The sequence below is a fragment of the Paenibacillus glucanolyticus NBRC 15330 genome, from assembly GCF_004000885.1.
GTDB lineage: Bacteria > Bacillota > Bacilli > Paenibacillales > Paenibacillaceae > Paenibacillus_AQ > Paenibacillus_AQ glucanolyticus.
Genome location: NZ_BIMC01000020.1, coordinates 1 through 57671, shown reverse-complemented (window position 1 = coordinate 57671; position 57671 = coordinate 1). Strand labels below are relative to the sequence as shown.

The following is a 57671-nucleotide window of genomic DNA, read 5'->3' as shown; positions in this document are numbered from 1 at the left end:
CGACTACCATTCGAATGATCATGCAGTTATTGTCTCCAAGTTCGGGTGAACTTCATGTGCTTGGCACATCCATGCGGCAAGAGCAGCCGGAACTTCGGCGGCGCATCGGTTACTTACCATCAGAGATCATCCTCTATCCTAATATGACGGGCAGGGAGATGCTTGAATTTACCGCCAGAGCACATGGGCTGAAAGTTAAACAGACCGAGGCTCTTCAATATGCCGAAAGGCTGCAATGGGATCCCGGCATCAAAATCAAAGCCTATTCCCTTGGCAATCGAAAGAAGCTGGGCATCATTTTGGCTCTTCTGCACCAGCCGGAACTGCTTATTCTCGATGAGCCCACTTCTGGTCTGGATCCCCTTGTGCAGCATGAGTTTTTTCAAATGCTGGGTGAGTTCAACCGGAAATGGGGCATGACGATATTTTTTTCGACTCATGTGCTGTCGGAGGTGGAGAAGGTGTGCCAGCGAGTTGCTTTTATACGTGATGGTGAACTGCTCCGTATATCACGCATGGAAGATTTGTCTGCCGGGAGAAGTCATCGGATCATGCTTCGGCTGGAAATGCCGGGTGATCAGCGCGAGAACGACCTTTTGAATTTTATCGATGCAAAGGTCCAGTTTGATGGCACGTATCATTGGTTTGATACGGGAGGAAACCCGTTGTCGAATACGCTGGCCGCATTATCCCGGCTTCCGATAGCGGATCTGACGATTCGAAGGCCAACAATTGAAGAAATGTTCATGGACGATTATCGGGTGCAGCATGCAGAGGAGGAACGGGTATGAGGTGGAATCTGGTTCAACAGGAGCTTCGTCAAAACAGACGCGGATTCTGGACGTGTTTTCTTGTGACCTTATTAATACTGATTCTTTTGCTGGGCAAGGCAGAAGCCTTTGTGAACAATCCGGAAATGGAACAGCTCATAAAAGGTTTGCCGGAAGGCCTGCTTAAAGCATTTGGCATAGAGCCTGAAAGCTTTCGTACCTTCGAAGGGTTCGTGGCAACGCAGGCCTACCCCTATTTTATCGTGCTGGTATCTTCTTTTGCGACGTCGTGGGCAGCTTGAAGCATATCCAGGGAACGAGACAGGGGCACTGCAGAATTTCTGTTCACGCTGCCTTACAGCAGAGGGGAGGTATTCTGGAGCAAAGCGTTTGCGAACTGGCTGCATATGACGATTGTGTTTGTTGTCGGTTCACTGCTTATTCTGCTGCTGGCTAGGTATACGGTGCAACTGGAGCAATATGGAGGCTTATTGCTGCTATTGTTGTCAGGTTATTTACTGGTGCTGCTGTTCATGGGGATCGGTTACGCGTTTACCTCCTGGTTCTCTTCTGATCGCACGGCTGTGGCCGTAGGAGCTGGAGTCGCTGTTCTGGCATTCCTGCTCAAGCTGCTGTCCGGCAGCAGTGAGATGATGCATAAGGTATCTTCAATCTCGCCCTACCGGCTCTTCGATGCGTTGGATATTGTCCGGGGGGGCGGGTTGACAGCGGTGAGCTGGGTCGTTACATTAGGACTGTATGCGGCTGGCACAGCCATAGGTGTCCTTATGCTGAAGAGAAGGGATATCGTTTAACCGATGAATGCCAAGAAAGAAGCAGTGCTGGAAGCTGGGAAACGGTTGTTTTTGGAACATGGAATTTTGCAGACAAGCATGGAACAAATCGCGGAAGCGGTGCCTGTCTCCAAGATGACCATTTATAATTATTATCAGAGCAAGGAAGGGTTACTGGATCATGTAGTGGATCGGATGATTGAGGAATTGATGTCAATTTATCGCGATGTGATGGAGCAGGCCAGGGATCCTCTTGAAGCATTAACCATTTTCTATAGGGATCAGGAGAAATTTTCGGTGCATGTGTCGCAGAAGTTCGTGACGGATCTGGCCAAATTTCCGGAGCAGATGGAGAAGCTGATGCAGTTCAACCAGAAGTATGTAGTGCCTGATTTTGAATTGCTGATCTTTAAGGGCCAGCAGCTTGGCCAGATTCGAAAAGATATCTCCCCTCAGGTGCTGGTCGCTTTCATGACCTTCATTAAGGAGTTTACGGCGCGGAACGAGTGGTATAATGGTCTGGGTAGCATTAACGCGGTGAGTGAGCAGTTGATGACGATTATGTATTACGGCATTATCCAGAAGGATGACCCGCCTCATCCTACATGAAATCAAAGAACATTCCAGTGGTTGTTTACGACCCGGGATGTTTTTTTTTGAGGTTTTCAGCGATCCATTGTTTTATATGTGACTGAATTGGGTATATGTTCCTATAAATTTAGGGCCAGGATTTGGTAGAGGGGGAGGAGACGTCTCACCTATAATAGTAATGATGGCTTGTGATTTATTTACAAAAATAGGCGGGACTGACCGTAAGGAGGAGAGATCTTTGGAATTTTCGTCAAGGATCAAACTGACCGGCAAACAATTTTTTGTGTTAACCGGCATCGTTGGTGCAAGAGCTGTCATCGGGCTCGAAGATCCTTTCCGCGGTACGCTTGCCGAGGAGATGCCCGCAGAAGTGGCCAGGATAGAACAGGAGCTCCTGGAGGAAGGCTTGATTGTTACAGATACCGTCGATAACGAGCCGGTTCTTGCGCAGGAATTGCTGGAATACATAGAAGTATGCAGCCGGACCCTGTTAACGGTTCACATGAGGGTTTCCGGTTCTGAGGGAGAACCGAAGGAGTGTTTTATTTACTACAGTTCAGCCCTTGTCGTAAAATCCGAAATCGAAAGCGGTCCATCCGGTGAGCGGATATATGTATTGGAGGAGCTGGGAACGCCTTCAGAGGCCTGGTTGAAGATCATTGGCTACCTGCAGCTTGAGGATAGGAAAAACCGCGGCACGGGCCCTCTAGCTCTGCCTAAGGGCTGGTTCCAGCAATGGATGAACGCTGAACAAGGTGAGCAGGAGCCGCAGCGGCATTTGCTGGCGCAAGGCTACCCGGAATCCGTTGTTACGGCTTTGGCTGACACTGTAAGAAGTCCGGAGAGATATGCTTCATTCACTGTGTATTATTGTCCGGATCTGAATTGCAGAATCCAAGGGATTGAACTGTTAAGGGGGAAAGATTCCAATTGGCTGATCCGCCCTGAAGGAGATCAGGATCAGATCCGGGGCGCCCAAGTTACAGAGATCATCCATGAGCTTGGAGCCGTAATAGAGCGTATAAAGTGATAGAGGACAAACATGGCTCTAACATCTTACAGTGTGTCTTCTCGATCAACTACATGGAGGATTGTTTGATATGACCAAAATACGTGTAGTACCCGAAATGCTGAACCAGCAAGGAGCAGCGGTATCTGATATTGCACGGGAAGTCCAGCAGCTTCAGGAGCGGATGCAGCAGCGCATTCAGAGCATGTCGTGGGAGACACGTCATCGTGCACAGGTTGAGCAGCGCCTGGCGCAGTGCAGGGCTGCTTGTCAGTCGGTGGTAAGTCGTCTGGAGCAGAATCGCGGGCAGTTGGTGAAGAAGGCCAGCGATTTCTCGCAAACCGACCAGTCGCTTGGGAACAGCTTGACCTTCGGCAAACAATCGGTAGCTCAAATTAGTCCGCATCTGCTGCTACAGACGAGCCTGGCACAAAACGGGAGCAAAAAGTCAGATCCCCCCGTAACGGCAGCAGGGGTTGAATTTAATGCGCTCGCTCCATTTGGCGGAACGGCTGATCAATGGTCCAGCAACCCGCTGGCGGCCACCGGCGTATTGTTCGGGACCGTAACGGCATCAGGAACGATGTATAAATACTGGGACATGTACCGGAACGGATTTGGAGTCTGGCTTGAGAAGGACAGACGCGGCAATATGCGAGCCAATGTGACCAACGGAATGATGGCCAATATCCGCAAGAAAACCTATGCCGAATACAACTGGCGGAATCACCCCCGAATCCCAAAGTATGTCCTTCCGGGCGCAGCGGTTAAAGATTCGCTTAGCTGGAAAGGCGGTAAGCTCGGTTATGCGGGTATCGCCATGCAAACGGTGGGCAATCTGGTCACGAATATCAATGAGAACAAAAGTGGAGCCAAAATAGCCGGGGACGCTGCCGTGGATGTGGGTGTCGGCTTGGGTACGGTTGTAGCCTCCGCAGCAGCTGGTGCCAAAGCCGGTGCGCTGATCGGGACGGCGGTGGGCGGTCCGATCGGAACCCTCGCGGGTGCGGCAATCGGTTTTGGTGTTTCGGTGGGTGCTTCCTATGTCATGGATGGGATCAAGTTTGCAGATTTTGACGGGAATGGCGAGAAGGATACTTTAACCGAGGGTTTAAAAATAGGAGTTGAGAAATTAGGGTCGACGATAGCCGGTTGGTTCAAATAAGGGGAGTGTAACAGATGGGCACAAAGATTTCGGAGGAAGCGTTATTTCATTTCCGGCTGATACCCGCAGAGCAAATCCGGGGCGGCATCGTATGTTTTTTATTTATTATGCTGATACCAGCACTGGTTACTTTGTCGGAGCCGATGATGTCGATCTATTTTTACATCGCTTGCGCAGTATGGGGGGCTATGCTGCTGTGGGGAATGGGCTTGAGTTTAAACCCGTATCAATCCGAGGTCGGTTTCGTGCTGTATTTGGGGTTGTATGGTTTGGCGCTGGCCGTTACTTGTCAGGTCGCTATATTAAAAATGATGTATCACATGGCTGGGGTCGATTCCATTGGATATGGTCTCAGCTCGGTAGCGGTCATGCTGCTATTGCTCGTTCTATTCTATGTCCTGCATTTTAGAGCGCTGCAGCAAGGAGCCTATCAATCCATGGAGAGGCAGGGTCGGGTCGGAAAAGCTGGCAAGGCCGCCTTGCTGTTTGCGGCTATCGGTTACACAGGTTATTACTTGGCAGTCGCGGTTATCGGAGATATTGGCAGGTTCGTGATGGGAATGGCGGCTTTTTCCGTCCTGTTGATTCTCGGTCTGTATTTGGCCGTTGTGTTCATTCATCGCTACTTCTTTATTCAGAATCATATGGATCAACTGAAAGAGCATTACCCCGTTTTGGGGCTGCCGAAGGAGCAGCGGAACGCAGCGTATCTGAACAAAATGAAACAGGGGCGCGCACCGGCGGCACCGCATCGTCCAAGCAAGAAAAGGAGAGGGTAATTATGACACAGCAGTTATTGCCAAACGGATCGATTGTTATTTTGAAACAAGGGGAGAAGAAGCTGGTGGTATACGGGCGCAAGCAGATTCTTGCACTTGAGCGGCCGCAAATGTTCGATTATCTGGCCTGCCCGTACCCGGAAGGGTATGTTAGCCCGGAATTTGCCTATGTGTTTAATCATGAGGATATCCAGGACATTATATTTACCGGCTACCAGGACGAAGAGGAGGAGCAGTTTCAAACCGTACTGGCTGAGACAAAAGCTACATAACATCCCAGAGTATATTTTCATAAAGGTTCATAAGGGAGGAGCGTGAGGTAGATCATGTCAGGACGCATAGAGGTATCCCCGGAGGAACTGCGCCGCGCAGCGGCAGACATTCGCAGCGGAAGTGACTATGGCGGGGAACTGGTAGCCAGAATGTCACAGATCATTGAGACGCTGAATGCAGAATGGGAGGGTGTTTCGCAGCAGCGGTTTCGCACAGAGGCTGAGGAGACAAAGGCACAGCTCGTGAATTTTATCCAGATGATGAATTCGATGGAGCAGGAGCTCATGAGCATTGCTGCCCGGTTTGCAGAGGCTGACGGACAATAGGCGGAGCGATTTATTAAGCGACAAAAACAAACTTGGCGACCTTTCCCCGGTTGAATTCCGGGAAAAGATCGCCGCCTTGATTAAAACTCTCTTTTTTTGTGTCTACATGACGGGGCTATGATCAGTGGTACGGTATAGGGCTGATTGTTTTTTTATTAGGGAAGGACTTTGTGGATATTGCGGTTTTTTAGTGGAAGTTTGGACATAATATGACAGCAGCAGATTATACTTCAGGTAAGGAGTCGCATAGGATGAATTGGATCTATTACGGAAAGCTGTATAAAACCAAATTTCAAGCAGGGTGCTTCGCCAAACGGTTGGAGCAGGATGGATGGCTGTTCGGGTACAATGATCCGCGGATGGTGGAGGTTTACCGTTCCAGGAAGGGCCGATACGGCGTTCGATTTATGCCTTGATTAAATTCCATTAAAACAGTACTTGACTTGATGCAAGGGAATGGTGTATATTTATTCTTGTCGCTGTTTGATACAGCATTGACGCGGGGTGGAGCAGTTCGGTAGCTCGTCGGGCTCATAACCCGAAGGCCGCAGGTTCAAATCCTGCCCCCGCAACCAATTTTTAAACGATGTATGTATGACGTCCTTATGTTTATGTGTACATGTATGTTCAGGGCCCTTAGCTCAGTTGGTTAGAGCGGTCGGCTCATAACCGATTGGTCGGGGGTTCGAGTCCCTCAGGGCCCACTTTATCGAAAACCCTTGCTGACGCAAGGGTTTTTTGCTGTTTATAGAACCTGACCTTCTTCAATATTTTAGTTCTTTAAGCATACGTTTTTCCTTCTTTTGTATCTATCTATTAAGTAATTAAGTCTTTAGACCGATAGTTTAAGGGTTGAGTCGAAAATAGAAAACAGGAGGAGAAAGAGAAATGCAGAAGAGAAAGATTGTTCTTGCAATGACAGCATTATTAATGTTGGGGGGAACTGCTGTGTATGCAGCTGCCCCTCAAATCAAAGGCACCATACAAAACTTCAAGTATGTGCTAAACGGGAAAAGTTGGACTCACTCCGGTAAACCCATCTTGGTGAATGGTCAATATTATTTGCCAGTCAGTACCGTTAAAGAAGCAACCAAAACAAATATCACAATTGACAAAGCCAAGGGAACCGTGAATATCGGTGAGAACTTGAAGGCAACCCCTATTTTGAATGAGCAAATAAAGTACTATAATGCAGCTTTGTCTAGAGATTCACAATACACGGATAAATTTAAGGAAGTCATTCTTACTAAGGGCTCATTGCCAAGTGTGTATCTTTTCCCGCAATCTAAGTATCAAACACTGGTTCTAGATGTACGTGCAATCCAAGAAGATGTAACGATCATTCTCAAGAACAAGGACAACCGAGAAGAGTTGAAATCGTTGTTCATTCCCCAGGGCAAGCCTGAGCAGATTGAAATCAATATTACTGGAATAAAAGAACTTGAAGTTGAAGTTAGAGGAAATGCAGTCATTTATCCAACTTCACATTATAAGTGAATGATGCTTTGAAGAACTCCGCTAGCCTTGGCTGGCGGGGTCTTTTTTTGCTGTTTATATGGCTGCAGCCATAAATGATCATAGGTCGAGCGTGCTGCTTGGTATCAGTTTAACCATCTGATGATCAAGCGGGGGATATAAAGTACAACATCGAAGATCAAGGATATAACACCACCGGAATGCTCTAATTGGGTTCTTCCCAACTTCTTCATACTTCTTGTGCACCTCCATTTTGATAAGGGGTGTTGCTGCTGCCTTAGTTCTTCGTTCGTCACGAATGACGAATCAGATCATCATGTTTTCACGAAAGGTCCCTTTGAAACAATACGGCCAAATCTCTCCGTGGTTTCAACATGTTCTCCTTGGGGAATTTGTAATCGCAGGCGACTTGCGTTACATTTTAGAGGAGCCGTTAAAGACCAGATGTAATCCAAGGGCTGCGACTGGTTGGTATGTCAGCTCATTTTAGTACATAGGACGGGGGATCATAGTGTCAGAATGGGTATTGAATCAGTCCTGGGGACTGCCTGTGTTGCTTGCCTTTTTGGTGATTGTATTCGTGTTTGAATCGAGAAAAGCCTTCAAGGCTTATAAAGAAAAAAGACGCTTCGAGCTGGGCTGGGCACTTTTATTTGCGCTTGTGGCTCTATTGGCAATCATTGTCCTGGTGGCTTATTAAAATACATAGCAAAACAAGCGCTCGTCAGCTGCTGACGGGCGCTTGTTCCATGTTATAAAGATATAGCGGTAGGGGGATCGTTTCCCTGTTCGTCAACGTTCATTCATGACGGCTTCGGTAGCGGACCAGGCTCTGCCGGCACGCATGGCCAGGAAGAAGCAGAGAATGAGAACGATGGAGGCAGCGATGTACGGATAATTGATATCCAGGTCAAACAAATACCCGGCCACAAGCGGGCCTGCGATATTTCCAAGGCTGGTGTAAGCGGAGTTTAAGCCGGCAACATAGCCTTGCTGATCCTTGGCCAGCTTGGACATTTGCGTACCGATAGCGGGACGCAGGATGTCAATCGACAGGAACACCAGGAAGGTTACGAGGAATATCAACCAGTACTTATGCACAAACAGGGTTAACAGTATACATATTCCCGCGGTTAACAAACTGAGTGTGATGACTCTTTTCTCCCCAAACCGGTTCAGGATCCATCCGAATATTGTGGCCTGCACAACGGCGCCGGCAATCGAACCAAATGTTATGATCATGGCAATATCTTTGGGGGTAAAACCGAATTTATGATCTACGAACAATCCGAACACAGTCTCATAATTGGCAAGACCGAAGGAGAGAACAAATACAATGACTAAACTTAAGAAATAAGGCTCTCTGAAGGAACGCGCCAGCTGGACAAACAGACTCTCCTTCTTCCGTCCCAGCACGGTAGGTGCTTCTTGTTTGGCCGAAGATTCGGGCAGCAGAATTAACGTTACCAAGGCAGCGATACCGCCCGCGACTGCGGCTGCATAGAAGGGTACCCGGATCCCAAATTCAGCAATAAAACCCCCGATTCCCGGCCCGATAATGAATCCGGTGGTAATCGCAGCATTAATGAAGCCCATGCCTCTGGCACGCTCCTCATTAGAAGTCACGTCAGCCGTGTAGGCCATAATGGCAGGCATGATAAGTGCGGCGCCTATGCCGCCGAGCATCCTGGCTGCAAACAGCAGCGTCGGCGTGCTGGCAGCCCCGAACAGCCATTCCGATAAGGCGAATACAATCATACCGGAGATGATAATTTTTTTACGTCCTACGGAGTCGGACAAGCGGCCCGCGAGTGGCGAGAACAGCAGCTGCGTTAATGAAAAAGCAGCCACGAGCATGCCCACGGTACTGCCGTTAATATTAAGCTCCGTCATATAGGTGGGCATAATGGGTATGACCAGACCGATACCGGTAAAGACTAAAAATATATTGAACATAAGGAGCAGGATCGCTCCATTATTACGCAGCAGTAATGACATGATGATTCCTCCAAAAATAAATGACGATCCCACGTGTTGTCGTGATTTACATGTTTATATAATTGCATACTGAACGTTCGGTTTGTAACATTCCACAAAAAAATGGAACGTTTATCTGCCGTTATTCATGCCAGGTTTCTTGGCGATACCATACAAGAGCACACGAATGGCAGAATGATAAAGCGCGAGCACATTGTCGAGCTTGGCCATTTGAGACATCTGGCTTAAACCCGCGATCAAGCTTTCAAATATAATTGAGAGGTGCTCCACGTTATGGTTCTCAAATTCACCCTGATCAATCCCTTGCTGCAGCAATTTCTGATTAAATTCCAGTCGATTCCGAATGATCTGGGTAATCCGCTGTTCCACATCCTCGCTCATACTCTCGCTGCTGTTCAGAAATTCATCCAGTGCTTTGGAGAACGGGTGGTTCAAATCATCAAACACCAATTGATCCGCGATGCCGTACAATTTGTCCGTGATGGTGGTATATTGATGTTCTTTGCTGCTCCACTTTTGCTCCCATTCCAGATCCCATTCCTCGATGAGATACAGAAACAGCCCTTCCTTGCTTTTGAAGTGGTAGTAAATGTTACCCTTACTGCTTCCCGTTGCTTCAACGATTTCCTCAATCGAGGTCGACTTGTATCCTTTTTGCATAATGAGGGCTTTGGCCGCTTCAGCGATGCGCCGCTTGGTGTCTTCGCTTTGCTGTTGTTTTTTGTTCATTAGCGCCCCCCTTATAGGTACAGATTTTGTCATTATTTTTCTATACTGAACGTTCGTTCTGTATCTTATCAAATGGATTTAAAATATTCAAGTGGGAGTTTGAATGTCCGAAACAGCGAGAAATCAGCTGATGAAAAATAACCGTTACCTCCTGCAGGCAGCGGTTATTTTAGCATTGCAATGGGATGAATCAGTGGTTTACTTCAATAAACTTATGCGATTTATCATGATAGGAGAGCAGCTCGGATACAGTAACAAATGTGAAGCCACGCTTTTGCAGCTCCGGCAAAATCACGCTGAGCGCCTCCACCGTCTGTGTACTGGTCGGGACAAAATCGTGCATAAGCACGATGTCTCCATTGTGCGCGTTATCCAGAACCTTTTTGACGATCCGGTTAACGCCGGGCTTTCGCCAATCCAGCGTATCCTGGTGCCATGACCATAATACGGTCAGCATACCGATATCTTTGCTTGTCCTTACAATGGATTCATTGTAACTTCCACCGGGCGGGCGGAACAATACGGTTTTACTGCCTGTCGCTTTGAAAATCGCTTCCTGGGTCCGGTTCAGTTCACTGGTTAATTTGCTGGCGTTGATATTGTGGAAGGAAGGATGAGTGTAGGAGTGGTTTCCTATTTCATGCCCTTCGTGAAGCTCACGTGCCACGATATCGGGGTGTTTCTCCACCCGGTTGCCCACAACAAAGAAAGTCGCCTTTGCGCCATATTGTTTTAACAGATCCAGAATTTCAACGGTCGTATGTGCATCCGGACCATCATCAAAGGTGAGGGCAATCACTTTGCTGGGTGTGGGCACTTCCCATACGATCTCTCCGCGTTCCTCATAGTAGTCTCTTCCCTTGGAAGCAGACGGCACATGATCTGCATCAACATGCTCATTAAGGCACAGGGAGAGGGAGAGAGTAAGCCATATAACAGTTGAGAGCTTTTTCATGGTGATCATTATCCTTTTCTCTGCTGTTCTAGTCTTGGCATGTGACATGCAAGCTTCTTTATCATTTGGTGAACACGGTAAAATTATTCCTAATGTCTGGCTCAGACGCCGTTCAGAGCATGTTAATGGTAGAAAGGAGTGATCCAGATGCAATCACGTAATCGTTCGAATGCCCAAGGGATTGACGTGAGCCGCTACCAGGGGGTGGTGGATTGGGCAAAGGTAAAGGCTTCCGGTAAAGCATCGAACATAACGGAGCAGCGCGATCGAATCGATGAATTAGAGCAGCGACTCGGGGCAATCGAGAAAAATGGGGGATCGCATTCAGGGTGATGCGAAAAAATATGAGTTTCATATATTGACATCATATGGTTAGACATGGTATTATCGATTTTGTCGCCAGAACGAAAAGAATCGCAAAATTTTCCGTTAATCGGTATGAATCCCATATGGTGATTTGAATAGAGCGAATCTAAGATAAAATATGCCGGGGTGGCGGAATTGGCAGACGCACAGGACTTAAAATCCTGCGGTAGGTGACTACCGTACGGGTTCGACCCCCGTCCTCGGCATTATAACAGCGTCTGGTAAGATGCGAAATAAGTCGGCCCCCTGTATGGGTGCCGGCTTGTTTTTTTAATTGACAAGAGGTCAATTTTTTTGACGAGGCTATTATCGGAACAAACGGAATGGAAGACGGTAAAGTCCTTTCTATAAAAATCGCATTCTTTTATAATTCCACGCTGACCTGTGTGAGGAGGAGGGGAGGAGAGATGCGGGTGTTTAATAATGATTGGGACGTTATCCTGAACGGAGAGATGGATAAGCCTTATTTTCAAGCGTTGATGGAACGGGTGGACGAGGAATACCGGCGCAGCACGGTGTATCCTCCTAAGGAAGATATATTTCGAGCTCTTCACCAAACATCGTATGAATCCACAAAAGTCGTTATTTTGGGACAAGATCCCTATCACGGACGAAAGCAGGCACAGGGATTAAGCTTTTCCGTTTCACCCGGAGTTACGATTCCTCCGTCTCTGCGCAATATACATAAGGAGCTGGCATCCGATTTGGGTGTACCTGTTCCGCACCATGGCTCTTTGCAGTCGTGGGCTGATCAGGGGGTGCTGCTGCTTAATGCGGTTCTTACGGTACGCGAAGGTGAGCCCAATTCGCATAAAGGAATCGGGTGGGAGCGATTCACGGATACCGTTATTGCAAAGCTGAATGAACGCGATCAGCCAATGGTGTTTATATTATGGGGCAGTTACGCACAGAAGAAGGGTTCTTTCATAGACCGAAGTCGGCACAAGGTGCTTGAGTCCAGTCATCCGAGTCCATTTGCAGCGCACAAAGGTTTTTTCGGCAGTCGTCCATTTTCAGCATCGAATGCTTATTTAATGCAAAAGGGTATGGATCCGGTGAATTGGGACATCCCAAGCACATCGGGCGATGGAGTTGAATAATCCGCGAGAGGTGACCTTCATGAAGCATTGGATCGGTCGTCATGTTGTCATTCAGCGTTTAGACGGGGCGAAAAGCACGGTTGAAGGTGTGTTGAAATCATGGGACCCCATTCAGGAGAAGGTCATTCTTGGCCCGGGGGAGCTTGTCATCCCGTTTCGCTCCATTCATAGAATAATGCCGAGAAATTCTTCTCCGGCTTTAAACTCTATCGGTTATGTCGTGAATCATACGATTCAATTTGATAATGCAGTCTACTTTGGATCTTGTGTGATGGTATGGAGGGGCAATCAATTGGTCTCCTCTCAGGCCGTTCTTGCTTCTCATGATGAGGAGACGGTCACACTGTCAAATGGAATGATTTTGCGTAAGGACGAGCATTATTTTGTCGTTCGGTCCTTGCGGGGCAATGTGTAATCATTTGAATAAAGGATATCCCCAGCAGCCATAGTAAAGTTGGCGGGGACATCCTTTTTTTTGTTTGAATGAAGGATAAGCAGAATTCCTTGAAGCGTTTAAGCCTCCTCTACTTTTTCAGCAAGGAAGAGTTCGTAGATCCGCACCACGAGAATTTTAATGATCATATAGGCAGGAATAGCGAGCAGGATACCGAGGAGTCCGAAGAAATCTCCACCTACCAGAATAAGGACCACCGTGGTTAGAGGGTGAATATCGAGCTGTTTGCCATAGATTACAGGGGTCAGAATATTATCTTGAATTTGCTGTGCGATCACAATAACAACGACAGACCATATGGCGATGGACGGAGCTTCAATGAACCCGACGATAACGACAGGGATGGTTGCAAGCAGCGCACCGATATACGGAATGAAATTCAAGAAGAAGGAGATTACGGTTAACAACAAGGAATAGGGCAGTCCAATAATTAAAAATCCGATATAAATCAGAACGCTAAGTATAAGATTAAGGATGACTTTGCCGATAATAAAATTGCTGAGTGCGGAATCAATCTCACCCAGCACTTCCTGACCGTCACGGCGGAATCGTCTAGGCAGAACGCTGAGCAATCTTGGCGGCAGCTTGTTGCCCTCCTTGAGCATGTAGTACAGAATGATGGGAATCGTAGCAATAATGACAACAACACCGGATACAACGGTAATCAGGTTGTTGATGGAGTTGCTAATCCAGGTAATGATGCGATTCATATATTCCGTGAGCGAAGTGGTCAACTCTGATTCGGTTGGTATGAAGCGGGACCAGTACGGATTCTGCTGCAGCTGGTCAATCTGTTCCTGGACGCCCTCCACTAGGAAAGGGGCGTTGCTTATGAAAGTCTCCATCTGTTCCCGAAGTGTCGGCCACACCACGATGCCAAAGATCGCACAGAGTCCGGCAAACACGAAATACAGCATCAAGACGCCAATGGAGCGTTTGATTTTCTGGCGTTCCAGGTAATCGACAATTGGCCGAAGCAGGTAATAGAAGAAGCCGGCCATCGCGACAGGAACAATCAACATGTTGAACATGGAGACGATTGGGCGGAACAAAAAGCTGATCTCGGATCCTAGATAAATGATTAAGAGCAGCGCGATTATACCGAAGCATGTCCTGAAATATTTGCTCTGCATCATGGGCAATCCCTCCATAACAACGAATAGGTAAATACGTAAGTACCATATAACATTTGTATTTAACCAATTTGGAGGGATTTGAAATCACCAGTCTATGTTATTAGTTTCGTATGGTGACCTGGGTATGCAGGGGTACGAGCGAAGCAAGCTGCACAACATCCTCATTGTACATCCGAATGCAGCCATGGGAAACGGATCTGCCGATGGATGAAGGATCATTCGTGCCATGGATGCCGTAGTGCGGTTTGGACAAACCTAACCAATAAGCTCCGAATGGTCCGCCTGGATTGGGCTCTTTGGTGACGATTGTGTAATTGCCGGGAGGGGTCTGCGTGGCCATTTTGCCTACAGCAATCGGGTACGTATGTACCACGGCGTCACCGTCCAGCAAATGCAGCTGATAGTTGGCCACATCGACAATGATGCGGTACTTGGGCATCATCATCCACCTCCTTTTTCATCCATGTTATGAATCGGGGAAGGCATTCGACCCAGATTTGGCCTAAAATAGGCAGATTGCACCTTCACGGTTTGGAAGAAATTTCATCCGTTGATAAGGGCGGGGCGATGTTATATTTAATAATGAAAAGCTTTACATCAGGAAGGGGATAACCGATGTCTCCTGTTGGGTTTTATCAAAAATACATCAAAAATAATATGTTTACCAAAATGCTGCTCTTGATTTCCCTGATTGCGGTGGTCACCATCGTAACTTTATCTTTTCTAATGTATTATTTCTTGTTTCAATCCGCTGTTCGCAGCGAACTGGATATCCAGCGCAGCGGAGTTGAACGGGTGGAGCGGCACGTGAATCAAAAATATGAGAATGTACAGTCCTACGTGAATGATTTGTATCGCAATGGTTCCCTTGGCCTTGACACCTCCTACTTTCTCATGAACTCGTTCAATGAATATATTGCCAAGCGGATGAACCGGATTGTGGGCAGCGGGCAGTCCAATACGGATAGTGTGCTTGCTTACTTTAAGCAGCGGCTGGACGATGATCCGGATATTGAGAATATTATGCTGTACAGTGCCGAGAAGCAGTATGTGTATGTATATAAACAGGGCAGCATGACCCGGCTCTATCAGGCGAACGCTACGCATTCTTACATACCCGATGTTATGGCCATGGAAAGCCAGAGCGTCACACTGCCGAATTTCTGGGTTCGCAAGCTGGCTGGAGATGCTGCTGTACCGCTATTCTCGATACGGAGCCCGATCAATGATATGACCACCTACAAGAATCTGGGGCATCTGCTTGTTTTATTCCGGACGGAAGCGCTCGCAACCGTGCTGAACAGCAGCGAGGATGAGATGAAGGGATCTGTAATGGTCCTGTCGGGTGATGGCAGCGTAATGTTTGATTCTGGTGGCAGATATTATGGCGAGAAGTATCCGTATGCGGAGCGGCTGCTCAATTCCAAGGAAACCGTATTCTTGGACGAGGAGTCGTATGTAACCATATCGGCTCACAATCAGGCGGGTTACACGGTGGTAGGGATTACTCCGAAGCACGAGGTTGCGGAATCCCTGCATGGCTTGCAGAGCACGATTATTATTGCAGCCATGTTATGCATTGTTGTTGCCGTTTCCATTCCGGCCCTGATGATTGTGAACTACTCCAAGCGGACCGATAACATCATCCGATTCATGCGCAAGGTGGAGAAGGGCGAGTTTGTTGCCCGGATGCAGGATACCAAGGAGGATCAGCTGGGGCAAATTGCCGGCAGCTTTAATGAAATGCTGGATGAGCTGACACGATATATCGATAAGGTATATAAAGCGGAGATCAACCAGAAGAACGCGGAGCTGTCCGCGCTGCAGGCCAGAATTAACCCGCATTTTCTATATAATACGCTTGAAGTGATACGAATGAGAGCTCTCTCTCAGGGCGCTCAGGATGTTGGCGATATGATCTACAGCTTATCGATGCTGTTTAAGAATATCGTACAGCGCAAGTCCAACTATACGTTGAAGGATGAGCTGGAAGCTTGCCGGCTCTATCTGGAACTGTTCCGTATTCGCTATAAGGACAAGTATATTTATAAAATGTTCTGCGAGGAACCAATCAAGAGTGTGCCGATGATGAAAATGTCGCTGCAGCCGCTCATTGAGAACTATATTGTACATGGATTGCGGAGCGACCAGGATGATAACTGGCTATCGATCACCGCTACGCAGCAGGACGGTGAGGTCTGCATTGTGATCAAGGATAACGGGAAGGGAATCGAACCAAAGCGGCTTGAGGATATCCGTGCAAGACTGCAGATGGCTGAGTCCAACGGAGAATCCTTTGGGCTGCGAAGTGTGAATGAACGGTTAAAGCTGACGTTTGGAAGTTCTTACGGGATGGACATCGAGAGTGAGCCGGGTAACGGAACGACGGTGACCGTCAGATTTCCGGTGACAGAAGGGAAGTTGGATAACGATGTATAAGGTATTTATCGTGGATGATGAGCCGTTCATTATAGAAGGATTGGTAGATGTCGTGGATTGGTCCAAGTATGGCATTGAGGTGGTGGGTCACGCAGGAAACGGTCGCCAGGCATTGGAGAAGATGGCGGTCGTCCCCGTTGATATCCTCATAACGGATATATCAATGCCTGTGATGACAGGACTTGAATTGATAGAAGGCGCACGCAAGCTGAACCGCAATCTGAAGGTGATCATCCTCAGCGGCTTTGACGATTTTGCCTATTTGAAGGAAGGTATGCGTCTCGGGATCGAGAATTATTTGCTCAAGCCGATCAATCTGAAGGAACTGGAAGAGACCATTGCCAGTACGACCGATAAGATGAACAATGCCAAGAGAGAAATGAGACTGGACGAATACGACATTAACATTCTGCGAAGCAATATTCTATACCGCTGGATCACGGACCGGATTGAGCCGGAGGAGCTGGAGGAACGCGCAAATCTTCTGGGGCTGAACCTGAATTTGCCCTATGTCATGGCATCCATACTGCGAGCTGATTTCACGCCGCTTGAGAGCTGTCTGTATCAATTGATGGAGCAGGAGCAGGGCGTTATGTATTTCCGGGACAATGACGGCGACCATGTGGTGATATTTATGATGAGGGAGCCGGATACGGAAAAGGCGAGGGCGATCAGGCTCCTGCAGCAGGTGCGCGAGCAGTGTTATGAAGAGGAGCTGTGCATATCGCTTGGGAGCATAGAGAGCCTCGGAGGAAATTATAAGGATAGCTATCTCCATGCGAAGGAGGCACAGGAATACTATCTCGTGCTGGAGCAGCCCTCCTACGTGGATTATGTTGATGTTCAGGCGAAGAAGGGCGAAGCCGCGGAATCCTACACGGTCCAGTGGCCTGAGTATGCAAAAGGCATCGCTGGCAGGGACAAGCAGGGGCTGTTTGAGCTGATCGACAGCGATTTTGACCGGCTTCGCCACACGCAGGGCATGACCCCAACGATACTGAAGAGTGTCGCGGTTGAGATGGTTGTTCGCCTGAAGCTGGAGCTTAACGATATTCAATACACGGCTGCCCCCGATTTTGTAAAAAACACGATTACCGATATTATGGAGTCCATATCGATAGACGACTTGATTACGGCCGTGAAAGAAGGGGTCGGCGGTCTGGTTGACTCGCTCAACAATGACGTGAAGAGCCCTGTCATTCAGCAGATTTTGCACCATATCCAGCAGCATTTTAACGAGGATTTGTCATTGAAGGTGTTGGGTGCCCAATACCATATTCATCCCGTGTATCTTGGGCATCTCTTTCACAAAGAAACGGGAGAGAGCTTTACGGAGTATATTAACAGGTACCGCATCGATAGAGCCAAAGAACTACTGCGAAACTCCTCTGCCAAAGTTCAAGATATCGCAAAAAATGTAGGTTACTGGGAAACGGGTTATTTCTATAAACAGTTCAAAAAGTTTGTCGGCGTATCGCCAAGAGACTTTAGAGGAATGCTCTGATTGATTTAATCAGAGTTTTTTCTTTATTTTCACCATAATTCCTTTAATTTTTCGCCTATGTGAAACTGCTTTCATGGGATAACCTTATAGGTGTAGAGACACAAGGATTCAAAAGGGAGGATAAACATGAGTAAATCGAAAAAGAAATGGCTTCTGCCGCTTACGCTTCTTTTGTCCGCATCCATGCTGCTGTCAGCATGTGGAGGCAATAAGGAAGAGAGTGCAGGAAATGGCGGGGGAACTGCCGAAAAACCGGTAGAGCTGATCTGGTACACGATCGGAACACCTCAAAAGGATGTTGACAAGGTTGAAGAGGAAATCAATAAATACACAACTGAGAAGATTGGTGTAACCGTTGACATGAAAATGATCGACTTCGGTGACTACAACCAGAAGATGCAGGTAATGGCAGCTTCCGGGGAACCGATGGACATCCTCTTCACAAGCTCATGGGCGTTCGACTATGTACAAAATGCACGTAAAGGCGCATTCATGGAATTGGATGCACTGATCGAAAGCCATGGACAAGGCATTAAAGACGCAATTGATCCGGCGTTCCTGGAAGGTTCCAAGGTAGACGGACACAATTACGCAATTCCGGCAAATAAAGAGCTTCCTGCTCAAGAAGCATGGCGCTTTAATAAAACGCTGCTTGATAAATACAATCTCGATATTTCAGGCGTGAAATCGATGGAAAGCCTGGAGCCGCTGCTCAAAACGATTAAGGAAAATGAACCAAACGTTGTTCCATTGGCCGTAAGCAAGGATTTCGGCCCGCTGCTTCCGTTTGATTACATCATCGAAAAGATGCCAATGGCTGTATACCTGGATGACAAGGAAGAATTAAAAGTTGTGAACTTCCTCGAAATGCCAGAAACGATGGACATGCTCAAATTGATGAACAAGTATTACAAAGCGGGATATATCTCCCCAGAAGCAGCTACAACAACTTCGACGCAAGACCTGATGACATCCGGCAACTGGTTTGCGGATCGTGCGGCAACACAGCCGTTCGCAGACAATCTGTGGAGCCAAAGCTATGGCTATCCGGTCGTATCTACGCCGGCTGGCGATGCCAACATCTTTAACTGGTCGGTTATGGGTTCCATGCAAGCGATCTCCGCTAACTCGAAGTACCCTGAGAAAGCGATGGAATTCCTGAACTTGCTGAACACGGACGTATATCTTCGCAACCTGGTTGACTCCGGTATCGAAGACGTGCATTACAAGAAGCTTAGCGAGAATGTAATGGAAAACTTGCCAGAATCGAAAAACTACGACATGCCTACCTTCGCACTTGGGAATGTTATGCTGACGTACTTGAATCCTGAAGATCCCGAGAACAAATGGGAAGAGTTCAAGAAGTTTAACGAGTCCGGCAAGCCTGCTCCGCTGCTCGGTTTCAACTTCGATCCAACCAAAGTATCCACAGAGCTCGCTGCAGTCAATAACGTAAAAGAAGAGTTCTGGGCACCGCTGATGACAGGTACCGTGAATCCGGAAGAGTTCCTGCCAAAAGCGAATGAAAAGCTGAAAGCTGCTGGTCTGGACAAGATCATGGCTGAAGCACAAAGCCAAATTGATGCTTGGAAAGCAAGCAAGTAATAACAATGCATGAAGCAGTCCGCATGTCCACTATGGGCAAAGATACCGCTTCAGCATGAACAAGGACGGGGCGGCGGATGTTCACCGCCCTTCTTTTGTTCATTCATATACTTCACGAGGAGGGGTAAGCGTGAGAGCAATCGGACAGTTTTTCAAAAATATTATGACGAATAAGGCCATGCTGTTCATGGTTTTACCGGGGACCCTATGGTTTCTCTTATTCTCATATTTGCCTATGTTCGGGACCATCATTGCATTTAAGGAATACCGCTTTAGCCGGGACGGCTTCTGGGCAAGCATCGTTAATAGTGAATGGGTAGGCTTCCAAAACTTTAAGTTCCTGTTCAGTACCAACGATGCTTACATCATTACCCGCAATACCGTGCTTTATAATTTTGTGTTTATTATTCTCGGTCTCGTTCTTTCCGTGGCACTGGCTATCGTATTGTCTGAAATCGTGAACAAGAAATTGGCGAAAATCTATCAAACCGGGATGTTCTTGCCGTATTTCTTATCTTGGGTTATTGTAGGTTATTTTGCTTTCAGTTTCCTGAGCATGGACAAGGGGATGCTGAATCAAATCCTGGGCTGGTTCGGGATGGAGCCGGTTCAGTGGTATTCCGAGGCCAAGTACTGGCCGATATTCCTGACGCTGATCAGCTTGTGGAAATCCGTAGGTTACAACAGCGTTGTCTATCTGGCAGCGATTATGGGGATCGACAGATCCTTGTACGAGGCGGCAATGATTGACGGAGCGAACAAATGGCAGCAGATTAAAGCCATTACCCTTCCGATGCTGAAACCGCTGATGACAATCTTAACTCTTCTTGCGATCGGTAAAATCTTCTACGCTGACTTTGGTCTGTTCTATCAAGTGCCAAGGGATTCGGGAACATTGTATTCTGTAACGAATGTTATCGATACCTATGTATATCGTGGTCTGAAAACAACAGGCGAAATCGGAATGAGTACCGCTGCAGGACTGTACCAGTCGGTAGTCGGCTTTATCCTGGTTATGGTATCCAACTACATCGTGCGTAAATATGACAAGGATAACGCTTTGTTCTAATCGATCAATCTACCAAGAAGGGGGTATGTGATGTGTTCAAATCGAAAAGCAAGATGAAAGATTTCCATGAGCTTTCATCCGGGTGGAATGTCGTATTCAACCTGATAGCCGGTATTTTCTCGTTCCTGTGTGTATTTCCGTTCTTATTCGTGATGATCATCTCATTTACAGATGAAGGTTCTCTGGCCCGCAACGGATATCAGATCTGGCCGGAAAAATGGAGCCTTGAGGCTTATAAATATGTATTCCAAACCGGGGATACACTTCTTCGTTCGTACGGCGTTACGATTTTTGTGACGGTTGTAGGTACGCTGATCAGTTTGTTTATTATTTCGCTGTACGCTTATGCGGTCTCCCGCAAAGGGTTCAGATATCGTAATTTCTTCTCGTTCTTTGCATTTTTCACGATGCTGTTTAACGGCGGTTTGGTGCCGACTTATATCGTAGCAACGCAACTGCTCGGCTTGAAGGATTCGATCTGGGCTCTGATCCTGCCACTGGCGGTTAATGCCTTCTATATTATGATTCTTCGAACCTTCTACAGCACGAGTGTTCCGGATGCCATCATTGAATCCGGTAAAATCGACGGCGCGAGTGAATTTAAAATATTCTACAAGCTGGTATTGCCGCTTTCCCTGCCGGGTCTGGCAACCATCGGACTGTTTAGCACCCTCGGCTACTGGAACGACTGGTTTAATGCACTTCTCTATATTGATGATCCCAACCTGGTTCCACTGCAATCCATGCTGATGCGGATTGAGACCAGCATGCAGTTCATCCTGCAGAATTCCCAGAATTCATCCCTTAGCATGGCCGCTCTTCAGAGCATGCCGCAGGATACGTCACGGATGGCCATGGTCGTTCTGGCAACCGGGCCGATTATTCTGGCCTATCCTTTCTTCCAGCGCTATTTCATTCAAGGTCTGACCATCGGCGCGGTTAAAGAATAAATTCTTCATGTACCGGAGGGTATGAGATGACTTATCAAGATTCCAGTAAACCCATTGCGGAAAGAGTGGAACATCTTCTTGGCCTTATGACAACGAAGGAAAAGGTGGGCCAGTTGGTCCAGCCGTTCGGCTGGAAGACCTATGAGGTGAAGGAAGGCCGGATTACCTTAACGGATTCATTTAAAGAGCAAGTGAAAGATGGCGGCGTCGGCTCCCTGTACGGGACCCTTCGCGCCGATCCATGGACCGGTGTAACACTTGAAACCGGTCTTTCTCCACGTGAAGGAGCGGAAGCCGTTAATCAAATTCAGCGGTATGCAATCGAGAATTCCCGTCTCGGCATTCCGATCCTCATCGGGGAGGAATGCTCGCATGGTCATATGGCCATTGGCGGCACGGTGTTTCCGGTACCGCTCTCAATCGGAAGCACATGGAATGTGGAGTTATACCGGGATATGTGCCGAGCCGTTGCGCTTGAGACGCGCAGTCAGGGCGGTGCTGTGACCTATTCCCCGGTCTTGGACGTTGTACGCGATCCCAGATGGGGACGTACCGAGGAATGTTTTGGCGAAGACCCCTACCTGATCAGTGAATATGCAGTCGCATCGGTTGAAGGCCTTCAAGGCGAGTCTTTGGACAGTCCGAGCAGTGTTGCAGCAACGCTGAAGCATTTCGTAGGTTATGGCAGCTCTGAAGGCGGAAGGAATGCGGGACCTGTGCACATGGGGACCCGTGAGCTGATGGAAGTGGATATGCTACCGTTTCGGAAGGCCGTGGAAGCGGGAGCTGCCTCCATTATGCCGGCTTATAACGAGATCGATGGCGTGCCTTGCACCGTAAATACGGAGCTGTTAGGCGACATTCTCCGCAAGGAGTGGGGCTTTGACGGCATGGTGATCACCGACTGTGGTGCCATCGACATGCTGGCCAGCGGCCATGATACGGCAGAAGACGGAATGGATGCCGCTGTTCAGGCTCTATCGGCCGGTATCGATATGGAGATGTCAGGTGAGATGTTTGGCAAATATCTGCAAACGGCAATCGAGCAAAACAAGCTGGAGGCCTCCGTTCTGGATGAAGCCGTTCGCCGCGTATTGACTTTGAAATTTAAACTCGGTTTATTTGAGAGTCCATACGTTGAACCACAGATCGCCGAGGAAGTGATCGGCAGCGAACAGCACGTAGAACTTGCCAGACAGCTTGCGGCAGAAGGCATCGTGCTGCTTAAGAATGAAGGAAAGGCCCTGCCGTTACCGAAGGACGGGGGCGTGATTGCTGTCATTGGACCTAATGCCGATCAGGGATACAATCAGCTTGGGGACTATACATCACCACAGCCGCCAGCAAGCGTGGTCACGGTGCTGGATGGGGTTCGTGCCAAGCTGGGGGATGTTCCAGACCGTGTATTGTATGCTCCGGGCTGCCGTATTAAGGACGATTCCAGGGAGGGTTTTGAATTCGCATTAGCTTGTGCGGATCAGGCCGATACCGTGGTGTTGGTGCTGGGCGGCTCCAGCGCCCGCGATTTCGGCGAAGGAACGATCGATTTGCGCACAGGGGCTTCGAAGGTCACGGACGACGCTTTAAGCGACATGGACTGCGGCGAAGGCATCGACCGGATGACGCTGCAGCTATCCGGCGTTCAATTGGAAATGGCCCAAGAGATTCATAAGCTTGGCAAGCGGATGATCGTTGTGTATATCAACGGCCGGCCGATTGCGGAACCGTGGATCGACAACCATGCCGATGCCATTCTGGAAGCGTGGTACCCGGGTCAGGAGGGCGGACATGCGATTGCCGACATCCTGTTCGGGGATGTGAATCCGTCCGGGAAGCTAACCTTGTCAATCCCAAAAGATGTCGGACAGCTTCCGGTTTATTACAACGGCAAGCGGTCGCGCGGCAAGCGTTACCTCGAAGAAGATTCCCAGCCGCGTTATCCGTTTGGGTATGGGCTTAGTTACACCGAATTCAGTTATTCGGATATCCAGCTATCCTCGGATGTCATTGGAATCGGCGAAACGGCAGTTGTCACCGTCAACGTCACGAATAGCGGCACTCGGGAAGGATCCGAAGTTGTTCAGCTGTATGTGAGCGATGTGGCCAGCAAATACACAAGACCAGCCTGTGAACTGAAGGGTTTCCGCAAAATATCTCTGAAGGCTGGAGAAAAACGAAAGATTGAATTTACGATAGGCGCCGAACAGCTTCAATATGTCGGTCAAGATTATAAGCAGGTTGTTGAACCAGGTCTGTTCCGAATCATGGTTGGCAGACATGTCAATGACACGCTGAGTGCGGATTTGACCGTGCAGGAGGGCTGATGGATGGAACGCATTAGGCGATTTATACGCGAATTGTCGGAGCGCCAGTGGCTTGAGTCGAGAGAACTCAAGGGGTGGGATATTACGCGGACCACTTATATGGTTCCGGGCGTGTATGAAGACTCAGCCCCTTTTGCCGAAGGACATGACTTCAACAGATTTCCGAGCACGCAGGGCACAACCTATTTCTTTCGAATGAGCCTTGAACTGCCCCCGCAGTGGGCAGATGGCGTGATAGGGCTTCTGTTTCAGTCCGGAGGCGAAGCTTTGCTGCGCGTTAACGGAGCTTCGTATCAGGGTTTGGACCGCAATCATACGTTTGTAACGCTTGATCCGAAGCGCACCGGCATGAACATGGAGCTGGAAATCGAATTATACGATCCGATTCCGGAGCCCGTGGATCCGCTCAATCAGCAGGCTGTCATTCAGCCTCCGATTACCCGAGTACAGAGTCTGCTTGTCAACGTGAACGTGCCTGTTCAGAGTCTGATGTACACTGCAACTGTTATCAGGGATTCGGTTATACTGCTGCCGGACAACGATATGCGGCGCATCCGATTGATGGAGGCCTTATATCAGGCGATGGATCGTTTTGTAAGTCTGAATGAGGCATCGATCATCGCAGGTGAAATGGTGACCGCGATTGAGCAAGAGCTTGTGCAGCAGGTTACAGCCATTGGCGGCCATGCTGAAGGAACCGAGCACATGGTCGGACAGTCTCATATCGACATCGCCTGGCTGTGGCCGGTCCGGGAAACCGTTCGAAAAACAAGCCGGACCTTCTCCACGGTGGACGCGCTGATGAATGAATACCCGGAATACAAATATGCGCAGAGCCAGCCCTTGCTGTATCAATTCCTGAAAGATCATGATCCCGAGCTGTACGAGAGAGTGAGGGCTAGAATCATGGAGGGACGCTGGGAACTGGTCGGCGGGATGTGGGTCGAGCCGGATTTAAACATTCCGAGCGGAGAGTCCCTCATGCGCCAGATGCTCTATGGACAGCGCTTCTATCAGGAAGAGTTCGGTTTGACATCACATATTGAATGGCTCCCGGATACGTTCGGATATTGTGCATCACTGCCCCAGATATTGAAGCATGGCGGCATTCGTTATTTCATGACAACAAAGCTCGGCTGGAATGATACGAATGTGTTCCCGTACGACTTATTCCACTGGGTAGGCATTGACGGAACACCGATGCTCTCCTATCTTAATCATGGCGTGAACGAGAACACACTGCCAAAAGATGTTCACGAGCATTGGCAGTCTTACCGGCAAAGACCCGTCCATCCGGAGCAGATGCTGCTCTATGGACACGGTGATGGCGGCGGGGGTGTGACTCGCGAGATGCTGGAATATATCAATCGGGCTGAGCTGATGGTTGGGCAGCCTGCCAGCAAGTACAGCACGGCCGCCGAATTTTTCGAAGGGATTGACGCCGCTTCGCCAAAGCTGCCGAAATGGCGCGGGGATTTATATCTTGAGCTGCATCGAGGAACCTACACAACCCACGCACGGAACAAGCGCTTTAACCGCAAGGCGGAAATCTTGTACCGTGAAGCCGAGTTATGGAGCTCGGTTGCATTCCCGTCGATGGGCGGTGGGCAGAAGCAGGAAATCGTCAGCGAGCTGCATGAGGGCTGGAAGCTGATATTGCTTAATCAATTCCATGATATTATTCCGGGCTCTGCCATTACGGAGTCTTATGTTACCTCTGAGAAGGAATATGCCGAGGTGTTCCGGAAGGGGAATCGCAGTCTCTCCCAAGGGCTGCAGGTATTGGCCGGTCAGGCCGATACAGAAGGGGGAGGTCTACCCTATGTCATCTTCAATGGACTTGGATGGGAAAGAAATGCGGTTATTTCGATTGAGGGCGGACCGGAGCTTGTTAGCCACGCTCCCTATGATTCCGATGGAGCGCTGCTGCAGTATGATGTTCGGACCTTAGAGAGCGGCGAAGCCTTTCAGGGCTTGAACGTTTATGTTCAAGGCATCCCCGCGTTTGGTTACAAAACGATTTGGCTTAGACCCTCGGCAGGAAACGAGGCAGCGGCGGAGAAGTGTTCTACTGGACTTTCGGATGGCTGGGAAACGGAGTTTTATAAGGTCCGCTTTAACGCGCAGGGCGAAATCGTGAGTCTGTGGGACAAAGATGCGGAGCGGGAAGTGATTAAGCCAGGGGAAGCCGCAAATCGCTTCCACTTCTTCCATGACCGTCCGACCCTGTGGGATGCATGGGATATCGATACTCGCTATGAGGAGCAAATAGCCGATCAAGCGCAACTGATCGAGATGAGGCTGCTGATGGCGGGTGAAGTACAGGATGTGCTTCGTTTCCGTTGGCGCATCCATAACTCGGAGATCACGCAAGATTTGATTTTTTATCATCATGACCGGCGGATCGACTTCAAGACCTTTGTCAGCTGGAACGAATCGCACAAGCTGCTGAAAGTCGGCTTCCCGATCGCTGTTGTTGCCAATAAGGCAACGTATGAGATTCCGTTCGGTACTATTGAGAGACCGACCCATCGCAATACGAGCTGGGAGCAGGCGCAATATGAGGTCTGCGGACACCGCTTCGCCGATGTATCGGAGCATGGATACGGCGTCAGCCTCATCAATGACTGCAAGTACGGGTACGACATTCAGGACAGCACGATCCGGTTGTCCCTGCTGCGAGCGCCGAAATGGCCCGATGTTACAGCAGACCTGGGAGAGCATGAATTCACATATTCCCTGTATCCGCACGAAGGAGACTGGAGAAATGCCGGCATCGTTCGTAAAGCTGCCGAGCTGAATCATGAACTGCCATGCGTGCGAACAAGTTCGAAGCAGGGCATTCAGCCCTCTGTTCATTCTTTGATCCCATTCGAGAGCCAGCATGTTGTGCTGGATACGGTTAAACCTGCAGAGGACGGAACCGGTTATATTCTGCGATTCTATGAATCCGCCGGGGGTAGAGACGAAGTGAAACTCACTTGGCCTTATCCTTGCGAAACGGTCCATCTGTCCAATGCAATTGAAGAGGAACTCGAAAGGCTGGATACAGCAGAAGGAAGGTTAACCCTTCATTTCCTGCCGTATGAGATCAAGACCATCAAATTGACTACACAACATACCTAATCAAAAGGAGCCAGAACAAATCATGGAACAATTCAGACTCCCCAAAATACCAATGCCGGAGCTTGAGCTGCCGCAATCGATTCAGGCGGTTCTGCAAGAGGCCGAAGAAAAATTAGCACATCGTCCCAAGCTGCTGCAGCTGTTCAAGAACTGTTTTCCAAACACGCTGGAGACCACAACGAAGCTGATGGAGGACGGGACGACATTTGTCATTACCGGTGACATTCCGGCTATGTGGCTGCGTGATTCGGTAGAACAGGTAATTCATTACATTCCGTTTGCGAAGAACGACCCCGAGCTTCAGCGTATACTCAGCGGATTGATCAAGCGCCACTTCCAATATATTCATATCGATCCTTATGCCAATGCCTTTAATGAATCCGCGAACGACTGGCACTGGAACACAACCGATGAAACCGAAATGTCGCCATGGGTCTGGGAGCGGAAGTTCGAGATCGACTCACTCTGCTTCTCTGTCCGCCTGGCCTACCTGTACTGGAAGGAAACGGGCCTGACGGACGTATTTGATGCAAACTTCAAGTCAGCGATGATCAAAATCATCGAGCTGTTTAAAACCGAACAGCATCATTTCGAGAAATCACCTTACCATTTCACGCGGGACAACGGCATACCTACCGATTCCTTGCGCAACAACGGACTTGGCATGCCGGTTAACTATACGGGCATGATCTGGTCCGGCTTCCGTTCAAGCGATGATGCCTGCGATTTTCATTACAATATTCCAGGGAATATGTTCGCCGTTGTAGCCCTGCGTCAAATGCAGGAATTTGCGGAATGGGTATTCCGTGATATGAAACTGCTTGATGAGCTGAAGCGCCTTACAGCCGATGTGGATCACGGGATTCAGTTATACGGTATTTACCGTCATCCGGAGTTTGGCCCGATTTACGCTTATGAGACTGATGGTTATGGGAATTACTGTCTGATGGATGATGCAGGCACGCCCGGTCTGATGTCTATTCCGTATCTGGGTTATGTGACTGCAGATGATCCGATCTATCAGAACACCAGACGATTTGCGCTGAGCAAAGAAAATCCTTTCTATTACGAGGGGGCAGTTGCCAAGGGAATTGGCAGTCCGCATACGCCGCCGGATTATATTTGGCATATGGCATTGTCCATGCAGGGAATTACGGCGCAGACGGCAGAAGAGAAGCTGGAGATGATCGCGCTGCTGGAAGCGACCGATGCGGATACCGGCTTCATGCATGAGGGCTTCCATGCCGATGATCCTAAAGTCTTTACTAGATCATGGTTTGCCTGGTCCAACAGCCTGTTCTCGCAATTGGTGTACCAGGCGATGAAAGCAGGGATTCTATGAGTGAACGCCTGATTGTATTCTATGATCCGTCCTTTCCGGCAGCTGAAGCTGCCGGACTGCCGGTATCGGCAGCCGGTCTGGATATGTTCGATTCCGTGTGCGGCGCAGAGAACTTGGCTGAAACGCTGGCAGCAGCAGGGGGACAAGGCGTTAGCTTTGTCAATTTACACGCTCCGTACTTTCCGAAATCCGCCTGGAGAGCCATCCTGGACTTTCTGAGAAATGGCGGCGGCTTGGTCAGTGTTGGGGGTGCCCCATTCAAACGTCCCGTCCGTATGGAGGACGGTGCCTGGGTGGTAGAGCATGAACAGACGGCATATCATCAGCAGCTGAACATTCATGAGGCGCTGCCTGTGGATTGTGGGCGCGTGAATGATTTGATCGCGAGTGAAGATATTCCGCTGATGGAGAACAGTCACAAACGGTTTACCGTTAAGGATACATGGAACTTGGTTCCGCATGTTACCAAGAGCAGCGATCTGCCTCACCAGATGGGCTCGGCAGGACCGATGGATACGCGGATTTATCCGCTCCTCAAGGGATGTACAGCCAAGGGAAGGCAAGTCGCTGCTCCTGTAGTTCTGTGGGAGAACGTTGGCGGGCCGTTTCTGGGAGGTCGCTGGTTGTTTGTAAATCAACCTCTCTCCGCCTCCTTCTGGGAACAGGATGGGGGAGAAGAGGTGCGCCGGTGGGCGGCGTTCTGCGCCAAAGGGATTACCGAGCTGTGGATCAAGCCGAATTATGCAACCTATGAGTCCGGCGAGCGCGCGACCCTGACCCTGCAGGCACAACGGATGGGGCGGAATCTGCCTGTCCATGAGCCGCAGAGCTGGACGTTCCGCATCTCGGTTCAGCATGACCTGGATGAAGCTCCGGTATGGAATCATTCCGTAACCGTTGATGTAACTGGACAATTTCATGTACAGCGCATTCCGGTTGCGCTTGATATCAAGCCGGGATTTTATCGGGTGTTGTGTGAAGCCGAAGGTCCGGATGGAGAAATCCGCAGGCTGAGACAAGGCTTCTGGGGAGCTGATCATGAGCTTCTGGAGACTGGAACGCCAGTCACCTGCAACCGGGATTACTTTATTAAAGATGGCCGCCCGCTGCCTGTTGTCGGGATGACTTACATGACGTCCGATGTCGCGCGTAAGTTCCTGTTCCTTCCGAATACGGATGTGTGGGATCGCGATATGGCGCAAATGCGCAATGCCGGCATCAATTGGATTCGTACCGGGATCTGGACCGCTTACCGCAATATCATGCAGGTGGACGGGCATGCATCCGAAGAGGTTTTGCGTTCGATTGACGCCTTCCTGTTAACGGCGAAGAAGCATGATCTGCAGGTCACGTTTACGTTCTTCTCCTTTACACCGGAGACTTGGGAAGGACAGAATCCTTACCTCGATCCGCGAAGCGTGGAGGCGCAGAAGCGGTTTATTCGCTCCATTATCACAAGGCATAAAGCTACGAAGAACGTGGACTGGGATTTGATTAACGAGCCTTCCATGTTCGATCCGCCGCAGATCTTCTCGGACGGTCCGCGTTCAGCTAAGGATTCGTTCGAGCAGCAAGCGTATATCGATTGGCTGAAGAAGCGTCATGGCTCGGTTGAGTCTCTGCAGGAACGCTGGAACATGACTTCCGATCAGCTGCCGGCATTCGAGTCAGCGGTTCCTCCGGGACCTGAAGCCATTAATTTCGACGTTCAAGATATGCATCAAGGGAAAAAGGGCACCCAGTGGCTTGATTATGTACTCTTCTCGATGGACATGCACAACCGCTGGGCGAAGGAACTATATGATGATATCAAAGCGGTATGCCCTGACCATATGGTTACGGTTGGACAAGATGAGGCCTTAGGAGCACAGCGTCCATCCCCGTTCTTCTATGCGGAGGCTGTAGACTATACAACGGTTCACTCTTGGTGGTTTAACGATTATCTGATCTGGGACGGCATATTTGCCAAAACGCCGAATAAACCAAACCTCATTCAGGAAACGGGCATCATGTACGTGGAAACACCGGATGGCCGGGCTAAGCGGAGCGAAGCCGAGCTTCGGAACCTGCTGGAGCGCAAATATGCGTACGCCTTCTCAACAGGCGGTGCAGGAGCCGTTCATTGGATCTGGAACACAAACTTCTACATGGATAATGCCAATGAATCGCATATCGGAGCTGTCCGCGCTGACGGGACGGAGAAGCCGGAAGCGGATGTGTCGTATGATTTTGGCGCATTCATGGAGGGCATCCGGGACTTGTTTAAGGGACGGAAGCTTGAAGAGACAGCGGTCATTTTCCCATACTCGAACGATTTCTCGAACCGGAAGTTTGCTTTTGAAGCAACAACGAAGGCGACACGCGCCCTGGCTTACGAGCTGAATGTGCCTTTCCGCGCGGTTGGAGAGTATGATCTAAGCTCGCTGCGGAGACATCCGGTGAAATTCATCGTTCTGCCGAGTGCTCATAATATAGATGACCGGGCGTTTGCCGAGTTGATGGATATCGTAAAAGAAACGGGAGCCACGCTCCTTCTGACCGGACCTGTCGGTCTGGATGCTTATTGGCATCCGGTCGAGCGAATGACGGCAGAGCTGGGACAGCGCAAAGTGGTGAATGTGCGCCGGGAAGAGAGCTTGCGTATCGGGGATGCCACATGGCCCGCGTCATACGGTCATCGGAAAATCGCCGAGCTTAGTAAGGAAATTGTGATCAGCAGCGACGTACATTCAACCGATGAGGCTGGCGACGCCGTCATCGAGGTCAAGCTCGGTGCCGGACGCCTTCTCTGGAGTCCGCTTCCCGTTGAGTTGAATGACCGGATCGATACCCTATCTGCACTGTATCGATACGCATTGGAGTTATCTGCTGCCGACACGGGGCTGATCTGGAGCCAAGGTGGAGACCATTCCGGCGTATACGGACGCAAGGTAACGTTTGAAGAAGGGGCACTCTTCGTATTCGGTTCAGAGCAATCGTGGGATACGAATGTCGAAGTGAAGGATCCTTCAACAGGTCTTATCTATTCATTTATGCTTGAGGCGGATCGCTCGGTACTGTTCGCAGTGGATGCAAGCGGGGATCTGTTATCGGTGTACCGCCCGGATGAGGTTGGAATTACCGTATCGAAAGGCTAACATAAGGGGGACTACGTAGAGATGGATCAATCCAGAAAAGCACATATTATTTCTCATACTCACTGGGACCGCGAGTGGTATTTACCGTATGAAAAGCACCATGTACGGCTGATCGAGCTCATGGACAGCTTGCTCGAGACGATGGATAAGGACTCGGAATACCGCAGCTTTTTCCTTGATGGTCAGACCATTATTATTGAAGATTATTTGCAGGTAAGACCCGAGAAGAAGGAGCAGCTTGAGAAGCTGATCACGGACGGACGCATCATCATCGGGCCTTGGTACATTTTGCAGGATGCGTATCTGACAAGCAGCGAAGCCAATGTGAGAAACATGCAGATTGGGCACCAGGATGCCGAGCGTTATGGCACGGTTGCCAAAATCGGTTATTTCCCGGATACGTTTGGACTTACGGGCCAAATCCCGCAGCTGATGCAACAGTCCGGTATCGATAACGCCTTCTTCGGCCGGGGCGTGAAGCCAACTGGCTTTAACAATACCGTTTCCGATAGCGGTTATGAGTCCTCGTTCTCCGAATTAATGTGGGAAGGTCCGGACGGCTCCAAGGTGCTGGGCATCCTGTTTGCCAACTGGTACAGCAACGGCAACGAAGTTCCTGTTGACGAAGAAGAGGCGAAGAAGTTCTGGGACCGCAAGCTGGCGGATGCCGAGAAGTATGCTTCCACGCCCGAACTGCTCTATATGAACGGTTGCGACCATCAGCCGATTCAGATTGATCTCCCGGAAGGCATCCGTACGGCGAAGAAGCTGTATCCGGATACGGAGTTCATTCATTCCAATTTTGATGATTACCTGAAAGCGGTTCGTGAGAAACTGCCGCAGGACCTGTCCTCCGTAACAGGAGAGCTGCGCAGCCAGCGGACGGACGGCTGGGGAACGCTCGTGAATACCGCCTCGGCTCGTGTATACCTGAAGCAGATGAACCAGCGCGGCCAGACCCTGCTGGAAAAAGTGGCCGAGCCGCTGGCGTCGTACGCAAGCCTGCTTGGCAAGGAGTATCCGCATCATCTGTTCACTTATGCCTGGAAAACGCTGATGCAGAATCATCCGCATGACAGCATCTGCGGCTGCAGCGTGGACGAGGTTCACCGCGAGATGGTCACCCGCTTCGAGAAAAGCGCCCACGTGGCCGAAAATATTGTGGATGACAGCATCCGCGTGATCGCGGATGCGGTTGAAACAACCGGATTCGAGCAGTGGGGCTCTGATCCGCTGCCGCTGGTCGTATTTAATACGACCGGATGGACACGCAGCGGTACGGTCAGCATCGAGCTGGACGCTAAGCGGCTCTATTTCAGGGAAGGCTACTCTTTGGAAGAAACGAGCCGCCGGATGAAGGAAATCGATTTGTCCGGCCGCATTCTGGTTAACGCGCAGGGTGAATCAGTACCGTGTACCGTTGAAGATCTTGGTCTTCAGTTCGGATACGATCTCCCGGATGACCGGTTCCGCCAGCCTTATATGTGCCGCAGGGTCAGACTGACATTCGAGGCAAGCGAAATTGCGGCAATGGGTCTGACAACCTACGCATGGGTGAAAAGTGAGAATAAGCCAACTCCGATTAAATCCCTGATCAGCCAATCCAACGTAATGGAGAACGAGCTGCTCAAGGTTGAGATCGAAGGGGACGGTTCCTTCACCTTAACGGATAAGAAGAATGGACAGGTATACCGCGATCTGGGCGTCTATGAGAATACCGGGGATATCGGTAACGAATATATGTACAAACAGCCGGATGGCGAAACGGCATTGACTACAAAAGGCCAAACCGCCCAAATTTCGGTCCTGGAGGATTCACCATACCGCGCTTCCATCGAAATCGTCCATAACTGGTCCATTCCGGCTATGGCCGACGGCAAGCTGGACGAAGAGCAGCATGAACTGGTGTATTACCCGAACCGCAAGGCCAAAAGATCAAGCGAGATGGTGCCGTTGTCCATTCGTACCGTGCTCAGCCTGAACCGTTGCGGCAAAGGTGTCGAGATCGAAGCCACGATGGATAATCAGGCGAAGGATCATCGGGTGCGTGCGTTGTTCCCAACGGATCTGCAGGCAGCGTCTCATAACGTGGATTCCATGTTCGAAGTGGCGAAGCGGGACAACGAGCCGGCTGCCGAATGGGAGAACCCGAGTTATACGGCTCATCAGCAGGCCTTCGTGGATGTTACCGCGGCTGCAGCAGGCTTGACGGTGGCGAACCAGGGCTTGAACGAATATGAAGTGCTGCGTGACGGTCGCAACACGATCGCGGTTACACTGCTGCGCTCCGTCGGTGAGCTCGGGGATTGGGGTTACTTCCCAACGCCGGAAGCTCAGTGTATCGGCGTTCATACGGTTCGCATGGAAGTGATTCCGCACCAGGGCGACGGCATCGCTTCCGGCGCTTATGCCGAGGCTTACCAGTTCCAGATCCCATGGACGGTTGCTCAGACCGGAGTTCATGCAGGTACCGTTGCATCGACCTCCGTGCCGCTTGGATGGAGTCATGAAGAGCTTGCCTTCTCTTCCCTGAAGGTGAACCGGAAGACAGGCGATCTGATGCTGCGCTGGTTCAATATGGCAGGCACGGATGCAGAGCTGAAGTTGCAATCTTCCCTGCCAACCCAGGGCGTTTATAAGAGCTCGATATTGGAAGAAGAGGGATCCGTTCAAAGCTTGGATGACAAGGGAAGCTGCACGCTGCCAGTCAAGCCATATGAGATTGTGACACTTGGTGTTAAAGTTTCGGCCGAGTAAGAAACCTAATATATAGGCTGGGAAGGATATTAGCTTCTCGCCTTGGCAAAGCCCGATTCCAAGATGAAGGGATCGGGCTTTGCTGTTTCACACAATGATAGACAGCATCTCAAAAATGGGATCATGGAGGGAATGACATGAAGATTCATTTTGATCACCTGTCTGGAAAACTGCTTGAAGGGATCAGCGAGCTTTCAGACATATTGGACATCTCCATTACAGACGGAGAAGGCACTAAGATTCGGGTCGTTCAGATGGAAGGTCCGATTCAGGTGGCGCTGAAGGATGGGCAGGGACTGATCCGTTACCAGGAGAGCATACACTTTTTCCGTGCGCTCGGTTTGTTTCTGGAGCAGGCCAGGGAGCGGGCTTTATTCGAGCTGACGGCGGAACCGAAGTTTGACTTTAACGGCACGATGCTCGACGTTTCCCGCAATGGCGTTCTCAAGGTGGCGGTGATCAAACAGTTTATCCGTTATATGGCGCTGATGGGACTGAACGGACTGATGATGTATACCGAGGATACGTACGAGGTAGAAGAGCAGCCCTACTTCGGATACATGCGCGGCCGGTATACAGCTTCGGAACTGAAGGAGTGCGACGATTATGCGGATTTGTTCGGCATTGAGATGATTCCGTGTATTCAGACCCTGGGGCATCTGCAGCAAGCGCTAAAATGGGGGTATGCGGCAGATATGAAGGACCATGCCGATATTCTGCTCGCAGGCGAGCCGAAGACATATGCTTTCATTGAGCAGATGATCACAGCCGCATCCGGCATGTTCCGTTCCAAGCGAATTCATATCGGCATGGATGAGGCATTCCAGGTAGGTCTTGGAAATTATCTGAAATTGAACGGGGTTCAGGACCGTTTCCAGATCATGAATGACCATGTCAACCGGGTGCTTGCCATCACCGATCGTCTCGGACTCGAGCCGATGATCTGGAGCGACATGTATTTTAATTTACTGGCGAATGATTATCAAGGGGCGCTGTACAATGTAGATGCGGATTTCTCGGATGACAATATGAGCCGAATTCCAAAAGGCGTTCAATTTGTGTATTGGGACTATGGACGCCGTGATGAAAACGGATATGAACAGTTATATGAGAAGCATATGAGGCTGGGCTCCAAGCCGATTTTTGCCGGCGGCATCCATATGTGGAACAGTATCAGTCCCAACAATGGCAAGACATGGATGACCAGCCAACCGGCCCTGCGCGCTGCCAAAACCAAAGGCATCCGCGAGGTGATTGCTACCGCCTGGGGAGATAACGGCAACGAAAGCAATCACTTGGTCATTCTTGCCGGTCTGCAGCTGTTTGCCGAGCATGGATATGGCGATGAGGTTGATGATAAGCTTCTTACAAGGCGGCTTGCGGCCTGTACGGGCATCGATTTGTTTGAATCGCTGAACGCCCTGAAATATATGGATGAGGTTCCCGGCGTGTCGGAGGGCAATCACTGGATGGCGAACCCATCCAAATATTTATTGTGGCAGGATCCCCTGCTAGGGCTGCTGGACAAACATGTGGAAGGTGAAGCGGAAGCTGTGCTGCCTCAGCATTACGCTGGACTCGAGCGGAGATGGCGGCAATGCAAGGAGCAATTTCCGGTACCGTTCAGCCGTCTGTATGATTTTTATGAACGATTGGCATCGGTGCTTGTTATTAAAAGCACCCTCGGCGTTACGCTGAAAAAGTGGTATAAAACGGGACAAAAGGATCAGCTGGCTGAGCTTGCAGCAGCACTGAATTCCCCGTTGCTCGTGCTAAAGCAGCGCATCGAGGCGCTGCGGCTCTCGCACCGTGCGCTCTGGATGAACACGTATAAGCCCTTTGGCTGGGAGGTACTGGACCTCCGCTACGGGGGGCTGCTGGCACGAATCTCTTCCACACAGGATCGGCTTGCCGATTATGTGGATGGGCATATCGAAGAGATTGAGGAACTGGAAGCCGAGCGGCTGCCGTTCGATCAGAACGGACTTACCGGCAGAGCGCTGGAGGTTAACGTGAACTATCAGGCAGCAGTGACGGCGTCCTGCTTCATCTGAAGAAAAGCTGCTCTTCCAGAGTCTATGCGGACTCTTGGAGGGCAGCTCTTTTTTGTGCAGGGTTTGTTTATGGTGTATCCTCTGGACCTTGTTCTTTCTCGTAAGCAATCAGCGTGATATCTTTGCCTGTGAGCTCGGCGATCTTCGTCTCGGCATCTTCAATCGCTTTTAAGGTGCCTTCATTTCCATTCAGTGATGCGATTTTGTATTCCTCGGAATGAATATCCATGGTGAAACTCCCCCCTTAAGTGGTTGATTCATGTTATATAATGTATAAGGTATCCTTTAGAATGGAGATACATACCTTGATTCAAATGAAGTATGATAAGGCTGGCAGACCATCATAAAGCATTTATTCCGCTTACAAGTGAGGTGTGATACATGATTCAATATGTAGGACTGCACCATGTCAGTTTGGCCGTTCGGGATTTGGAAAAAGCCAAGGTGTTTTACTCGGAAGTCCTTAAGTTCCGAGAGCTGCGGCGTCCGCCGTTTACATCCAAAGGGGTCTGGTACGTGGTGGGGGATCAGCAGCTCCATCTGCTGGAGCATCCGATCAGCGATACGCTTCGCGAGCGCGGAATCGATACGACGGACGGGCATTTTTCGATCTGGGTGAAGAGCTACCGCGAAACCAAGGAATGGCTGGACCGAATGGGTGTTGAATATACTGCCAATCCCGACAGCGTTGCAGGTTTTGCGCAAATTTTCGTGCTGGATCCAGATCGCAACATTATAGAGTTTGGAGCTGCGTATGGCTCATAGAAATTAAAAAAGCCAAACACCATCAAGTGTTCAGCTTCTAAGCTTTTGGATTATTTTTGGATGAGGACAGGGGTGTTCATTTTAACCTTGTCGTAGAGCCAGCGCACGTCCTTATTATGCATGCGAATACATCCGGCGGATACGTATTTTCCAATCGAATTCGAATTGTTGTTCCCGTGGATCGCATAGGCGTAACTGATCCTGCCGTTGACCTTCACGTTAATGCCCAGCCAGCGGTCCCCCAGCGGATTGCGCGGATCTCCGCCCTTGATGCCTTCCTTGTAGTAAGGTCTGTTTTTTACCTTTTCATGGATTTTGAACAGGCCTTCCGGCGTGTAGGAGGGCTTTTTGCCTGTGGCGACGGGGAATGTTTTAATGACCTTTCCCTTCTCGTAATACGTCAGCTTGTTGGTGGATTTATCAATGACGATAAATTGTGCATACGAAGCGTATTTACTGTCCAGTTTCTGCCCTGAGGCGGCATGGGTCAAGTTAGGGAGAAAGAAAACCAGCAGCAAGGTAAAAATCAGTATGCGGTTGATGCCTTTTATGATGTCCGATCACCTCTTTTCGTTCTCCCCCATATATATGCGGTTATTCGCGAATGTTGACGAAATTGTTCACACTTCGAAAAATAGAACAAGTTGTTTTCAAAGAGGGCTGTAGAGGGCAAGGCGGGACAATCTATTTAAATCTGGTAGCGAGCTTGGCTGTGACACAAGACTTTGTGAGACAAGCTCAGTGCATGATCGAATCTTGACGATAAGAATTTGTGTTACCCTTTCATGATAAAGTTGTCAAGCTGTATGAATGGATCGGCTTGTGCATGAGGGCAGCTCCAGACAGAGCTTGTACCGGGTGTTTGGCATCATATTTTGCATATGGGGATTTTGCAGAGCGAATATGAATGAAAGGTTGATTTTCCTGAGCTCCCATAATAAGGTAGGTATGTGAAGACAATGAGAGAATAGGAGAATTCGTATACGATGTCTACAGATGAAGTGTTATCGATTCAAGATCTGCGCATGAAATATGATAATCGTTATGTATTGAACGGCATTGATCTGGAAGTGCGCCGCGGCGAGATGATTGGTTACATTGGTCCGAATGGAGCGGGAAAGAGCACAACGGTTAAGATTATGCTGGGACTGGTTGAGGGTTACACGGGGACCGTTCGCATATTCGGGCAGGATATTTCCGATGGGAATATCGACTATAAACGGAGAATCGGGTATGTGCCGGAGGTCGCGGAATTGTACGATCAGTTAACGGCATCCGAATATTTGACTTTTACAGGTGAATTATATGGACTTACATATGATACTGCGGATTATAAGGCCAAACATTTAATGGATTGCTTTGGTCTGGACAAAGCTTATCACTCGCGGATTGCTACTTTCTCAAAGGGGATGCGGCAAAAAGTACTGCTGATCTCGAGCCTGCTGCATGACCCGGATTTGTTATTCCTTGATGAGCCCTTAAGCGGGCTGGATGCGAACAGTGTCATGGTGGTTAAAGAGGTTCTCGCTCAATTGTCAGCTCAAGGCAAGACGATCTTTTATTCCTCGCATATCATGGACGTTGTTGAGAAAATCAGCAGCCGCATCGTTCTGCTCGCCGATAGCCGGGTCGTAGCGGATGGAACGTTCAAGGAGCTGCAGCAGCATTCACATGAAGGCTCCTTGGAAGAGGTATTTAATCAGCTGACAGGTTTCCATGATCATGCCCAGATTGCTGAGCGGTTCGTATCGATCGTTCGGGAGGAGAGCTGACATGCCGGGGCCGGAATCCTCATTTCGAATGCTTAAGATTTTGGACCGATTTCAAGGCGTGATCTCCAGGACGGGTGTGGACTATGAGGTACTGCGCCGTATATTACATGTCAAACTCATCATGGACTCAAGGCGGGCGCCTGTCATCTTGTCCTCAGTCAATCGGAAGAAGGAGGAGCAGGACAAGAACCTGTTTGTCAGCTCTCTCTGGATGTACGGCTTGATCGGGCTCGTCCTGACGCCGTTTGTGTTCTGGAGCGATCCGGAATATCTACTGCCGATGAGCCTATTATCCGCAATCTTAATGTTTCTGATTATGACCTCCATGATTTCGGATTTCTCCTCGGTGCTGCTGGATGTGCGCGACCGAAGCATACTGATGACCAAGCCGATCGACGGTCGAACGGTCGGTCTGGCCAGATCGATTCATGCAGGTATTTATTTGCTTCTTTTAACCGGGGCTCTTTCGGCCGGCTCCCTGGTCGTTGGATTGATCAAGCACGGCGTTGGATTCTTTTTAATCTATATCCTTGAGCTGATCCTGATGAATATGCTCATCCTTGTGAGTACTTCCATGATTTATCTGGTGCTGCTGAAATATTGGGACGGAGAGAAACTGAAGGATCTGATCAATTACGTGCAGATTGGTCTGTCCGCCACGCTGGCCATCGGGTATCAGTTTGTGATTCGTTCCTTTGATCTGATTGACTTCAATCTGGTGTTTACACCGGCTTGGTGGCAAATCCTGCTTCCGCCAGTATGGTATGCGGCTCCTTATGAGTGGCTGTTTGGCGAGGGGGGCGGGTGGCTGATTCTTCTCACGGCATTAGCCGTATTTGTCCCGATTCTGCTTATGATGATATATGCCCGCTTGATTCCGTCATTCGAGTTGTATCTGGAGAAGCTGGCTCACAGCGAAGCGGGAAAAGGGCGGGAGCGTGGTAAGTTTGACCGGTTCTTGGCCAGATGGGTATGCCGATCGCGCACGGAGCAGGCCTGTTTCCGGTTGTCTGCCAGCATGCTTAAGAACGAGCGAGAATTTAAGCTTAAGGTGTACCCTACTTTAGGGTTAGCCGTGCTGCTGCCTTATTTATTCTTTTTCTCCACAATCCGTAATTCCTCATTCGCGGAAATCGGCAGGGGATCATCCTATTATGTGCTGCATGTTATGCTCATCATGGTTGCTACGGTCGTGATGATGCTGAAATACTCTGGCAAGCCCAAAGCCTTCTGGCTGTTCGGGTCAGCCCCGATGCCGAGCATGACCCCCTTGTACCAAGGGGCTTTAAAGGCGTTTGCCATCAAAATATTCCTGCCGCTGTTCGCTGTGAATGCGGTGGTGTTTGTCATCATATTCGGTATGCGAATCCTGCCGGATATTCTCATTGTGCTGCTTACCGGATTGATGTTGATTCCGTTATCAGCCAAGGCTATGCTGAGGACTCCGCCATTCTCCCAAGCGTTTAATATGGCTCAGCAGAAGGAAGGCTGGTGGGTTCTGGTCTACTTCATTGTTGTAGGCGGATTCATCGGTTTGCATTATGCAAGCAGTACCATTGCTTATGGCATTCCGGCCTATATCGTTGTATTGCTCGCTGTGAATGGATGGGTATGGACCAAGCTGTACAAGTAAACAGCGGGATGTTCGGGTAACGAGCCGAGACTGGATGAAGCGGGCTTCGGGCTGCGTTACGAGGACAACATATAAATCAGCTGCCGGGCAATATAGAACACAGGCTGAGGCAAAGAAGGGGCATCCGAGATGGATGCCCCTTCTTTGATTTCCTATGTATCCTACTAGATACCGCTATTTTATACCCGGACCAGTATGCCGGCCAGAAGCGCAGCGCGTTTAGGGATATCGGCAATCAACACATATTCGTGAAGGGCATGGGCCCCGTCGCCGCGGGCGCCCATGCCATCCAGTGTCGGCGTGCCGCATGCGGCAACAAAGTTGCCGTCACTGACTCCGCCCGTGCTGGTATCCGGCAGAGGCAGATTCAGTTCTTCCTTGGCAACCTGTTGTGCCAAATGATACAGATTCATAATGGCCGCCGTTCGTTCCATGGGCGGCCGATTCATCTGCCCTTCGATCTGCAGGCGGATCTCCGGGTGGATTGGAGCAAGCTCTTGCATTTTATGTGCCATCCGGTTGAAATCCTCCATCGTTTCTACCCGGATATCGATGTAGGCTTCCGCCTGGGGGGCAACGACATTGGAGCCGATTCCTCCGTTTACGATGCCGACATTCACATGTATGCCGCGCTTGTCATCACTCAGTTCCTGGAGGCTCAGAATGTGGCGCGCCATCTCGTGGATCGCCGATACGCCGGCAGCCGGATTAACCCCGGAATGAGCGGCACGACCTTCGATTTGGAGATGGTAGCGACCATTTCCTTTGCGAGCCGTTTTGACGGCGCCCTCGGGTTCCATCGGCGGCTCCAGCACAAAGGCTGCCTGGCTGGAGCGGGCATGCTCCTCGATCCAGAGGCGGGAAGAAGGGCTTCCAATTTCCTCATCGCTGTTGATCAACAGAATAAAGGTAACATCGGCAGGGAGCCTTCCCATCTCCTGCACCACCTTTAAGGCAAATATGGCTTGAATGATCCCGGCCTTCATGTCCAGAACCCCCGGACCGTAGGCTCTGTCTCCCTCAATACGAAACGGCCTTTGCGCGCATTCACCTGCGGGCCACACCGTGTCCGCATGTCCAATGAGCAGGATGCGCCGCTGCCCGCTGCCGATATGAATCTCCAGGCGGTCGGCATATTCTTCGTTTGGAACCCGGATAGCCCTGGCATCCAGATGTGAGAGGCATATTTCTTCATACCAATCGATCATTCGGTCGGTTAAGTCTTTACGCTGGGAAGGCGAATCCATGTTGACGCTTTGCTCTAGCAGCCGGAGCATTTCCGGGAGCAGCAGTTCCAGTCGGGTTACCCATTTCATATCCGTTCTACCTGCCTTAATGAGCGTGTGAGTTGGAGCCAAACAAACGATCCAAGCCGTATACGCGCTCTAAGATGAAAATAAATACCAAACTCAGCAAGATCACGATAGAGGATATCGATGCAACGAGCGGAGTTAACGATTCTTGCATGTAGTTGAAGATAGCCATCGGCAATGTTGTTGTGGACGGCGAGATCATAAAGAGTGACACGGTGACATTATCGAATGAGGTCAGAAACGCAAACACACAGCCGGAGAGCACCGCTGGGCGGATCAGTGGAAACGTAACGTCCCAGAAGGTCCGCAGCGGGTTTGCCCCAAGAATGGATGCGGCCCGTTCCAAAGTATAATCAAAGGTGCTGAGTCCCGTATAAACCAGTCGTACAACGTAAGGCACAGAAATCAGAATATGGGACAATAACAGACCGAGGAACGTGCCTGCAAGCCCAATGCGTGTGAAGAACAGCAAAGCCGCAATGCCGATGATCAGTGCCGGAACCGTCAGCGGTGATAACAGCAGGGAACTGATGACGCCTGAGCCGCGGGGCTTGTACTTGTGCAATGCCAGTGCAGCCAGCGTACCGATGACGGTTGCGATAACGGCGGTAATGATAGCAAGCTGCAGGCTGAACCCGAACGACTCGATGAACTCCGGACGGTCGAATATTTTCTCATACCACTGGAGTGAGAACCCCTGCGGCGGGAACCGCAGGACACCCGTCGACGTAAACGACGTCGGGATGATGATCAGCAATGGGGAGATGACCATCAGCACGACAAAGAACGTTATGATGCCAAGCACGGAGGGTCTGCGAGATTTTTTTTCACGAATCATGATGAGAACACCTCCTTATAACGCTTCGTTTCCACCAGCTTGGTAAATAGCGTGACCAAACCGATGGTTGAACCGAGAAGCAGGAATGCAATGGCAGCTCCAAGGGACCAATTGAGTGATGCCATCATCTGCTCATAGGCCAGCACCGGCAGTACTTTCACCGAGGTGCCACCCATAAGGGCTGGCGTGACGAAAGAGCTCATAGCCAGGCTGAACACGAGTGTTGTTCCGGCAAAAATGCCGGGAATGCTCAGAGGCAGCGTGATGCTGAAGAATTGTTTGAATCGTGTTGCGCCGAGAATGCCGGCTGCCTTGTACAGGGATGAGTCAACAGCATACAGGCTCGTGGAAATGGCCAGGACCATATAAACGATCAGCGAATCGGATAATCCAATCACGACACCAAGCTCATTGTACAGCAGCCGCAGCGGTTCGGAGATGACATCTAGCGACATTAACGTATTGTTGATAAAACCGTTGTTGCCCAATATCACGACCCAGCCGAAGTTGCGGATGACTACGCTGATCAGATGGGGGGAGATGATGAGAAATGTTATAAGACCCCGCATTTTCGGCGTAGCCTGAGCCATGTACATGGCAACCGGGAAGCCAAGGACGAGACAAACGCAAACCGTATACAGACTAAGCCTTACGGTTCTCCACAGAATCTGCACATAATAGGTATCTTTAAAGAGATGCGCATAGGATGCCAGTGTCCAGGCTCCTTGTCCCATGTCCTCGCGCAAGCTGATCATTAACATGTAGAACATAGGCAGGATGAACACACCCAGAATAATGATAAGTCCGGGTACCAGCAGCAAGGTGGCAATGAAGCCCTTGGATCGGAGCAGGGAGTTCATAGGCTATGCCTCCTTTGCTGGAAAAGCACTCACATGCTGGGAGTCCCAGCTTAGCTGGACGAATTTATTTTCAACCAGGTGAAGGTGCGGAGCGATGCCGGTTCGAACGGTGATCAATTGACCATGGCATTCTACGATAACTTCAACAATCGAACCGAGGAAGGAAACCAGCCTCACGATGCCAAACACGGTATTCATGCTGGGGGGTGGAGCGTCTCCCACCACTTCCTGTATGACAATATGCTCAGGTCTGACATAAGCCACGGCAGCATCTCCTGTTACCTCCTGCCGCGAATGGCGGTCTGCCTGCAGCAGGATCCCTTCCTTAGTTGCAAAATGCCACAGGTGTTCGTCTGTAGCGGCAAGCTTGACCTGAAAGCGGTTGGACTTGCCTACGAATTCGTGCACGAAGGGTGAAGCCGGCCTCTGGTAGATTTCTTCCGGTGTTCCGATCTGCTCTACCCGTCCATGATCCAGGACAACGATTCTATCGGACATGTACATGGCTTCTTCCTGGTCGTGGGTAACAAAAATGGTCGTGACTTTGAGCTCCTGCTGGAGCCGTTTCATCTCTTCGCGCAGCTCTTCCCGGAGCTTGGCATCGAGGTTGCTCAGCGGCTCGTCAAGGAGCAGTACCGAGGGCTCGGTTACCAAGGCACGGGCAATCGCAATGCGCTGGCGCTGGCCGCCGGACAGCTGTTTGGGATAACGATCAGCCAGGTGGGGAAGCTTGACCAGCTCCAGCACTTTGTTCACTCTGGCAGCAATCTCGGATTTGGGGATTTTTCGCAATTTCAAGCCATACGCCACGTTTTCTGCAACTGTCATATGCGGAAACAAGGAGTATGTTTGAAACACCATGCCAAGATCACGTTTATTTGAGGGAACACCGTTCATCGGCTTGCCCTTGATCGTCAGGGTGCCTCCGTCAGGCTCCAGAAAACCAGCCAGCATATTCAATGTTGTTGTCTTGCCGCAGCCGGATGGACCGAGAAAAGTGACACATTCCCCGCGCTCCACCTGAAGATTAAAATCGTCTACCACCACGGTGCTGCCGAAGCACTTGCGGATCTGATGCAGTTCAACGTCATACTCCTTCGTCATCTGTGTTTCCTCCGATTCTGAATCTTCGTATCGAACTTATTTGCCTACAAGCGGAGCGATGTCTTTATTGAAGGTTTCCAGCCAGGCTTGCTTGTTCTCGCTGATTACACCGTAATCGAAATTCACAATTTTGCTCTTGTCAAAATTGATCAGACTGCCGATGTCGTCCGGAAGCGTAACGTCCATGACCGGGTTGTAATACAATTTTGTGGCAAACAGGGTTTGAATCTCATCGGTCAGGATAAAATCGATAAATGCCTTAGCCGCTTCAGGATTCTTCGCTCCCTTTACGATGGAAGCAACGGTTGGCACGATGTTTGCTCCTTCTTCCGGAATGACAAATTCCAGGTCGACACCCGCATCCTTCTGCACGATGCTGCGCGCCATGGTCCAGGCGGTGTACGCAGCTGTCTCATCCTGCAGATTCTGCTGGATTTGAGCGGCTGTTTTGGCGAATGTCGGCATATAAGAAGCAATCGTTTTCAATTGTTCAAACCCTTGCGTCATATCGGCTTCCGAGCCGCCGTTGGCATATGCCAGCATGATCGTTGCCGAACGGCCGAAATTACTCGACATTTCGGTAAGCGTTATATTGTTTTTCATTTCGGGGAGAGTCAGATCGTTCCATGATGCTGGAACGGGGAGGTTCTTACTCTGAATCAGCTTGGCATTGTAAGAGATCCCCATCGGGGTGTAATTGATGGTCACGCCGCTGTTCTCTGAGACTCTGAAGCGGTCATCGATTTTGGACATATTCGGGATTTCGTCCGCATTCAAGGCTTCCCAGAGTCCTTCAACGCGACCTGCTTCTTGTTCGCTGCCCTCAATAAATGCAATATCAATTTGGGAGGAACCCTGCTGAGCTTTCACCTTGGCAACAATGTCCGTCGCGACGCCGGCCACGTAAGTTAGTTTGACATCCGGATATTTTTCATTGAATTTCTTGAAGATTTCATCTTTGAACAGGGATTCTACCGTTGCACCGTTGCCGGCAAAAACCAGTTCACCGGAGATGGTGGAACCTTCCGCTGACTCGGCACCGCCGTTTGAAGCCGTTTTTGCGCCTCCGCATGCGGATAACAGCGAGGTGGAGAGTGTTAAAGCGAGAATGATAGAAGCAAGGCGACCTTTTTTCACAATGATTCCCCCTTATTATTTGTTCACTATTAGAGAACGATGTTTTATAATAGTGAAATATTGTTTTTGATTTTAACATAGCAACATGGTATATTCAATCGTGTTTACAATGAAATATCTCACATGAAACCAAGTTTTTTTGATAGACTGTTTCGAACATGATTGACATATATTTAACGCGTCAAAAACGATCTCATATTAAACGGAAGTGGCTGATAGGAGGCTAAAGATGGATCAGTTGTTGACATCCGTACAAAAAAGCTGCAAATTGCTGAAGTTATTTCTCCGCGATCAGAAGGAGTGGGGGATTACCGAGCTTAGCAAGGAGCTGCAATGGTCCAAGGGGGGCCGTACATAAAATGCTGGCGACCTTAGAAAGTGAAGGGTTCATTAAGCAGAATAGGCTGACACGGCAGTATTCGCTTGGGTATACATGTCTGGAGCTCGGAAACCGGGTTAAACGGAACAATGATTGGGTCAGCGTTGCAAGGCCTTATCTGGAGCGTATTGCCAAGCTAACCAAAGAATCGGTTTGTCTATGTGTGCGTGAAGGGAACGAAGCGATCTATATGGACAAAATCGATTCTCCGCTGCCCATACGATTTATTATTGATGCATACCGCCGGTTTCCCTTGTATGCCACGAGTGCTTCGCGGGTCATACTGGCATTCAGTCCTGAAGGAGTGAAGGAGCAGATTATGATCGAGCCGCTGGCTGCATTTACGGAGCACTCGATGAAGAGTGTGAAGGAACTGCGCGAGCGAATCAGCCGCATTGAGGATCAAGGATATGAGATCAGCTCGAATATGAGGAATGTCGGAGTAACGGGTATAGCAGCACCTATATACGACAGCGAGGGTCAGGTGAATGCTTCGATCAGTCTGGTTGGTCCAAGCGATCGTATCGATCAGCATAAAGAGGATTGGATTCAGGAAGTATTACAGGCGGCAGCTGATATATCCAATCTGGTAGGGTATCATCCGTAAGCGATACCTGTGCTACTCACATAGAAAGGATGTCCCAACATCTTCCAAGATGTTGGGACATCCTTTTTTATCGTGGGAGGTAGATGTCAGAGATAAATGGTTTAAAGTGCTCCAAAGCAATTGAACAGGAACAAAAGTTCGTATATAATATAGATATAACTAATTAACTCCCTTCTTTCTCATCACACTTCATTAATCCATCATGGATTCCCCCACATTTGTATTTAATTACCTGTTGTTATGCCTATTAGGCCTTATATAATCGACTTAGATGATGATGTCAGGATCGCAATAGAATGACCAGAGTTATTCTGGATTAGTCATGTTCATAGGGTCGTGGATACTTGATAACTAAGGCTTGGTTTTAGTTTTCTGGATATAATTTAACGTTGCTGTGCTTTGATGTCCAGGGTGTTTAGCGTTTTGAATCGATTGCGTTTAAGACTTCTTAAACCTGATCCAGAGCTGTAACACCGTTTGATGTTGTTTGTATTTTCCAACAGAGTTTCCAGACATATAAGAAGTGGCAGCCGCCTTCTGATGACTCCAAGAACATGGATTCTTTTAGGATGACTCGATTGATTCCATAAGCTAATGGACTGTCGGAATACCATCTGATCGAGGCGTTATGACTTTCCAATGCAATCAGGGTAGATCGGGAAGCGGCGTAGTACACATCAAACCCATTTCTTATGGCATAGGGAGGAAATCTTTGAATGCAAGCCATTTGGTTTATGTTGTTTTCAACCTTTGAAACACTGGCGATTTATTCACTGATTATGACATTGCTTAGACTTAAAACCAAAGAGTATATATGGCAGGCGCTGGTGATCATGATCCTTGCCAACTTACAAAGTTTCATCATGCGAAATGAACTTCAACTGGACTTTCTGGCTCCTCTCATTACCGTGCTGATTTTTGTTTTCTTGTTCTCAGCCATTATTAAGATTCCTGTTATCTGGTCGGCTATTTGTACCATCATCGGGTACATGCTGTATGCTTTGATTCAGAGTGCTTATTTATCCGTTTTCTTCGGTTCTATTGACACACTTCAGACCAATCCTGCCAATGGTTATATCCTTCAATTATTGTCGGGCTCGACTGGATTATTAATTTCTTGGGTCATGTATAAGTTTCGGATAGGGTTTAAATACGATCTTGAGAAATTGCGCATTAAATCTGAACATATCCTGTTGATTGCGTTAATCATCGTTGTTTTGATGTTGATGGCAATTCTGTTTTACCTCAATCGTTTATGGCTGCATCTTCTTTTCTTTGGGATAACGTTTGGAATCTTCTTGTATTATGCCATCAATACAGAGGAGCGGGGTTCTTATGATCATAGAAGGATTGTCAAAGCGGATAGCGGAAGTGATAAAACGACAGATACCTGATCATAATTCTTCTGTTTCTGTTTTACAGCACGCCGCTGCTATTCTATTGAACGTGATGCTCACGGTGATCTTCACGCTGCTCATTTCTGCTTTCACCGGTAATGCGAAGCAGGCCCTTATAAGTATGATAGGTTTTGCGGTGCTGAGGCAATTCTCTGGAGGCTTTCACCTTAAGACGGGAGCCGGTTGCATCGCTTTCACGACGGTTCTTTTTACCCTAGTATCTTTCGTGGACGTCAATCATGTCACGGTGCTGGTCATGAACGTTCTCAGTCTGCTGCTGGTTATGATGTTTGCTCCCAGCCGAATCGAGAAGCAGTCACGAATACCGAGGGAACATTATTATAAACTTCGCTTGATTAGCTGTTTTATCGTTATGCTTAATTTTGGACTTCAGTCCCCCACATTGGCTGTCATATTTTTTATCCAGGCGCTCAGTTTAGTACACTGGAAAGGAGGACAAGCTCATGTTATGGATCAGCAAGGTTAGGCATCAGTTGTTTTCATTTATCGCATCTGCTCTGACGATGGTAGCCGTATTCGTAGTTAATACCGCAAGTCCCGTATTTGTGTACAGTGGAGAGACACCGGAAGAACTTCTGAAATAATTGCTGTGTTGATATGTGCAGTAAGGGGACTGAGGGACTCCAATTTAAGATAAGCTGCATGAATGATGATGAAATCCGGTGCCGTCTAGGTGCCGGATTTCTTTTTGCGTGTAAGATGGGGAGGAATTGAGCGGCTGTATAAGTATGGATAAGGAGCTATAGGCAACGGCAAATTTGTGGATTTTATCTGCAAGATAATCAGGGTAAAATTGTTATTGATAAAGAACGAATGTTCGCATATAATACAAACAAATGTTCTTATTAGAGGCGGTGGCATAATGTTTGAAAAATACCTGGAACAAACCATCGAAATCATTTACGAGGATCAGAAGGGTAAGATCACCCAGCGTAAAATACAGATCCATAGTGTTCGGGATTCGCGCATTAGGGCAACATGCCTGGAAACAGGTCAACCTCGTGTATTTAATGTAAACAACATTCTGTCCTGGAGACATGAGAAAGGAAGGGGTACGCATGCTTCATGATCTGGAGGTCAAGCTGCTCAAGATATTGATTACCTATCAGGCTCATCGCAGCCGTGTCCCAACCTTGAGGCTGCTCAAATATCTTACCGGCCGGAAGGCGGTTGAAATTTTGGAAGGTATCGAATCATTAGAGCGGCATGGTTACATTAGGTTTAATGTCTGGCGGGATATGCAAAGCCTAATTGTTCTAGAAGAGGAGTTACTGACTATAACGGAATGGAGAGAGGTGCCGTATTCTGGACAGCTCATTGAAATTCGATAGGCGAGGCACCCGTAACCATTGTTGGGATGATGCAATTCTGCTCTCCCCATGCCCAAAACTGCTGCAGCGTCAAAATCATATGCTGGAGTTGGATAGATAGAGATAGGTTAATCTGAGATTTTCAATTTCATTAAATGAACATATATTTCGTTCCTGAATGTTTCGATTGCGGGGACCCTTCTCAATGTGCAAATAGAGAGCAGGGAGATCAGCACATATTGAACCCTCTTAACTTCTATTCCATGATCTTCGTTGCTAACAAAATCACTCATGAAGTCCCTCCTAAAAGTAAAGCATTAACGTAACAGACCACTTTGTGCCTAGTGTCTTCTTCTCAAGCTGCCATTCCCTGAAATACGCCTTCATTTCTTCCATATACCAAACAGGCATGTCTACAGTGCGTATTGAGCTGACAGACTTCGGATCCTTCTCAATAGCCTTCCCTTCTTAGGTTAATGGGATATTGTTTTCAATGGAGATACAATTCTCTTCAAAAGAAACCTGAGGCCATTCTAAAGCAACAAGTTCACCTCGTCTACAGCCACCTAGCATAGAGCCAAGCATAAACAGTCTCCACTTCCTTGTTTCACTAAAAAGAGCGTCCACAACATCCTGTGCTTCCTTATCATTGTAATACTGGGGATTACTTTTTTGATCAAGTTGTTTTGTTTTCTTATCTCAATGGGTGGGGTTGGCTTCTTAATGCCTTCCATGGGATTAGAGAGGATCATTTTCCACTCTTCAGCTCTTTTTAAAATATTTTTTAAAACACGGTATATGTACCCGATAGTTCCGAAGTCTAGTGAAGATACCTCAACTACAACATTATCATTTTCACTTCCATTTTGTTTAGGTTTCTTCAAGCGCGACTCGGGTTTTTCTAATTCCTTTAGGAAGCCAAGAATGTGTCCAAGCTTTATTTGATCAAGTGTTAAATGTCCGATGGCTGGAATCAATCTGGAATTTATGTGCCTATTATACGTTTCAAGTGTTGTAGGAGATAGGTTGGAAATCGCGTAATGAGTTTTCTATAAGGTGATAAACTCTTCAAACGTTTTTTTACTTTGTTTGATGTAATTACCACTCTTTACCTCTTCTTTGAACTTGGCTTATTCATATTCAAGTTACTTCTGTAACTTCTTAGGGCTCAACTTCTCAGTTACTTCTAATGTCTTCGTTTCACGTCCATATTTATTATTTGGCCCTTTACCTGTGCTCACAGTAAACTCCCAACTGTTCTTTCCTCGTTGTCGTATATTAGCCACTTCTATTTATCAAATTGTTCAGATGTATGAGCATTTTGATGATATGTAATGGCATGGTTGAAATCATAAAAGGAGGAGTGATGATATTTAAACGATTGAATTATCCACTAAAAACCAAATAAATCCAGGGTTAACTGAAGAGGCGTGGAAAAAGCTACAACGATTAATTGCTCGACTTTCCATTAAGTGCTCGGGCAAGGTTGATATCCATGAGAATGAAAAATCCGAAAAGAAACAAACGATCAAATTATGAAGAATATTAAGGTGGTGGGTTAGATGACGAAAATCACATTAACTGTTGCTGAAGCAGCTGAATTGATCGAGTGTCACAAACAACAGTTTAACCATGGCTAGGGAGAAACAGATTCCATATGCTAGAGTTCGAGGGCGAATTCTGTTTCATCGCGAGGTAATTGAGTCATGGTTGCGCGGTGATCAACAAGCAATGAAACAAGCATAAAAATTTGAAGGTATAGCTGATGGACTACAAGAGACTCTTGTTTCAGGTGCAGCTATAGGGCCATTTGCAGAGCTTTTGGAACGATCTAGCGTTAATCTTGATGATATTAATGTAGGACTTTCAGATTCGATTGAAAACGGAACCGAGCAGCAATATGTACTTGATCAGCTTGCTAATCTCGGTCTGGCTGAAGTTAATGAGAATACAAAGAAAACAACCAAGCGATGATCGATAACTGCCAATGCGCAGTATGGCCTTCAGCAAGCATTGTCAGGACTAGCCAATCTAATTCAACCTATAATCACCGCTGAATTATTGACATGGTTTAATACCCTGGATGCTGGAACCAAAAACCTGATTTATCATTGCTGGAGTAGCGGCGGTCGGCCCTTTACTGGTGGTATTTGGTCAAACAGAATCCTTGATCTCCAATTTATCACCTTTGTTTAGGATACTTTTAGTTGTTGCAGCAGTTGCCGGTTTGGTAGCCTGTTTGATTTATTTATATAACAATAATGAAACCGTTCGAAATGGATTAAATGCAGCTTGGGAATTCTTAAAAACAGCAGCGACTAACATTTTTAACGCTATCAAATCATTTTGGGAAAAGTGGGGAGCTGACATTATTGGCTTCTTAAAAAAAAATTGGGAGATAACTAAGACTGTTTTCAAAACAGTCTTTGAAGCTATTTCTCAGATTGTTAAGAAGGTATTTGATGATATAAAAGCATTTTGGGACAAATGGGGACCTACAATCACGGAGATGAACACATTGAAATATTGAAAACTGTATTCAAAGCAGTGTTCGATGCGATTTCCAATGTAGTGAAAACGGTCTTCAATGGAATAAAGTCATTCTGGGATACATGGGGACAACGATGAAGGGTTTTGTTTACTACTGCCCTGAAAGTTGTCAAATCCATATTCATAGGTGTTTGGGACGCAATCAAAATCACTATCGAAACTGGAGTTATATCCAACGTTATTAAAGGTTTTCTTATCAGTTCTAAAAGGCGATTGGAAAGGTGCTTGGGAGGCTGTAAAGGGTGTTGCTGAGTCTATTTGGAATGGCATCAAGAATATATTCTCAAACGTCAAAGAAACCATGTCCTCTATTGGTAAAGACATCATGCAGGGGCTTATTAATGGTATCAGGAACATGGCAGAAGCTGTTTGGAATAGCGCCAAGGATGTTGCTGCTAAGATCAAAAATGGATTCAAAGACTTCTTCGGAATTAAATCTCCATCCCGACTCATGATGGGATACGGTGAATACATTTCAGAAGGATTGGCAATTGGTATTGCTGATGCTGGCCGGTTGGCTGTTAAATCAGCAGAGAACCTATCATGAGCCGTTTCTAAGGCCATGTCTGTTGACCCTTTAGGATTATCGGTTGCGGCATCAAGTGCGATGTCAGCGGCGCAAGGAAACTCGCCTACAGGCAGCGTAGACAATCAATACAACATGGAAGGGATGTTCAAGGGAGCTAACTTCAATGTTCGCAATGATGAAGACATCAGGAAGTTGAGTCAAGGTATCGGCAGTTATATCACGTGGAACTCAAGAGGATTGGGAGGTGTGGCGACTTGAGTCACGATTCAGTATTAACCCTAGACGGTGTAACACCGAAGTCGGTAGGCATGGGCGTGTTTCGCAGGACTCAGCGTCCAATCCTATCTTCTACGGTAGATACCATTGTAACGGTCCCTGGTATGCACGGAGCGTATGACTTTGGCGCAACCATGGGGCCGAAACAGTTTGAACTGGAATGTGCGTTCTTCGCAAAGAACTATATTGAATTGCAGCAACGTGTTTCGGCGCTTGCTGCTTTTTTGTTGGATGGTGATGGTACACCGAGGACAATGCCTATCATATTCTCCAATCAACCGGATAGGTAGTACATGGTACGTTACTCAGGGGATTTGCAAATTGAACGTATAAGCGGACTTGGAACATTCACACTGCCGTTTACAGCCTTTGATCCATTCGCCTATAGCACGTATTGGTCACACGAAATAAACGTGGATAGTCTCATAGTAGTTGATAGTGATATATATGTGGATACCTATTACAACTACACAATTAATAGACATCAGGAATTGACAGTTTACAACTACGGAAATCAAAACGCACTGCCTGTGATTGAAATTTCGGGGTCTTTTAGTTATTTGTCTCTGACAGTAGGTGGCGTTGAATTTATATATAGAGTTCCAATATCTGGAGTATTAGGGGTATATTTTAAACGAAAAACAGCGAAGTTAGCGGAGAGTAATGTTCTTAATAACACAAATGCTAGATATGGAAAGTTACCTGTCGGTGCGTCACGTATTATTGTTGGTGGTATCGATCTTGATTTTAGTATGGCAATTAAATTTCGTCAGAAATATGCGTAAGGGGTGAATTCAATGGCAGACATCGAAATCATTAAAGGTGCGGATAATGGTAATCCTCCAGATACACTATGACAAGCATACCCTAAGATTAATCGAAATTTTACTAGAGTCAATAACGAATTAACTGAAGTGTCAGATACAATAGAAAACCATATAGCGTCAACTTCAGCGCATGTAGCGGAAAACATATCATTCAATGGGGAAGTGCCTGGAAACAATGTCGATGAGGCAAAAGAAAATGTGAATACACGAATAAGCGATATTGTAGCGCAGGCAGGGAATGACAATACTGAGATCGTTGACGCGCGCGGTGGCTTCTCGGTATTATCAGCGAGATTAGACAATGATGAGTCGCAATTTGCTTCACATTTAACTGACACCAGAGCGCACAACTTTAAAACAGGGGACCAAACGTGGTACCAGAATGGCGTAGGCACCTTTTTTGCAAATGTAAAGTTGAACAATACATTCGAAGGATTAGATACACCAGTATTGATTCAAATGTACGAAGGGAATAATGGAAAACATGGTGGCATACCTAATATTGATGGCAGCCAAAAAGCATTAATGGCTGTGAATGCCCCTAAAATATGATGATGGCGCCGGAACTACTCTGCCGGGCTATACAGGGAAAGATTCGTTGATGGGATTTTACTCGCGAATCGACTCGGCTGGTGCGGAGTTTAATCCTGCAGACGAAGAAAACACCTACAGGGAAATTGCTTGTTTCCTGGGAACGGCCCATTGCAAATAGCGGAGGGTTAGTAGAAGGACTTGAGCTTCAAGTAAACATTGAAGAAACTGCACCGACCGACGCATACGGCCAAGTCATCACCATGAAGAAAAACAACCCGGACACTGTAGGGAAATCAACAGGTATCTTCCTGACAAACGGTGGGGCCTACGCCATGAAAAAGGCTGTGGATATTACAGGAGCATTTGTTAACGGTATAGTGCTAGAGGATGCTTCGCTTTCAGAGTATGTACTGAGACTCCCACTGGAAAAGGCATTAGCATGGGTGGTCCAGGCAAAACAACAGTTGTCTCTTCTAGCGAGGGCGTAAACATCGTGTGTAATAATCAAACGAGTTTCACGGTCCATCAATACGCTGTGAGTATATCGAACAGCGTGTGTTTTTTACAAAATGACGCAGCTCCAAACAGCGACACAGGCAAAGGCTTTGCAGGGAATTGCTCGCTTTGTTTTGACCACGCTAACGGTAATTTATATATAACCATCGGCAATAGTTCGTCACCAGTTTGGAAGATTTACAAGAACTCAGTAAAGAGGTGATAATATGGACGAAATCATTTTATTAAAGAAAGAAACTGCAAGGTTAAATATCAAACTTGGTGAAACACAAATGTACGTTACTAAATTAGAAGAAAAATTATATAAAATAGACATTGAAAACAAAAATAAAAAAACAGTTACAGAAAACACAATAGGAACTTATTGAGGCATACTATGTTACTATTATTAAATAGAATAGTAACAGGGGGAATTTTTTTGAGTAGTATTAGTAGGAGTAGATTAGAAGGATTGGATGTACTTAGAGGCTTTGCAGCAATATCGATAATACTTTTTCATGTTTTATTCGTATGTGGATTTGCCGATAAAACAAGTTTAACTCCTATAGTAGCAAAACTAGATATTGGTGTCAGATTTTTCTATGCATTAAGCGCATTTTCGTTGTTGTACGGCTATAACAAAAAAATACAAATGGAAGACGGTTTGAAAAAATTCTATATTGGAAGATTTTTTAGAATAGCTCCATTATTTTATTTATGTATCTCTTTTTATCTAATTGCCATGCCACTCTGGTATGATACCAAAATTGAAGTTGCTGATTTATTAGCGAACCTTACTTTTTCGTTTGGGTTAATACCAGGTAAACATGAAAGTATTGTTTGGGCTGGTTGGTCAATAGGAGTAGAATGGATATTCTATTTCTTGTTTCCCTTATTTGTAGTGTTGGGTAGGACTATTAAAAGTACTTTAATACTGCTAATTATTTCTATTTTAATTTTTTATCAATTTGATATTTTAGGTTTAGAATTACAAAAGATTTCAAATGCTGCCTATGAACTTAATTTCTTACATCAATTAATGTTTTTTGCTGCTGGTTTATTAAGTTTCAAGCTTTACGAATTGATTGATTTTAATAAAAAGATTTTTAGAATCTCATTTCCTATAATCATAATTCCGTCTCTATATCTATATTTCTTTACAAACTTAGTTGTGAATCCCTTAGCAGATGTATTAATTGCTTTTATTTTTATTATTATTATTCTATACTTTGCAACTTTTCCGCCAAAATTATTAACGAATCGACTCTTTATTACATTAGGTTTATGTAGTTTTGGCTTATATTTACTTCATTTTATTGTAATAATATTTTTTCTGAAAACGGATATTTTAAACAAGTTAAATCTTCTACCTCAACACGGCAGTAGTGCTTTTCTAACTTATTTTGCATTTGTATTTTTAATGACGTTTGTACTATCGTATATTTCGTATAAATTTTATGAGTATCCAATAATGAAATTAGGGAAAAAAATTGCGAATCAGCAACCAACATTGAAAGAAGTACAGAAAGAGATAAAGGTGCAAGCATAAAAAAATTGCAATAATTACAAAAGCCAACTATTGTGTTGGTTTGTACTGAATATTAGGACGAAACTGCGCAACAAGCCCTGATTAACTTCGGGGCTTGTTTGCATTGGAGGTGATACCTTGATAACCATTCTAAACCAATCACGTCAACCCATAGCCATCTTCGAAAATTACCTTAATGACGAAATCACCGAACAATTAAATGGGGCTTATACGTTTGGATTTTCAATTGTACTCGATGAAGAAAAGAGCCAATACATTCAGGTGGGGAATAAAGCTGAGGTTGAAGGACAATATTTCAATATCGTCAAACACAGGCAACACGATCCGAAAACAACGAAGTTGCCATAGCAATAGAATGCGAGCAGGTCTCTTATGATCTGCTTTTTCATTTGTTCGAAGTGGATTTATCCATACAAATACACCTTGGGTGCTAATGAACATGGCACTTGAGGGAACTGGCTTCACTGTGGGAACCGCTCAATTCAGCGGCTACGTGAGCATTGACCTAAAAGAAGGAGTTAACGCTCGTGGTGTCCTGATGGAAATAGCAGCTCAAACAGGATGTGAACTATACTTTGATAAATACACCGTCTCTCTGCTAACTAGAAGGGGACAGGATCGCGGTGTGCAGTTTCGGTTAGGCAAGAACCTGAAAGGCATCGTAAAGGACGTAAACGGGCAATCAGGCGAGGTTTTGACAGCCTACGAAATCGGTGTGGTGGAACTGAACACATTGCCAGAATTCGAAGGGCTGGAATATTTCGAACTTGGTGATACCGTGGACATCATTGACGAGGAACTAGGCATTAACGAACAACAACGGATTATTGAGTATTCCTATTCTCCTAAACGCCGAATCAATTCCAAGGTAACCATAGCCAATTACATTGAAGATATCCAGGATACTATTTACCGGATCCAGACAACCACAGTGGGTAAAGACAAATGGAGGCATGGCGTTAAGATCGGCCCGGATGAAGGAATAGTCATCGAACGGTATGACAAGATGGCGCGTTCTATCTGGAATGCAGATGAATTCCGCATGCAGAAGGGGAATGGTAGCGGAAGTTACACAGACTCCATTTATTTTGATCCGATTAACCAAGAGTATGAGTTCACTCGCGTTGTGCGAGCTGGTAAATTTATCGGCGGCGAAGTCCAGATAGGTGATAACTTCTCTGTAGACGAAACGGGTCACATGAAGGCTGTAGGGGCTGAATTTAGTGGCGAAATAAGAGCATCTACTATAAACGGCGGAGATATCCACGGTTCTTATATCGAATGTGCAAGCATCATGGGTAGTTTTATTAGGACGGCTCCCAACGGAGAACGCATTGAATTATAAAGAGAGAGGAACGTGAAGTTGAACTTGAAAAAAGGCGATTAGCTGAAATTGAACGTAGAAATTTTTGGTTTGGATAATATTGGAGTGAGTAAAGAGAAGCTCTGGGAAAAGCTACAAAGATCGGTTTGTTATTATAATGGTACAAACACGACGCATCACTATGACAAATTGATTGCAAATAAAGCCAATGATTTATGCTTAA

General features: G+C 47.8%; 61 protein-coding genes, 3 tRNA genes and 1 pseudogene (1 of these 65 running past the window's edge). 51 read left to right on the top strand and 14 right to left on the bottom strand.

Annotated elements, in window-relative coordinates:
* From PGL02S_RS22800 to PGL02S_RS22740, 14 genes are all read left to right on the top strand, one after another.
* Positions 1 to 791, top strand: partial view of an ABC transporter ATP-binding protein gene (locus PGL02S_RS22800; protein WP_036637934.1) — the 3' portion only. It extends 127 nt beyond the left edge of the window; only the last 791 of its 918 coding nucleotides appear in the window; its start codon lies off the left edge, out of view; its stop codon occupies positions 789 to 791.
* A complete protein-coding gene (locus PGL02S_RS22795; protein ID WP_036637937.1) occupies positions 788 to 1072 on the top strand; it encodes a hypothetical protein in 285 nt (94 codons plus the stop codon). Before PGL02S_RS22800 ends, PGL02S_RS22795 begins: the two co-directional genes overlap by 4 nt.
* A 3-nt stretch (positions 1073 to 1075) precedes the next feature.
* Positions 1076 to 1585: an ABC transporter permease subunit gene (locus PGL02S_RS22790; protein ID WP_081742715.1), complete on the top strand. Its 510-nt coding sequence runs from the start codon at positions 1076 to 1078 to the stop codon at positions 1583 to 1585.
* A 3-nt stretch (positions 1586 to 1588) separates the two neighbouring features.
* Complete coding sequence (locus PGL02S_RS22785; RefSeq protein ID WP_036637940.1) at positions 1589 to 2173, top strand: TetR/AcrR family transcriptional regulator; 585 nt, start codon at positions 1589 to 1591, stop codon at positions 2171 to 2173.
* 220 nt (positions 2174 to 2393) lie between these two features.
* Positions 2394 to 3185, top strand: coding sequence for a hypothetical protein (locus PGL02S_RS22780; protein ID WP_036637942.1), 792 nt, complete (start codon positions 2394 to 2396; stop codon positions 3183 to 3185).
* A 70-nt stretch (positions 3186 to 3255) separates the two neighbouring features.
* Positions 3256 to 4329: a WXG100 family type VII secretion target gene (locus tag PGL02S_RS22775; protein ID WP_006209113.1), complete on the top strand. Its 1074-nt coding sequence runs from the start codon at positions 3256 to 3258 to the stop codon at positions 4327 to 4329.
* Between the two features lie 14 nt (positions 4330 to 4343).
* Positions 4344 to 5108, top strand: coding sequence for a hypothetical protein (locus tag PGL02S_RS22770; protein WP_036637943.1), 765 nt, complete (start codon positions 4344 to 4346; stop codon positions 5106 to 5108).
* A gap of 2 nt (positions 5109 to 5110) precedes the next feature.
* Positions 5111 to 5380, top strand: a complete 270-nt coding sequence (locus tag PGL02S_RS22765) for a DUF4176 domain-containing protein (protein ID WP_036637945.1) — start codon at positions 5111 to 5113, stop codon at positions 5378 to 5380.
* Positions 5381 to 5434: 54 nt separating this feature from the next.
* Positions 5435 to 5707, top strand: a complete 273-nt coding sequence (locus tag PGL02S_RS22760) for a WXG100 family type VII secretion target (protein ID WP_006209117.1) — start codon at positions 5435 to 5437, stop codon at positions 5705 to 5707.
* 251 nt (positions 5708 to 5958) lie between these two features.
* A complete protein-coding gene (locus PGL02S_RS28370) occupies positions 5959 to 6123 on the top strand; it encodes a hypothetical protein (protein ID WP_006209118.1) in 165 nt (54 codons plus the stop codon).
* An 82-nt stretch (positions 6124 to 6205) separates the two neighbouring features.
* A tRNA-Met gene (locus tag PGL02S_RS22755) sits at positions 6206 to 6282 on the top strand.
* A 55-nt stretch (positions 6283 to 6337) separates the two neighbouring features.
* Positions 6338 to 6411: transfer RNA gene (locus tag PGL02S_RS22750), tRNA-Ile, on the top strand.
* Between the two features lie 184 nt (positions 6412 to 6595).
* A complete protein-coding gene (locus PGL02S_RS22745) occupies positions 6596 to 7204 on the top strand; it encodes a stalk domain-containing protein (protein WP_036637946.1) in 609 nt (202 codons plus the stop codon).
* Positions 7205 to 7694: 490 nt separating this feature from the next.
* Positions 7695 to 7883, top strand: a complete 189-nt coding sequence (locus tag PGL02S_RS22740) for a hypothetical protein (RefSeq protein WP_006209126.1) — start codon at positions 7695 to 7697, stop codon at positions 7881 to 7883.
* Positions 7884 to 7975: 92 nt separating this feature from the next.
* On the opposite strand, the gene PGL02S_RS22735 is transcribed toward PGL02S_RS22740, so the two are convergent.
* The 3 genes from PGL02S_RS22735 to PGL02S_RS22725 all read right to left on the bottom strand — a co-directional run bounded on the left by PGL02S_RS22735 (position 7976) and on the right by PGL02S_RS22725 (position 10865).
* Positions 7976 to 9181 carry an MFS transporter gene (locus tag PGL02S_RS22735; RefSeq protein WP_036637947.1) on the bottom strand — a complete coding sequence of 402 codons (1206 nt, stop codon included), beginning with the start codon at positions 9179 to 9181 and terminating at the stop codon, positions 7976 to 7978.
* Between the two features lie 111 nt (positions 9182 to 9292).
* Positions 9293 to 9910, bottom strand: a complete 618-nt coding sequence (locus tag PGL02S_RS22730) for a TetR/AcrR family transcriptional regulator (RefSeq protein WP_036637949.1) — start codon at positions 9908 to 9910, stop codon at positions 9293 to 9295.
* Between the two features lie 190 nt (positions 9911 to 10100).
* Positions 10101 to 10865, bottom strand: a complete 765-nt coding sequence (locus PGL02S_RS22725) for a polysaccharide deacetylase family protein (protein ID WP_036638018.1) — start codon at positions 10863 to 10865, stop codon at positions 10101 to 10103.
* 147 nt (positions 10866 to 11012) lie between these two features.
* Here PGL02S_RS22725 and PGL02S_RS22720 point away from each other — a divergent pair, with 147 nt between their 5' ends.
* The 4 genes from PGL02S_RS22720 (at position 11013) to PGL02S_RS22705 (ending at position 12746) form a co-directional block, all read left to right on the top strand.
* Complete coding sequence (locus tag PGL02S_RS22720; protein ID WP_036637952.1) at positions 11013 to 11198, top strand: hypothetical protein; 186 nt, start codon at positions 11013 to 11015, stop codon at positions 11196 to 11198.
* A gap of 153 nt (positions 11199 to 11351) precedes the next feature.
* Positions 11352 to 11437 (top strand) — tRNA-Leu (locus PGL02S_RS22715).
* Between the two features lie 207 nt (positions 11438 to 11644).
* Entirely contained in the window at positions 11645 to 12331 is a 687-nt protein-coding gene (locus PGL02S_RS22710) for a uracil-DNA glycosylase (RefSeq protein WP_036638021.1), read from the top strand.
* Positions 12318 to 12746: a hypothetical protein gene (locus tag PGL02S_RS22705; RefSeq protein WP_255308663.1), complete on the top strand. Its 429-nt coding sequence runs from the start codon at positions 12318 to 12320 to the stop codon at positions 12744 to 12746. The genes PGL02S_RS22710 and PGL02S_RS22705 overlap by 14 nt, the downstream gene beginning before the upstream one ends.
* Positions 12747 to 12844: 98 nt before the next feature.
* On the opposite strand, the gene PGL02S_RS22700 is transcribed toward PGL02S_RS22705, so the two are convergent.
* Both PGL02S_RS22700 and PGL02S_RS22695 read right to left on the bottom strand, forming a co-directional pair.
* Positions 12845 to 13921 carry an AI-2E family transporter gene (locus PGL02S_RS22700; RefSeq protein ID WP_036637956.1) on the bottom strand — a complete coding sequence of 359 codons (1077 nt, stop codon included), beginning with the start codon at positions 13919 to 13921 and terminating at the stop codon, positions 12845 to 12847.
* Positions 13922 to 14021: 100 nt separating this feature from the next.
* Complete coding sequence (locus PGL02S_RS22695) at positions 14022 to 14360, bottom strand: L,D-transpeptidase (RefSeq protein ID WP_036638025.1); 339 nt, start codon at positions 14358 to 14360, stop codon at positions 14022 to 14024.
* 176 nt (positions 14361 to 14536) lie between these two features.
* Between PGL02S_RS22695 and PGL02S_RS22690 the strand changes: the two genes are divergently transcribed.
* The 11 genes from PGL02S_RS22690 to PGL02S_RS22640 all read left to right on the top strand — a co-directional run bounded on the left by PGL02S_RS22690 (position 14537) and on the right by PGL02S_RS22640 (position 36228).
* On the top strand, positions 14537 to 16360 hold the full coding sequence (locus PGL02S_RS22690) for a cache domain-containing sensor histidine kinase (RefSeq protein ID WP_036637958.1): 1824 nt from the start codon (positions 14537 to 14539) through the stop codon (positions 16358 to 16360).
* Positions 16353 to 17864 (top strand): response regulator transcription factor, encoded by a 1512-nt coding sequence (locus tag PGL02S_RS22685; protein ID WP_036637960.1) that lies wholly within the window; start codon positions 16353 to 16355, stop codon positions 17862 to 17864. The genes PGL02S_RS22690 and PGL02S_RS22685 overlap by 8 nt, the downstream gene beginning before the upstream one ends.
* 126 nt (positions 17865 to 17990) lie before the next feature.
* The gene (locus PGL02S_RS22680; RefSeq protein WP_006209136.1) at positions 17991 to 19469 is read left to right on the top strand and encodes an ABC transporter substrate-binding protein; all 1479 of its coding nucleotides are present in this window, start codon (positions 17991 to 17993) and stop codon (positions 19467 to 19469) included.
* Positions 19470 to 19608: 139 nt separating this feature from the next.
* On the top strand, positions 19609 to 20538 hold the full coding sequence (locus PGL02S_RS22675; protein WP_164481452.1) for an ABC transporter permease: 930 nt from the start codon (positions 19609 to 19611) through the stop codon (positions 20536 to 20538).
* Between the two features lie 53 nt (positions 20539 to 20591).
* The gene (locus tag PGL02S_RS22670) at positions 20592 to 21488 is read left to right on the top strand and encodes a carbohydrate ABC transporter permease (RefSeq protein WP_036638029.1); all 897 of its coding nucleotides are present in this window, start codon (positions 20592 to 20594) and stop codon (positions 21486 to 21488) included.
* 26 nt (positions 21489 to 21514) lie between these two features.
* Positions 21515 to 23812, top strand: a complete 2298-nt coding sequence (locus PGL02S_RS22665) for a glycoside hydrolase family 3 N-terminal domain-containing protein (RefSeq protein WP_036637963.1) — start codon at positions 21515 to 21517, stop codon at positions 23810 to 23812.
* Between the two features lie 3 nt (positions 23813 to 23815).
* Positions 23816 to 26938: an alpha-mannosidase gene (locus PGL02S_RS22660; RefSeq protein ID WP_036637966.1), complete on the top strand. Its 3123-nt coding sequence runs from the start codon at positions 23816 to 23818 to the stop codon at positions 26936 to 26938.
* Between the two features lie 22 nt (positions 26939 to 26960).
* Entirely contained in the window at positions 26961 to 28280 is a 1320-nt protein-coding gene (locus PGL02S_RS22655; RefSeq protein WP_036637969.1) for a glycoside hydrolase family 125 protein, read from the top strand.
* Positions 28277 to 31417, top strand: coding sequence for a beta-galactosidase (locus PGL02S_RS22650; protein WP_036637972.1), 3141 nt, complete (start codon positions 28277 to 28279; stop codon positions 31415 to 31417). Before PGL02S_RS22655 ends, PGL02S_RS22650 begins: the two co-directional genes overlap by 4 nt.
* 21 nt (positions 31418 to 31438) lie before the next feature.
* Complete coding sequence (locus PGL02S_RS22645) at positions 31439 to 34174, top strand: alpha-mannosidase (RefSeq protein WP_036637974.1); 2736 nt, start codon at positions 31439 to 31441, stop codon at positions 34172 to 34174.
* A 137-nt stretch (positions 34175 to 34311) separates the two neighbouring features.
* Entirely contained in the window at positions 34312 to 36228 is a 1917-nt protein-coding gene (locus PGL02S_RS22640; RefSeq protein ID WP_036637976.1) for a beta-N-acetylhexosaminidase, read from the top strand.
* Positions 36229 to 36295: 67 nt separating this feature from the next.
* Here PGL02S_RS22640 and PGL02S_RS28365 read toward each other — a convergent pair whose 3' ends face one another.
* A complete protein-coding gene (locus PGL02S_RS28365) occupies positions 36296 to 36457 on the bottom strand; it encodes a hypothetical protein (protein ID WP_006209143.1) in 162 nt (53 codons plus the stop codon).
* 152 nt (positions 36458 to 36609) lie between these two features.
* On the opposite strand from PGL02S_RS28365, the gene PGL02S_RS22635 reads away from it, so the two are divergent.
* Complete coding sequence (locus PGL02S_RS22635) at positions 36610 to 36993, top strand: VOC family protein (protein WP_036637978.1); 384 nt, start codon at positions 36610 to 36612, stop codon at positions 36991 to 36993.
* A gap of 50 nt (positions 36994 to 37043) precedes the next feature.
* Here the strand turns inward: PGL02S_RS22635 and PGL02S_RS22630 are convergent, their stop codons facing one another.
* Positions 37044 to 37511 carry a L,D-transpeptidase gene (locus PGL02S_RS22630; protein ID WP_228030151.1) on the bottom strand — a complete coding sequence of 156 codons (468 nt, stop codon included), beginning with the start codon at positions 37509 to 37511 and terminating at the stop codon, positions 37044 to 37046.
* Between the two features lie 468 nt (positions 37512 to 37979).
* On the opposite strand from PGL02S_RS22630, the gene PGL02S_RS22625 reads away from it, so the two are divergent.
* Together PGL02S_RS22625 and PGL02S_RS22620 are read left to right on the top strand one after the other, a co-directional pair.
* Positions 37980 to 38765: an ABC transporter ATP-binding protein gene (locus tag PGL02S_RS22625; RefSeq protein WP_036637981.1), complete on the top strand. Its 786-nt coding sequence runs from the start codon at positions 37980 to 37982 to the stop codon at positions 38763 to 38765.
* 28 nt (positions 38766 to 38793) lie between these two features.
* Positions 38794 to 40398, top strand: coding sequence for a hypothetical protein (locus PGL02S_RS22620; RefSeq protein ID WP_244892249.1), 1605 nt, complete (start codon positions 38794 to 38796; stop codon positions 40396 to 40398).
* Between the two features lie 179 nt (positions 40399 to 40577).
* Here the strand turns inward: PGL02S_RS22620 and PGL02S_RS22615 are convergent, their stop codons facing one another.
* Genes PGL02S_RS22615 through PGL02S_RS22595 form a run of 5 tightly spaced genes read right to left on the bottom strand, consistent with a single transcriptional unit; the run spans position 40578 to position 45650 of the window.
* Positions 40578 to 41714 (bottom strand): M20 family metallopeptidase, encoded by a 1137-nt coding sequence (locus tag PGL02S_RS22615; protein ID WP_036637983.1) that lies wholly within the window; start codon positions 41712 to 41714, stop codon positions 40578 to 40580.
* A gap of 16 nt (positions 41715 to 41730) precedes the next feature.
* Positions 41731 to 42549, bottom strand: a complete 819-nt coding sequence (locus PGL02S_RS22610; RefSeq protein ID WP_006209151.1) for an ABC transporter permease — start codon at positions 42547 to 42549, stop codon at positions 41731 to 41733.
* Positions 42546 to 43409: an ABC transporter permease gene (locus PGL02S_RS22605; RefSeq protein ID WP_006209152.1), complete on the bottom strand. Its 864-nt coding sequence runs from the start codon at positions 43407 to 43409 to the stop codon at positions 42546 to 42548. The genes PGL02S_RS22610 and PGL02S_RS22605 overlap by 4 nt, the downstream gene beginning before the upstream one ends.
* A gap of 3 nt (positions 43410 to 43412) precedes the next feature.
* Positions 43413 to 44513 carry an ABC transporter ATP-binding protein gene (locus tag PGL02S_RS22600; RefSeq protein WP_036637985.1) on the bottom strand — a complete coding sequence of 367 codons (1101 nt, stop codon included), beginning with the start codon at positions 44511 to 44513 and terminating at the stop codon, positions 43413 to 43415.
* A 36-nt stretch (positions 44514 to 44549) separates the two neighbouring features.
* On the bottom strand, positions 44550 to 45650 hold the full coding sequence (locus PGL02S_RS22595) for an extracellular solute-binding protein (protein WP_036637987.1): 1101 nt from the start codon (positions 45648 to 45650) through the stop codon (positions 44550 to 44552).
* 290 nt (positions 45651 to 45940) lie between these two features.
* Between PGL02S_RS22595 and PGL02S_RS29145 the strand changes: the two are divergent.
* From PGL02S_RS29145 to PGL02S_RS22565, 7 genes and pseudogenes are all read left to right on the top strand, one after another.
* Positions 45941 to 45994 (top strand): annotated as a pseudogene (locus PGL02S_RS29145) (hypothetical protein); the annotation flags it as partial.
* Positions 45995 to 46009: 15 nt separating this feature from the next.
* Positions 46010 to 46636, top strand: a complete 627-nt coding sequence (locus PGL02S_RS22590; protein WP_409347447.1) for an IclR family transcriptional regulator — start codon at positions 46010 to 46012, stop codon at positions 46634 to 46636.
* A gap of 716 nt (positions 46637 to 47352) precedes the next feature.
* Positions 47353 to 48030, top strand: a complete 678-nt coding sequence (locus tag PGL02S_RS22585) for a hypothetical protein (protein ID WP_036637992.1) — start codon at positions 47353 to 47355, stop codon at positions 48028 to 48030.
* A complete protein-coding gene (locus PGL02S_RS22580; RefSeq protein WP_235187319.1) occupies positions 48008 to 48520 on the top strand; it encodes an accessory gene regulator ArgB-like protein in 513 nt (170 codons plus the stop codon). The genes PGL02S_RS22585 and PGL02S_RS22580 overlap by 23 nt, the downstream gene beginning before the upstream one ends.
* A complete protein-coding gene (locus PGL02S_RS22575; RefSeq protein ID WP_006209158.1) occupies positions 48498 to 48638 on the top strand; it encodes a cyclic lactone autoinducer peptide in 141 nt (46 codons plus the stop codon). The genes PGL02S_RS22580 and PGL02S_RS22575 overlap by 23 nt, the downstream gene beginning before the upstream one ends.
* Before the next feature lie 278 nt (positions 48639 to 48916).
* Positions 48917 to 49123 carry a hypothetical protein gene (locus tag PGL02S_RS28905; RefSeq protein ID WP_036637994.1) on the top strand — a complete coding sequence of 69 codons (207 nt, stop codon included), beginning with the start codon at positions 48917 to 48919 and terminating at the stop codon, positions 49121 to 49123.
* On the top strand, positions 49113 to 49385 hold the full coding sequence (locus tag PGL02S_RS22565) for a hypothetical protein (protein WP_107338756.1): 273 nt from the start codon (positions 49113 to 49115) through the stop codon (positions 49383 to 49385). The genes PGL02S_RS28905 and PGL02S_RS22565 overlap by 11 nt, the downstream gene beginning before the upstream one ends.
* A 107-nt stretch (positions 49386 to 49492) precedes the next feature.
* On the opposite strand, the gene PGL02S_RS28360 is transcribed toward PGL02S_RS22565, so the two are convergent.
* Positions 49493 to 49657, bottom strand: a complete 165-nt coding sequence (locus PGL02S_RS28360; protein ID WP_006209161.1) for a hypothetical protein — start codon at positions 49655 to 49657, stop codon at positions 49493 to 49495.
* A 273-nt stretch (positions 49658 to 49930) separates the two neighbouring features.
* Positions 49931 to 50398 (bottom strand): tyrosine-type recombinase/integrase, encoded by a 468-nt coding sequence (locus tag PGL02S_RS22560; RefSeq protein ID WP_081742716.1) that lies wholly within the window; start codon positions 50396 to 50398, stop codon positions 49931 to 49933.
* Between the two features lie 787 nt (positions 50399 to 51185).
* Here PGL02S_RS22560 and PGL02S_RS28560 point away from each other — a divergent pair.
* The 12 genes from PGL02S_RS28560 (at position 51186) to PGL02S_RS22505 (ending at position 57469) form a co-directional block, all read left to right on the top strand.
* Complete coding sequence (locus PGL02S_RS28560) at positions 51186 to 51338, top strand: hypothetical protein (protein ID WP_218029254.1); 153 nt, start codon at positions 51186 to 51188, stop codon at positions 51336 to 51338.
* A 169-nt stretch (positions 51339 to 51507) separates the two neighbouring features.
* Positions 51508 to 51894, top strand: a complete 387-nt coding sequence (locus tag PGL02S_RS22550; RefSeq protein ID WP_036637996.1) for a hypothetical protein — start codon at positions 51508 to 51510, stop codon at positions 51892 to 51894.
* A gap of 147 nt (positions 51895 to 52041) precedes the next feature.
* The gene (locus tag PGL02S_RS22545; protein ID WP_036637998.1) at positions 52042 to 52461 is read left to right on the top strand and encodes a phage tail protein; all 420 of its coding nucleotides are present in this window, start codon (positions 52042 to 52044) and stop codon (positions 52459 to 52461) included.
* 15 nt (positions 52462 to 52476) lie between these two features.
* Positions 52477 to 52701, top strand: a complete 225-nt coding sequence (locus PGL02S_RS22540; protein ID WP_036638000.1) for a hypothetical protein — start codon at positions 52477 to 52479, stop codon at positions 52699 to 52701.
* Positions 52698 to 53009, top strand: a complete 312-nt coding sequence (locus tag PGL02S_RS29140; RefSeq protein WP_036638002.1) for a phage tail domain-containing protein — start codon at positions 52698 to 52700, stop codon at positions 53007 to 53009. The genes PGL02S_RS22540 and PGL02S_RS29140 overlap by 4 nt, the downstream gene beginning before the upstream one ends.
* A gap of 3 nt (positions 53010 to 53012) precedes the next feature.
* Positions 53013 to 53504 carry a phage tail family protein gene (locus PGL02S_RS22530; RefSeq protein ID WP_036638004.1) on the top strand — a complete coding sequence of 164 codons (492 nt, stop codon included), beginning with the start codon at positions 53013 to 53015 and terminating at the stop codon, positions 53502 to 53504.
* 129 nt (positions 53505 to 53633) lie between these two features.
* Positions 53634 to 54098, top strand: coding sequence for a hypothetical protein (locus tag PGL02S_RS22525; protein ID WP_127502955.1), 465 nt, complete (start codon positions 53634 to 53636; stop codon positions 54096 to 54098).
* Between the two features lie 80 nt (positions 54099 to 54178).
* A complete protein-coding gene (locus PGL02S_RS28555) occupies positions 54179 to 54568 on the top strand; it encodes a hypothetical protein (RefSeq protein ID WP_036638009.1) in 390 nt (129 codons plus the stop codon).
* A gap of 234 nt (positions 54569 to 54802) precedes the next feature.
* Entirely contained in the window at positions 54803 to 54964 is a 162-nt protein-coding gene (locus PGL02S_RS28350) for a hypothetical protein (RefSeq protein ID WP_155984586.1), read from the top strand.
* A 50-nt stretch (positions 54965 to 55014) separates the two neighbouring features.
* Complete coding sequence (locus PGL02S_RS22515) at positions 55015 to 56124, top strand: acyltransferase family protein (protein ID WP_036638011.1); 1110 nt, start codon at positions 55015 to 55017, stop codon at positions 56122 to 56124.
* A gap of 117 nt (positions 56125 to 56241) precedes the next feature.
* Positions 56242 to 56472 (top strand): hypothetical protein, encoded by a 231-nt coding sequence (locus PGL02S_RS22510; protein ID WP_036638012.1) that lies wholly within the window; start codon positions 56242 to 56244, stop codon positions 56470 to 56472.
* Positions 56473 to 56551: 79 nt separating this feature from the next.
* A complete protein-coding gene (locus PGL02S_RS22505; RefSeq protein ID WP_327196700.1) occupies positions 56552 to 57469 on the top strand; it encodes a phage tail protein in 918 nt (305 codons plus the stop codon).
* Positions 57470 to 57671: the final 202 nt, after the last annotated feature.

Bases quoted from the DNA above. Each gene is read 5' to 3' on its own strand.
- PGL02S_RS22695 (WP_036638025.1), bottom strand. From the start codon at position 14,360: ATGCCCAAGTACCGCATCATTGTCGATGTGGCCAACTATCAGCTGCAT.
- PGL02S_RS22660 (WP_036637966.1), top strand. From the start codon at position 23,816: ATGGAACGCATTAGGCGATTTATACGCGAATTGTCGGAGCGCCAGTGG.
- PGL02S_RS22585 (WP_036637992.1), top strand. From the start codon at position 47,353: ATGCAAGCCATTTGGTTTATGTTGTTTTCAACCTTTGAAACACTGGCG.
- PGL02S_RS28365 (WP_006209143.1), bottom strand. From the start codon at position 36,457: ATGGATATTCATTCCGAGGAATACAAAATCGCATCACTGAATGGAAAT.
- PGL02S_RS22795 (WP_036637937.1), top strand. From the start codon at position 788: ATGAGGTGGAATCTGGTTCAACAGGAGCTTCGTCAAAACAGACGCGGA.
- PGL02S_RS22690 (WP_036637958.1), top strand. From the start codon at position 14,537: ATGTCTCCTGTTGGGTTTTATCAAAAATACATCAAAAATAATATGTTT.
- PGL02S_RS28905 (WP_036637994.1), top strand. From the start codon at position 48,917: ATGTTTGAAAAATACCTGGAACAAACCATCGAAATCATTTACGAGGAT.
- PGL02S_RS22680 (WP_006209136.1), top strand. From the start codon at position 17,991: ATGAGTAAATCGAAAAAGAAATGGCTTCTGCCGCTTACGCTTCTTTTG.
- PGL02S_RS22590 (WP_409347447.1), top strand. From the start codon at position 46,010: ATGCTGGCGACCTTAGAAAGTGAAGGGTTCATTAAGCAGAATAGGCTG.
- PGL02S_RS22730 (WP_036637949.1), bottom strand. From the start codon at position 9,910: ATGAACAAAAAACAACAGCAAAGCGAAGACACCAAGCGGCGCATCGCT.
- PGL02S_RS22625 (WP_036637981.1), top strand. From the start codon at position 37,980: ATGTCTACAGATGAAGTGTTATCGATTCAAGATCTGCGCATGAAATAT.
- PGL02S_RS22670 (WP_036638029.1), top strand. From the start codon at position 20,592: ATGAAAGATTTCCATGAGCTTTCATCCGGGTGGAATGTCGTATTCAAC.
- PGL02S_RS22770 (WP_036637943.1), top strand. From the start codon at position 4,344: ATGGGCACAAAGATTTCGGAGGAAGCGTTATTTCATTTCCGGCTGATA.
- PGL02S_RS28350 (WP_155984586.1), top strand. From the start codon at position 54,803: ATGGACGAAATCATTTTATTAAAGAAAGAAACTGCAAGGTTAAATATC.
- PGL02S_RS22775 (WP_006209113.1), top strand. From the start codon at position 3,256: ATGACCAAAATACGTGTAGTACCCGAAATGCTGAACCAGCAAGGAGCA.
- PGL02S_RS22600 (WP_036637985.1), bottom strand. From the start codon at position 44,513: ATGACGAAGGAGTATGACGTTGAACTGCATCAGATCCGCAAGTGCTTC.
- PGL02S_RS28360 (WP_006209161.1), bottom strand. From the start codon at position 49,657: ATGAGTGATTTTGTTAGCAACGAAGATCATGGAATAGAAGTTAAGAGG.
- PGL02S_RS22745 (WP_036637946.1), top strand. From the start codon at position 6,596: ATGCAGAAGAGAAAGATTGTTCTTGCAATGACAGCATTATTAATGTTG.
- PGL02S_RS22785 (WP_036637940.1), top strand. From the start codon at position 1,589: ATGAATGCCAAGAAAGAAGCAGTGCTGGAAGCTGGGAAACGGTTGTTT.
- PGL02S_RS22615 (WP_036637983.1), bottom strand. From the start codon at position 41,714: ATGAAATGGGTAACCCGACTGGAACTGCTGCTCCCGGAAATGCTCCGG.
- PGL02S_RS22665 (WP_036637963.1), top strand. From the start codon at position 21,515: ATGACTTATCAAGATTCCAGTAAACCCATTGCGGAAAGAGTGGAACAT.
- PGL02S_RS22640 (WP_036637976.1), top strand. From the start codon at position 34,312: ATGAAGATTCATTTTGATCACCTGTCTGGAAAACTGCTTGAAGGGATC.
- PGL02S_RS22530 (WP_036638004.1), top strand. From the start codon at position 53,013: ATGGTACGTTACTCAGGGGATTTGCAAATTGAACGTATAAGCGGACTT.
- PGL02S_RS22565 (WP_107338756.1), top strand. From the start codon at position 49,113: ATGCTTCATGATCTGGAGGTCAAGCTGCTCAAGATATTGATTACCTAT.
- PGL02S_RS22605 (WP_006209152.1), bottom strand. From the start codon at position 43,409: ATGAACTCCCTGCTCCGATCCAAGGGCTTCATTGCCACCTTGCTGCTG.
- PGL02S_RS22725 (WP_036638018.1), bottom strand. From the start codon at position 10,865: ATGAAAAAGCTCTCAACTGTTATATGGCTTACTCTCTCCCTCTCCCTG.
- PGL02S_RS22760 (WP_006209117.1), top strand. From the start codon at position 5,435: ATGTCAGGACGCATAGAGGTATCCCCGGAGGAACTGCGCCGCGCAGCG.
- PGL02S_RS22700 (WP_036637956.1), bottom strand. From the start codon at position 13,921: ATGATGCAGAGCAAATATTTCAGGACATGCTTCGGTATAATCGCGCTG.
- PGL02S_RS22610 (WP_006209151.1), bottom strand. From the start codon at position 42,549: ATGATTCGTGAAAAAAAATCTCGCAGACCCTCCGTGCTTGGCATCATA.
- PGL02S_RS22575 (WP_006209158.1), top strand. From the start codon at position 48,498: ATGTTATGGATCAGCAAGGTTAGGCATCAGTTGTTTTCATTTATCGCA.
- PGL02S_RS22655 (WP_036637969.1), top strand. From the start codon at position 26,961: ATGGAACAATTCAGACTCCCCAAAATACCAATGCCGGAGCTTGAGCTG.
- PGL02S_RS22645 (WP_036637974.1), top strand. From the start codon at position 31,439: ATGGATCAATCCAGAAAAGCACATATTATTTCTCATACTCACTGGGAC.
- PGL02S_RS22705 (WP_255308663.1), top strand. From the start codon at position 12,318: ATGGAGTTGAATAATCCGCGAGAGGTGACCTTCATGAAGCATTGGATC.
- PGL02S_RS22650 (WP_036637972.1), top strand. From the start codon at position 28,277: ATGAGTGAACGCCTGATTGTATTCTATGATCCGTCCTTTCCGGCAGCT.
- PGL02S_RS22735 (WP_036637947.1), bottom strand. From the start codon at position 9,181: ATGTCATTACTGCTGCGTAATAATGGAGCGATCCTGCTCCTTATGTTC.
- PGL02S_RS22635 (WP_036637978.1), top strand. From the start codon at position 36,610: ATGATTCAATATGTAGGACTGCACCATGTCAGTTTGGCCGTTCGGGAT.
- PGL02S_RS22620 (WP_244892249.1), top strand. From the start codon at position 38,794: ATGCTTAAGATTTTGGACCGATTTCAAGGCGTGATCTCCAGGACGGGT.
- PGL02S_RS22685 (WP_036637960.1), top strand. From the start codon at position 16,353: ATGTATAAGGTATTTATCGTGGATGATGAGCCGTTCATTATAGAAGGA.
- PGL02S_RS22765 (WP_036637945.1), top strand. From the start codon at position 5,111: ATGACACAGCAGTTATTGCCAAACGGATCGATTGTTATTTTGAAACAA.
- PGL02S_RS22540 (WP_036638000.1), top strand. From the start codon at position 52,477: ATGTCTGTTGACCCTTTAGGATTATCGGTTGCGGCATCAAGTGCGATG.
- PGL02S_RS28370 (WP_006209118.1), top strand. From the start codon at position 5,959: ATGAATTGGATCTATTACGGAAAGCTGTATAAAACCAAATTTCAAGCA.
- PGL02S_RS22720 (WP_036637952.1), top strand. From the start codon at position 11,013: ATGCAATCACGTAATCGTTCGAATGCCCAAGGGATTGACGTGAGCCGC.